Annotated in this window: 72 protein-coding genes and 1 pseudogene (1 of these 73 only partly in view); 29 read left to right on the top strand and 44 right to left on the bottom strand. The window is 59.0% G+C overall.

Annotated features, from left to right (window positions below; genetic code table 11):
* Nucleotides 1–27 precede the first annotated feature (27 nt).
* The 12 genes from LPB73_RS07685 to LPB73_RS07635 all read left to right on the top strand — a co-directional run bounded on the left by LPB73_RS07685 (nt 28) and on the right by LPB73_RS07635 (nt 6,971).
* Nucleotides 28–219, top strand: a complete 192-nt coding sequence (locus tag LPB73_RS07685; RefSeq protein ID WP_231080197.1) for a hypothetical protein — start codon at nt 28–30, stop codon at nt 217–219.
* A gap of 95 nt (nt 220–314) precedes the next feature.
* The gene (locus LPB73_RS07680; RefSeq protein ID WP_231080196.1) at nt 315–761 is read left to right on the top strand and encodes a hypothetical protein; all 447 of its coding nucleotides are present in this window, start codon (nt 315–317) and stop codon (nt 759–761) included.
* A gap of 340 nt (nt 762–1,101) precedes the next feature.
* The gene (locus LPB73_RS07675; protein ID WP_231080195.1) at nt 1,102–1,998 is read left to right on the top strand and encodes a hypothetical protein; all 897 of its coding nucleotides are present in this window, start codon (nt 1,102–1,104) and stop codon (nt 1,996–1,998) included.
* Between the two features lie 124 nt (nt 1,999–2,122).
* On the top strand, nt 2,123–2,896 hold the full coding sequence (locus LPB73_RS07670) for a hypothetical protein (RefSeq protein ID WP_231080194.1): 774 nt from the start codon (nt 2,123–2,125) through the stop codon (nt 2,894–2,896).
* Between the two features lie 80 nt (nt 2,897–2,976).
* Nucleotides 2,977–3,111 carry a hypothetical protein gene (locus tag LPB73_RS29110; protein ID WP_256461276.1) on the top strand — a complete coding sequence of 45 codons (135 nt, stop codon included), beginning with the start codon at nt 2,977–2,979 and terminating at the stop codon, nt 3,109–3,111.
* Nucleotides 3,112–3,213: 102 nt separating this feature from the next.
* Complete coding sequence (locus LPB73_RS07665) at nt 3,214–3,489, top strand: hypothetical protein (RefSeq protein WP_231080193.1); 276 nt, start codon at nt 3,214–3,216, stop codon at nt 3,487–3,489.
* A gap of 520 nt (nt 3,490–4,009) precedes the next feature.
* Nucleotides 4,010–4,387 (top strand): hypothetical protein, encoded by a 378-nt coding sequence (locus LPB73_RS07660; RefSeq protein WP_231080192.1) that lies wholly within the window; start codon nt 4,010–4,012, stop codon nt 4,385–4,387.
* 45 nt (nt 4,388–4,432) lie between these two features.
* Complete coding sequence (locus LPB73_RS07655; RefSeq protein WP_231080191.1) at nt 4,433–4,882, top strand: hypothetical protein; 450 nt, start codon at nt 4,433–4,435, stop codon at nt 4,880–4,882.
* A complete protein-coding gene (locus LPB73_RS07650; protein WP_231080190.1) occupies nt 4,882–5,328 on the top strand; it encodes a hypothetical protein in 447 nt (148 codons plus the stop codon). The genes LPB73_RS07655 and LPB73_RS07650 overlap by 1 nt, the downstream gene beginning before the upstream one ends.
* 16 nt (nt 5,329–5,344) lie before the next feature.
* A complete protein-coding gene (locus LPB73_RS07645; RefSeq protein ID WP_231080189.1) occupies nt 5,345–6,067 on the top strand; it encodes an SOS response-associated peptidase in 723 nt (240 codons plus the stop codon).
* Complete coding sequence (locus LPB73_RS07640) at nt 6,064–6,393, top strand: hypothetical protein (protein ID WP_231080188.1); 330 nt, start codon at nt 6,064–6,066, stop codon at nt 6,391–6,393. The genes LPB73_RS07645 and LPB73_RS07640 overlap by 4 nt, the downstream gene beginning before the upstream one ends.
* A gap of 347 nt (nt 6,394–6,740) precedes the next feature.
* The gene (locus LPB73_RS07635; RefSeq protein ID WP_231080187.1) at nt 6,741–6,971 is read left to right on the top strand and encodes a hypothetical protein; all 231 of its coding nucleotides are present in this window, start codon (nt 6,741–6,743) and stop codon (nt 6,969–6,971) included.
* A gap of 100 nt (nt 6,972–7,071) precedes the next feature.
* Here LPB73_RS07635 and LPB73_RS07630 read toward each other — a convergent pair whose 3' ends face one another.
* The 5 genes from LPB73_RS07630 to LPB73_RS07610 all read right to left on the bottom strand — a co-directional run bounded on the left by LPB73_RS07630 (nt 7,072) and on the right by LPB73_RS07610 (nt 9,525).
* Nucleotides 7,072–7,458 carry a septal ring lytic transglycosylase RlpA family protein gene (locus LPB73_RS07630; RefSeq protein ID WP_231080186.1) on the bottom strand — a complete coding sequence of 129 codons (387 nt, stop codon included), beginning with the start codon at nt 7,456–7,458 and terminating at the stop codon, nt 7,072–7,074.
* Between the two features lie 21 nt (nt 7,459–7,479).
* Nucleotides 7,480–7,929: a hypothetical protein gene (locus LPB73_RS07625; RefSeq protein WP_231080185.1), complete on the bottom strand. Its 450-nt coding sequence runs from the start codon at nt 7,927–7,929 to the stop codon at nt 7,480–7,482.
* Nucleotides 7,911–8,294 carry a hypothetical protein gene (locus LPB73_RS07620; RefSeq protein ID WP_231080184.1) on the bottom strand — a complete coding sequence of 128 codons (384 nt, stop codon included), beginning with the start codon at nt 8,292–8,294 and terminating at the stop codon, nt 7,911–7,913. The genes LPB73_RS07625 and LPB73_RS07620 overlap by 19 nt, the downstream gene beginning before the upstream one ends.
* A 233-nt stretch (nt 8,295–8,527) precedes the next feature.
* Nucleotides 8,528–8,782 (bottom strand): hypothetical protein, encoded by a 255-nt coding sequence (locus tag LPB73_RS07615; RefSeq protein ID WP_231080183.1) that lies wholly within the window; start codon nt 8,780–8,782, stop codon nt 8,528–8,530.
* Nucleotides 8,782–9,525 (bottom strand): hypothetical protein, encoded by a 744-nt coding sequence (locus LPB73_RS07610; RefSeq protein ID WP_231080182.1) that lies wholly within the window; start codon nt 9,523–9,525, stop codon nt 8,782–8,784. The genes LPB73_RS07615 and LPB73_RS07610 overlap by 1 nt, the downstream gene beginning before the upstream one ends.
* A gap of 59 nt (nt 9,526–9,584) precedes the next feature.
* On the opposite strand from LPB73_RS07610, the gene LPB73_RS07605 reads away from it, so the two are divergent.
* Nucleotides 9,585–9,944 carry a hypothetical protein gene (locus LPB73_RS07605; protein WP_231080181.1) on the top strand — a complete coding sequence of 120 codons (360 nt, stop codon included), beginning with the start codon at nt 9,585–9,587 and terminating at the stop codon, nt 9,942–9,944.
* Here LPB73_RS07605 and LPB73_RS07600 read toward each other — a convergent pair whose 3' ends face one another.
* Nucleotides 9,945–10,706, bottom strand: coding sequence for a TIGR02594 family protein (locus tag LPB73_RS07600; protein ID WP_231080180.1), 762 nt, complete (start codon nt 10,704–10,706; stop codon nt 9,945–9,947).
* A gap of 505 nt (nt 10,707–11,211) precedes the next feature.
* Between LPB73_RS07600 and LPB73_RS07595 the strand changes: the two genes are divergently transcribed.
* The gene (locus LPB73_RS07595) at nt 11,212–12,759 is read left to right on the top strand and encodes a hypothetical protein (protein ID WP_231080179.1); all 1,548 of its coding nucleotides are present in this window, start codon (nt 11,212–11,214) and stop codon (nt 12,757–12,759) included.
* On the opposite strand, the gene LPB73_RS07590 is transcribed toward LPB73_RS07595, so the two are convergent.
* The 26 genes from LPB73_RS07590 to LPB73_RS07465 all read right to left on the bottom strand — a co-directional run bounded on the left by LPB73_RS07590 (nt 12,760) and on the right by LPB73_RS07465 (nt 39,168).
* Nucleotides 12,760–14,067: a hypothetical protein gene (locus LPB73_RS07590; protein WP_231080178.1), complete on the bottom strand. Its 1,308-nt coding sequence runs from the start codon at nt 14,065–14,067 to the stop codon at nt 12,760–12,762.
* Nucleotides 14,068–14,258: 191 nt separating this feature from the next.
* Nucleotides 14,259–16,154 (bottom strand): hypothetical protein, encoded by a 1,896-nt coding sequence (locus tag LPB73_RS07585; RefSeq protein WP_231080177.1) that lies wholly within the window; start codon nt 16,152–16,154, stop codon nt 14,259–14,261.
* Nucleotides 16,155–16,727: 573 nt separating this feature from the next.
* Nucleotides 16,728–20,540, bottom strand: coding sequence for a host specificity factor TipJ family phage tail protein (locus LPB73_RS07580; RefSeq protein WP_231080176.1), 3,813 nt, complete (start codon nt 20,538–20,540; stop codon nt 16,728–16,730).
* A complete protein-coding gene (locus LPB73_RS07575; RefSeq protein WP_256461273.1) occupies nt 20,537–20,935 on the bottom strand; it encodes a C40 family peptidase in 399 nt (132 codons plus the stop codon). Before LPB73_RS07575 ends, LPB73_RS07580 begins: the two co-directional genes overlap by 4 nt.
* Nucleotides 20,936–21,178: 243 nt before the next feature.
* The gene (locus LPB73_RS07570; protein WP_231080174.1) at nt 21,179–21,682 is read right to left on the bottom strand and encodes a DUF1833 family protein; all 504 of its coding nucleotides are present in this window, start codon (nt 21,680–21,682) and stop codon (nt 21,179–21,181) included.
* Between the two features lie 136 nt (nt 21,683–21,818).
* Entirely contained in the window at nt 21,819–22,178 is a 360-nt protein-coding gene (locus tag LPB73_RS07565) for a hypothetical protein (RefSeq protein WP_231080173.1), read from the bottom strand.
* Between the two features lie 3 nt (nt 22,179–22,181).
* Entirely contained in the window at nt 22,182–24,191 is a 2,010-nt protein-coding gene (locus LPB73_RS07560) for a hypothetical protein (RefSeq protein ID WP_231080172.1), read from the bottom strand.
* 138 nt (nt 24,192–24,329) lie between these two features.
* Complete coding sequence (locus tag LPB73_RS07555; RefSeq protein WP_231080171.1) at nt 24,330–24,782, bottom strand: gene transfer agent family protein; 453 nt, start codon at nt 24,780–24,782, stop codon at nt 24,330–24,332.
* Nucleotides 24,779–25,204, bottom strand: coding sequence for a phage tail tube protein (locus tag LPB73_RS07550; protein ID WP_231080170.1), 426 nt, complete (start codon nt 25,202–25,204; stop codon nt 24,779–24,781). The genes LPB73_RS07555 and LPB73_RS07550 overlap by 4 nt, the downstream gene beginning before the upstream one ends.
* Nucleotides 25,205–25,214: 10 nt before the next feature.
* Nucleotides 25,215–25,637: a DUF3168 domain-containing protein gene (locus LPB73_RS07545; RefSeq protein WP_231080169.1), complete on the bottom strand. Its 423-nt coding sequence runs from the start codon at nt 25,635–25,637 to the stop codon at nt 25,215–25,217.
* 3 nt (nt 25,638–25,640) lie between these two features.
* Nucleotides 25,641–26,030: an HK97 gp10 family phage protein gene (locus tag LPB73_RS07540; RefSeq protein ID WP_231080168.1), complete on the bottom strand. Its 390-nt coding sequence runs from the start codon at nt 26,028–26,030 to the stop codon at nt 25,641–25,643.
* On the bottom strand, nt 26,027–26,368 hold the full coding sequence (locus LPB73_RS07535) for a phage head closure protein (RefSeq protein WP_231080167.1): 342 nt from the start codon (nt 26,366–26,368) through the stop codon (nt 26,027–26,029). Before LPB73_RS07535 ends, LPB73_RS07540 begins: the two co-directional genes overlap by 4 nt.
* Nucleotides 26,368–26,961 (bottom strand): class I SAM-dependent methyltransferase, encoded by a 594-nt coding sequence (locus LPB73_RS07530; RefSeq protein ID WP_231080166.1) that lies wholly within the window; start codon nt 26,959–26,961, stop codon nt 26,368–26,370. Before LPB73_RS07530 ends, LPB73_RS07535 begins: the two co-directional genes overlap by 1 nt.
* Nucleotides 26,888–27,844: a hypothetical protein gene (locus tag LPB73_RS07525; protein WP_231080165.1), complete on the bottom strand. Its 957-nt coding sequence runs from the start codon at nt 27,842–27,844 to the stop codon at nt 26,888–26,890. Before LPB73_RS07525 ends, LPB73_RS07530 begins: the two co-directional genes overlap by 74 nt.
* Nucleotides 27,829–28,425, bottom strand: coding sequence for a hypothetical protein (locus tag LPB73_RS07520; RefSeq protein WP_231080164.1), 597 nt, complete (start codon nt 28,423–28,425; stop codon nt 27,829–27,831). The genes LPB73_RS07525 and LPB73_RS07520 overlap by 16 nt, the downstream gene beginning before the upstream one ends.
* A complete protein-coding gene (locus tag LPB73_RS07515; RefSeq protein ID WP_231080163.1) occupies nt 28,406–28,750 on the bottom strand; it encodes a head-tail connector protein in 345 nt (114 codons plus the stop codon). Before LPB73_RS07515 ends, LPB73_RS07520 begins: the two co-directional genes overlap by 20 nt.
* Nucleotides 28,750–29,691: a collagen-like protein gene (locus tag LPB73_RS07510; protein ID WP_231080162.1), complete on the bottom strand. Its 942-nt coding sequence runs from the start codon at nt 29,689–29,691 to the stop codon at nt 28,750–28,752. The genes LPB73_RS07515 and LPB73_RS07510 overlap by 1 nt, the downstream gene beginning before the upstream one ends.
* Nucleotides 29,688–31,079 (bottom strand): phage portal protein, encoded by a 1,392-nt coding sequence (locus tag LPB73_RS07505; RefSeq protein WP_231080161.1) that lies wholly within the window; start codon nt 31,077–31,079, stop codon nt 29,688–29,690. Before LPB73_RS07505 ends, LPB73_RS07510 begins: the two co-directional genes overlap by 4 nt.
* Nucleotides 31,080–31,083: 4 nt before the next feature.
* On the bottom strand, nt 31,084–31,359 hold the full coding sequence (locus LPB73_RS07500) for an MIZ1 family protein (RefSeq protein ID WP_231080160.1): 276 nt from the start codon (nt 31,357–31,359) through the stop codon (nt 31,084–31,086).
* Between the two features lie 54 nt (nt 31,360–31,413).
* Complete coding sequence (locus LPB73_RS07495) at nt 31,414–32,793, bottom strand: phage major capsid protein (RefSeq protein WP_231080159.1); 1,380 nt, start codon at nt 32,791–32,793, stop codon at nt 31,414–31,416.
* Between the two features lie 9 nt (nt 32,794–32,802).
* Entirely contained in the window at nt 32,803–33,426 is a 624-nt protein-coding gene (locus LPB73_RS07490; RefSeq protein WP_231080158.1) for an HK97 family phage prohead protease, read from the bottom strand.
* A 12-nt stretch (nt 33,427–33,438) separates the two neighbouring features.
* Nucleotides 33,439–35,133, bottom strand: a complete 1,695-nt coding sequence (locus tag LPB73_RS07485; protein WP_231080157.1) for a terminase large subunit — start codon at nt 35,131–35,133, stop codon at nt 33,439–33,441.
* Nucleotides 35,133–35,702, bottom strand: coding sequence for a hypothetical protein (locus LPB73_RS07480; protein WP_231080156.1), 570 nt, complete (start codon nt 35,700–35,702; stop codon nt 35,133–35,135). Before LPB73_RS07480 ends, LPB73_RS07485 begins: the two co-directional genes overlap by 1 nt.
* Before the next feature lie 720 nt (nt 35,703–36,422).
* Nucleotides 36,423–36,611: a hypothetical protein gene (locus tag LPB73_RS07475; protein ID WP_231080155.1), complete on the bottom strand. Its 189-nt coding sequence runs from the start codon at nt 36,609–36,611 to the stop codon at nt 36,423–36,425.
* Between the two features lie 241 nt (nt 36,612–36,852).
* On the bottom strand, nt 36,853–38,529 hold the full coding sequence (locus LPB73_RS07470; RefSeq protein WP_231080154.1) for a pentapeptide repeat-containing protein: 1,677 nt from the start codon (nt 38,527–38,529) through the stop codon (nt 36,853–36,855).
* Between the two features lie 102 nt (nt 38,530–38,631).
* Nucleotides 38,632–39,168, bottom strand: a complete 537-nt coding sequence (locus LPB73_RS07465) for a transcription termination/antitermination NusG family protein (RefSeq protein WP_256461312.1) — start codon at nt 39,166–39,168, stop codon at nt 38,632–38,634.
* A gap of 146 nt (nt 39,169–39,314) precedes the next feature.
* Here LPB73_RS07465 and LPB73_RS07460 point away from each other — a divergent pair, with 146 nt between their 5' ends.
* The gene (locus LPB73_RS07460) at nt 39,315–39,935 is read left to right on the top strand and encodes a hypothetical protein (RefSeq protein ID WP_231080153.1); all 621 of its coding nucleotides are present in this window, start codon (nt 39,315–39,317) and stop codon (nt 39,933–39,935) included.
* Between the two features lie 8 nt (nt 39,936–39,943).
* On the opposite strand, the gene LPB73_RS07455 is transcribed toward LPB73_RS07460, so the two are convergent.
* From LPB73_RS07455 to LPB73_RS07440, 4 genes are read right to left on the bottom strand one after another with little or no spacing between them, the layout of a single operon-like run.
* Nucleotides 39,944–41,047, bottom strand: coding sequence for a YdaU family protein (locus tag LPB73_RS07455; protein ID WP_231080152.1), 1,104 nt, complete (start codon nt 41,045–41,047; stop codon nt 39,944–39,946).
* The gene (locus LPB73_RS07450; RefSeq protein WP_231080151.1) at nt 41,047–41,502 is read right to left on the bottom strand and encodes a GIY-YIG nuclease family protein; all 456 of its coding nucleotides are present in this window, start codon (nt 41,500–41,502) and stop codon (nt 41,047–41,049) included. Before LPB73_RS07450 ends, LPB73_RS07455 begins: the two co-directional genes overlap by 1 nt.
* Nucleotides 41,502–41,798 (bottom strand): DUF2312 domain-containing protein, encoded by a 297-nt coding sequence (locus LPB73_RS07445; protein WP_231080150.1) that lies wholly within the window; start codon nt 41,796–41,798, stop codon nt 41,502–41,504. The genes LPB73_RS07450 and LPB73_RS07445 overlap by 1 nt, the downstream gene beginning before the upstream one ends.
* Nucleotides 41,795–41,956, bottom strand: coding sequence for a hypothetical protein (locus LPB73_RS07440; RefSeq protein ID WP_231080149.1), 162 nt, complete (start codon nt 41,954–41,956; stop codon nt 41,795–41,797). Before LPB73_RS07440 ends, LPB73_RS07445 begins: the two co-directional genes overlap by 4 nt.
* Nucleotides 41,957–42,003: 47 nt before the next feature.
* On the opposite strand from LPB73_RS07440, the gene LPB73_RS07435 reads away from it, so the two are divergent.
* A complete protein-coding gene (locus LPB73_RS07435) occupies nt 42,004–42,783 on the top strand; it encodes a hypothetical protein (protein WP_231080148.1) in 780 nt (259 codons plus the stop codon).
* 35 nt (nt 42,784–42,818) lie between these two features.
* On the opposite strand, the gene LPB73_RS07430 is transcribed toward LPB73_RS07435, so the two are convergent.
* The 3 genes from LPB73_RS07430 to LPB73_RS07420 are packed head-to-tail and all read right to left on the bottom strand — an operon-like array spanning nt 42,819 to nt 44,106.
* Nucleotides 42,819–43,010: a hypothetical protein gene (locus tag LPB73_RS07430; RefSeq protein ID WP_231080147.1), complete on the bottom strand. Its 192-nt coding sequence runs from the start codon at nt 43,008–43,010 to the stop codon at nt 42,819–42,821.
* Nucleotides 43,007–43,306 carry a DUF6378 domain-containing protein gene (locus LPB73_RS07425; protein ID WP_231080146.1) on the bottom strand — a complete coding sequence of 100 codons (300 nt, stop codon included), beginning with the start codon at nt 43,304–43,306 and terminating at the stop codon, nt 43,007–43,009. Before LPB73_RS07425 ends, LPB73_RS07430 begins: the two co-directional genes overlap by 4 nt.
* Nucleotides 43,303–44,106 (bottom strand): DNA-methyltransferase, encoded by an 804-nt coding sequence (locus LPB73_RS07420; protein WP_231080145.1) that lies wholly within the window; start codon nt 44,104–44,106, stop codon nt 43,303–43,305. Before LPB73_RS07420 ends, LPB73_RS07425 begins: the two co-directional genes overlap by 4 nt.
* 73 nt (nt 44,107–44,179) lie before the next feature.
* Between LPB73_RS07420 and LPB73_RS07415 the strand changes: the two genes are divergently transcribed.
* Entirely contained in the window at nt 44,180–44,419 is a 240-nt protein-coding gene (locus LPB73_RS07415) for a hypothetical protein (RefSeq protein WP_231080144.1), read from the top strand.
* An 11-nt stretch (nt 44,420–44,430) separates the two neighbouring features.
* Here the strand turns inward: LPB73_RS07415 and LPB73_RS07410 are convergent, their stop codons facing one another.
* The 5 genes and pseudogenes from LPB73_RS07410 to LPB73_RS07390 form a co-directional block, all read right to left on the bottom strand.
* Nucleotides 44,431–44,796: a hypothetical protein gene (locus LPB73_RS07410; RefSeq protein WP_231080143.1), complete on the bottom strand. Its 366-nt coding sequence runs from the start codon at nt 44,794–44,796 to the stop codon at nt 44,431–44,433.
* Nucleotides 44,796–45,347: a GcrA family cell cycle regulator gene (locus LPB73_RS07405; RefSeq protein ID WP_231080142.1), complete on the bottom strand. Its 552-nt coding sequence runs from the start codon at nt 45,345–45,347 to the stop codon at nt 44,796–44,798. The genes LPB73_RS07410 and LPB73_RS07405 overlap by 1 nt, the downstream gene beginning before the upstream one ends.
* Nucleotides 45,348–46,415, bottom strand: a pseudogene (gene dnaA, locus LPB73_RS07400) (chromosomal replication initiator protein DnaA); the annotation flags it as partial.
* Nucleotides 46,416–46,573: 158 nt separating this feature from the next.
* Entirely contained in the window at nt 46,574–47,170 is a 597-nt protein-coding gene (locus LPB73_RS07395) for a hypothetical protein (protein ID WP_231080141.1), read from the bottom strand.
* Between the two features lie 6 nt (nt 47,171–47,176).
* On the bottom strand, nt 47,177–47,437 hold the full coding sequence (locus tag LPB73_RS07390) for a hypothetical protein (protein WP_231080140.1): 261 nt from the start codon (nt 47,435–47,437) through the stop codon (nt 47,177–47,179).
* Nucleotides 47,438–47,779: 342 nt separating this feature from the next.
* Between LPB73_RS07390 and LPB73_RS07385 the strand changes: the two genes are divergently transcribed.
* The 12 genes from LPB73_RS07385 to LPB73_RS07330 form a co-directional block, all read left to right on the top strand.
* Nucleotides 47,780–48,436, top strand: a complete 657-nt coding sequence (locus tag LPB73_RS07385; protein WP_231080139.1) for a S24 family peptidase — start codon at nt 47,780–47,782, stop codon at nt 48,434–48,436.
* Nucleotides 48,433–48,672 carry a hypothetical protein gene (locus tag LPB73_RS07380; RefSeq protein ID WP_231080138.1) on the top strand — a complete coding sequence of 80 codons (240 nt, stop codon included), beginning with the start codon at nt 48,433–48,435 and terminating at the stop codon, nt 48,670–48,672. Before LPB73_RS07385 ends, LPB73_RS07380 begins: the two co-directional genes overlap by 4 nt.
* Before the next feature lie 2 nt (nt 48,673–48,674).
* On the top strand, nt 48,675–49,124 hold the full coding sequence (locus tag LPB73_RS07375; RefSeq protein WP_231080137.1) for a hypothetical protein: 450 nt from the start codon (nt 48,675–48,677) through the stop codon (nt 49,122–49,124).
* Between the two features lie 141 nt (nt 49,125–49,265).
* Nucleotides 49,266–49,451, top strand: coding sequence for a hypothetical protein (locus LPB73_RS07370; RefSeq protein ID WP_231080136.1), 186 nt, complete (start codon nt 49,266–49,268; stop codon nt 49,449–49,451).
* Nucleotides 49,451–49,840, top strand: coding sequence for a hypothetical protein (locus LPB73_RS07365; RefSeq protein WP_231080135.1), 390 nt, complete (start codon nt 49,451–49,453; stop codon nt 49,838–49,840). The genes LPB73_RS07370 and LPB73_RS07365 overlap by 1 nt, the downstream gene beginning before the upstream one ends.
* Nucleotides 49,837–50,049, top strand: coding sequence for a hypothetical protein (locus LPB73_RS07360; protein ID WP_231080134.1), 213 nt, complete (start codon nt 49,837–49,839; stop codon nt 50,047–50,049). The genes LPB73_RS07365 and LPB73_RS07360 overlap by 4 nt, the downstream gene beginning before the upstream one ends.
* Nucleotides 50,046–50,183 carry a hypothetical protein gene (locus LPB73_RS07355; RefSeq protein WP_231080133.1) on the top strand — a complete coding sequence of 46 codons (138 nt, stop codon included), beginning with the start codon at nt 50,046–50,048 and terminating at the stop codon, nt 50,181–50,183. The genes LPB73_RS07360 and LPB73_RS07355 overlap by 4 nt, the downstream gene beginning before the upstream one ends.
* Complete coding sequence (locus LPB73_RS07350) at nt 50,180–50,680, top strand: hypothetical protein (protein ID WP_231080132.1); 501 nt, start codon at nt 50,180–50,182, stop codon at nt 50,678–50,680. Before LPB73_RS07355 ends, LPB73_RS07350 begins: the two co-directional genes overlap by 4 nt.
* A gap of 505 nt (nt 50,681–51,185) precedes the next feature.
* Nucleotides 51,186–51,392 carry a hypothetical protein gene (locus LPB73_RS07345; RefSeq protein ID WP_231080131.1) on the top strand — a complete coding sequence of 69 codons (207 nt, stop codon included), beginning with the start codon at nt 51,186–51,188 and terminating at the stop codon, nt 51,390–51,392.
* Nucleotides 51,393–51,439: 47 nt separating this feature from the next.
* Nucleotides 51,440–51,886, top strand: coding sequence for a hypothetical protein (locus LPB73_RS07340; protein WP_231080130.1), 447 nt, complete (start codon nt 51,440–51,442; stop codon nt 51,884–51,886).
* A gap of 2 nt (nt 51,887–51,888) precedes the next feature.
* Nucleotides 51,889–52,833 (top strand): hypothetical protein, encoded by a 945-nt coding sequence (locus tag LPB73_RS07335; protein WP_231080129.1) that lies wholly within the window; start codon nt 51,889–51,891, stop codon nt 52,831–52,833.
* 2 nt (nt 52,834–52,835) lie between these two features.
* Nucleotides 52,836–52,949, top strand: the 5' end (the start) of a protein-coding gene (locus tag LPB73_RS07330) for a hypothetical protein (RefSeq protein ID WP_231080128.1). It continues 123 nt past the right edge of the window; the window shows 114 of its 237 coding nt (coding positions 1–114); its start codon is at nt 52,836–52,838; the stop codon falls past the right edge of the window.

The following is a 52,949-nucleotide window of genomic DNA, read 5'->3' as shown; positions in this document are numbered from 1 at the left end:
CACTCCTAAGCGATACACGAGGACGACATGGAAATCTGGCTGGCCGTCATCATCGCAACGATCCCGGGCACCTTCGGTAAAAAGCCGTTTGTGCGGGAGCTGGACTCGAAATATTCCAGCTATGAGCAGTGTTCACATTTGGGTGGCATGGTCGCTCGACTTGGCGGCGTGGCCGATATTGATCCTGACTATAAGATATACTGTCGGAAGGTGGGCTAGGCCGCCTCAGTCATGGGCAATGAGCGCGATTTCCGTCAAGCATCGACGGTTCAACCTTCCACTTGTATGGTGCCTCAGCTATCAAGGGAGGGATCATGGACAAAGAGTTTACGCTAAAGCGCATTGAAGCCTGCATCAAAGTGATGGATGCGGCGACAGAGCGCCAATTTAAGTTAGCCAGCTTCGCCTTGGCTGGCAACGTCGGCGCCATCCTCGCATGCTCGCTGGCAATAAAAGACTTCAGGGCCGGACAGCCACTTGCTCCGGAGATCGCGACAGCGCTTTCATGGTTTGCAGCCGGAGCGATCGCAGCCGTTGTCAGCCTAGCAATCGTTTTATTATCGTCGGAGTTGATGTCATACGGCCTCCTGAAGCTCGTTCGGACAGGCCCTGATCCGGACGATGCGCAAAAGAACTTCTTCGACGCGCACGATAGACCGGGATTCCAGCTGGCTCAGATAATCATCTATTTTGTCCTTTATGGTTACGCCGCATATGCTTTTTTTCACGGCGTATATGGCGCAATAGCTTTGCTCAAATAGCGCCTTAGCGCTCGTGGAATAGGAGGGCTCACGCCAGCGATCTAATTCCGACGAAGGCTGCGACTGCTATTGCTGCCCAGAACGCACTCCCAACGATCGTCTCGGTCCGTTCAGATCGACCTCGCAGCCCGACGAGTTTGAGCACACTTCGTCCCGACGATCGGATGATGATGTCCAGAACGATGTGGATTAGGATTCCTACGACTTGATCCATTCGACCGACGGCCTCTTTGACTTTACGGCCAGAATAGATGCCGCCGACTTCCGCAAGCTCGGTACCCACACTCCCGAATAAAGATCGACAGCGCGGATACGGCAAACAGGATAACTGGGACAGATCATGACTTTGGCGGTGGGAAAGGTCACAAAATCTGGCCTGGTTCTTTTATCCGATACTCGTCAGTACGAACCTTCGGCCGATCGGTCTAAGCGATCGGTGCGCTCAGGAACAATGAAAACAACGATACTGTGGGAGACTATCGCTGTCTCCTTCACTGGAAATGTCGATGTTGCTCAGCGCGACGTCGCCGCTCTTCAGTCGAATGGAGAAAATCCTGGTGTTTTCGCCGTTATTGAGTTTTTCGAGCAGCGCAGCAATCAAAGCAGAAATGACTACTTAGTCGCGTTTGCGCAGCCTGGTAAGCTTTACAAAATCGCCGATGGCAAGGCCGAGAGCATGCACACTGCGTGGGTAGGCCACATCGACGGTTTCGAGAGATTCCAAGTGGGAAAGCCCGCTTTCCCGGATAATCCGTTCTGGGAAATGAGCATGTTCGGCCCAGACGTCCCTGACAGTCAGCAGGTCAGCGATCGAATAACAAGAATGTCTGCCGTAGTGGAAGATCCTTCTGTCGATTCTGTGGGGGACTTTTTTACACTCGTAGCCGCCGTTGATGGCAAGTTTCGCGTCTGCTTCCAAGCAGGCGGTTATTTCGATGCGGAAGCTCGACTTTTAGACCCTTTGGGTCGACCGCTACTGAGCTCCACGGGAGAAAATCGCGCGTATCGGTTCTTCGCATGGGCACCAAAGGACCGCTCCCTTGCAGCTGCCGCATTTATTTTTCCGGATCCACAGGCCGCGTTCGTGTTCACCCAGCGTGGCGGTGTCGGCTTTGCCGATCAAACTCACGCTTTCTATGGATTAACGACGGACGAGCTCGTTGAGAAGATCGCAGAAACTACTGGAGTAGTTTTCGAAACATTGGAGTTTTGGCATCTTGGAACTCCACGACCTTGACCAATGACTGAAACACATCGGCACGCTTATGGGTGAGATAAGATATACTTTAGCTGGGAAGATGTCCTTCGGAGCGCCGGTAGGAAAATGCATTTATTGCGGCGCAGAAGGCGATGACGCCCCTTTGTCGGACGAGCATATTATTGCGTTTTGCTTGGGTAACGATGCAGTATTGCCTAAGGCGAGTTGTGATGCGTGCGCCAAATTAACGAGCTACCTCGAAGGGTACGCTGGCCGCCAAGTTTTCGGCCCCATGCGAAAGCACTTTCGAATTCAGTCTCGCCGCAAGTCATCTCCTTTGGGTACGGTTGATGTTCGATTTATTCGAGCGACGGGAGAGGAAACGCGAAGCGTTCAACGAAATCTACTTCCGACCATGTTGTCTCTACCACTTTTCCCCGCGGCGGGCTTGCTTGAGGACCGCGCACCGGCACCGATTCACGTTGTCGACAATTGGATTTGGTTCGCCGAAGATCCCGCTCAGCGTATGTCAAAGCTGCTTCAACCCGGCGAGTTTGGATGGCAGCTTCCAGCCGCAGTGAACGGATCGACCTTCGCCAGAATGCTTGCAAAGATAGCCCACTCGATTGCAGTCGGTTGGCTAGGTATATCCGCATACGAACATCTTTTGCCGCCGCTAATATTGGGCAACGATCCGAACATCGGTTACCCGGTCGGCGGGGCGGAAGGGCCGACCGAGCCGGATCCCCCGATCCCCTACGGTCCGAAAACCCACCACCACACCCTCAAGGTCATTCCAATGAGTTCGCCAGGCAAGCGCGATATTCTGGCCGTAAATATTCGTCTATTTAAGCACATCGGAACACCCAGCTATTGGGTCATCGTCGGTTTCCCGACGATGGAGACCGTCGCAAGACTCAAGGACACATCGGATTAAACAACGCGAACTCCTCAATCTACGATTGGTGACTGATTCCCGTGACGCCCTCCCCGCCATGGGGCGGACATCCGAACGCTATGAATGACTGGCATCTCCTCTACGCGAACACCCCAAAAGACCGAACGCTGCTCGGCCGCGACATGGCCGAAGAGTATTTGCCATTTTTGATGATTTGGGATGCGACGCAGTGGATGGAGCAGGCAGCCCTTTAAGTGGTCCCGGCTGGAGCCCAAAAAAGATAGGGGCCGCGAAAACGCGGCCCCTGATATGATTTACCAGCGGCGCCCGCCACGCCAGCCCCGGTCCCACCCGCCATGACCACGTTCATCTTCACGCTCACGCCTGACGCGTCTTCGGCTGCTGTCGAACGCGCCATTGCAGAGTTGGACGCCGCCTTCCCTCAACACGAGTTTCTTGCCGGGGACCCCGACGTCGGCGGCTTCGAGAACACGATCCTCGCGGTGCATGGCAGCACCGGCAGCGGTGATCTACCCGGTGAAATCGTACTGCCAAATTTGGCGCAGGTTTCGGAAGTAACAATGGCCTTCCGACAAATCATTGAAGATCTGAAGGGTTGGAAGCCGTCATAGGAGACGCTCTGCGCCCTGGCCGAAAGAGCGGAGTGACCCACTTAGCGTCAGTTCATTACAGCGCTTTGAGGTCAGGTGGCCCCTTGCCGCCAAGCGCCAGCGCCGCCGGATCTTTCCCATCATCCGGCGATCGGCTTCGCTCGCCAAACCTCCAACCGCCGCTCAGCTTCATCGGCTTGTGCAGTCGTGTGGGCGTCTCGAAGCAGATGAGATATTTTCCATCCCTCGATGTTTCCATGCCTGCTTGTAGAGGATCGCCTTAGATCGGTGGCGACGCTACTGAGCCTAATCTTTCGATTTATGTCGATTGGATTTGAGGCGTTCATTGTTGGCCGCTCCGATGTCGGCTTACAACAACCGCCTAAACGCCCGAAGGTTGCATAACAATTTGGCTCTACTAAAACTAGTGACATCCGCGTCAGCGACGGTTCCTGGGCCGGAAGTTCAACCTCAGCGGACTCGACTTTTGTTCTTCTTATGTTCTAATTGGGGAATGAGCGATAGACCCGCAAGCTGGCGCATGCCGACACCGAAACAGATGGAAAGGCTGGCGGCCAAGCCCAGTCGACCGCCTGAGGCACCTATCCCGGCGCCCGGCCCCGCGGACGATCTGCCGGAGGCGTATTGGGACTCCATCGTCCGGGATCCGCGCGGTCAGATCCGCACCGGCGTTCCTATCCAGCAACGTCGCCTTTCGGAAATTCCCCGGCATGTCCTGCGAGTGACCTGCCGTCGCTGTGATCGGATCGTCGAAATCCAAACCATCGATGCCGTGCGCCTCTACGGAGCCCATGCCATCTGGAAAGATGTCGGGATGAAGTTGCTCGACAACGGCTGCCAGGAACGCACAGGACGCCTTGAGGAGGATGGCTGCTGGCCGTCATTTGAGACCACCTAGCGCTTTTGATTTTTCATTTTTTGACCGTCATGCTTGGACGCCCATATGGCTCCGAAATATCACCCCACGCCCCTATCGGGTGGCGACCGAAAAGCTCTCAACAAGGAGCTGACGAAGGCGCGCGGAGTGACACTGATGCTGGCCCGGCAGTCGGACGACCTGCGTGCGAAGGGCGAAGCTCTAATCCGCGAAGCCGACAAGCTGTCCTGCGAAAGCTGGAACGAGCGCATGTGGGCGGACGGCGAACCGATCGACCCGTCACCGACCGTTGATCAGGCAATCAATGGCGGCTTCCTCTGGCTCGAAATCGAATGCTCAAGATGTCGGATCAAGCGCGACGTTAGCCTTGCCGAACTCCCGCATGTCGACACGACCTGCATCCACGACCTTGCCACCCGTCTGCGCTGCGAACGATGTGCGAAAGCACGAAAACGCCCCCTGGCGACTTTGCTGCAATTGGCACCCAACCGACGGCACGCCACGGAGGCGCCGTGATGCCGGAGCTGACACGGCGGCGCACCGATGATCGTTTTGAGGCCTGGGAGATCTGGTACGGCGACGTGCAGGTCGGCACCATCGCTCAGCAAGACTGGGATCCGAACCCTGAGCGATCTGGCGTCTGGCAATGGTCTTGCGGCTTTTACCCGCTCCATCGCGATCAATGCTTCAGAGGCGTCGCAAGGGACTTCGAAACGGCCCGAGCCGCCTTCGATGCCGCTTGGAACGTGTTCCTGCCCAAGCGCACCGCGGCGGAGTTCGAGGCCTCGCGCCGCGACAAACAGTGGACTGCCAACAAAAACGCGCTATGGGATGCCGGCTATACCGAGCAAATCCGGCGTGGCGAGATCCACTGCCCGTGCGGCGAGACATTCAACCCACGATTCCACGACCAGACGATGGCCCATATCAGCCACATCACCGGACGAGCACCGGGCACGTAACGGACAGGAATGCTGTATGTGCAATCTGTATTCGATGACGAAGAACCAGGACGCCATCCGCCGGCTGTTCAATTTCGACGTTGACAGCACGGGTAACCTCCCCTCGATGCCGGGCATCTTTCCGGACTACCCGGCGCCGATCGTGCGCAACGCTGGCGGCACAACAGAGCTGACACTGGCACGATGGGGCATGCCATCATCTCAGTTCGCTCAGATGCAGGCCACGAAGAAGCGGGCAGCGAAGCTGGAGGAGAAGGGTAAGCCGGTCGATTTCAAGGAGCTCCTGAGGATGGAGCCCGATGGCGGGACGACCAACATTCGCAATCTCGACAGCAAGCACTGGAAGCGATGGCTCGGTGTCGAGTCCCGATGCCTTGTGCCATTCACGTCCTTCAGCGAGTTCAACAAAGCTGAGGGCGGTGATATCTGGTTCGCTTTTGACGACACCAGGCCTCTGGCATTCTTTGCGGGAATCTGGACGAACTGGACATCGGTTCGGAAGGTCAAGGAAGGTGAGACAACCAACGATATCTTCGCCTTTCTCACCACCGAACCGAATGCCGAAGTCGGCGCAATCCACCCGAAAGCAATGCCCGTTATCCTGACGACCCCTGAAGAGCTGCAAGCCTGGATGACGGCCCCCGCCGACGAGGCAATGAAGCTTCAGCGCTCCCTACCGGATGGTGCGCTGAAAATCGTCGGTCGCGGCAAGAAGAAAGACGAAGCGCCTACCCTATGAGCAAGCCGTTCGAGAAGCACGTCAAAGACCGCCCCTATGCCAAACCTGAAGCCGCAGCAGCACGCCTGCTGGAAATCGCAAAGACAATCGGTTCCGACCGGAGGGGCATGATCCCGATCGGCGCGTGGAACGCGACCTTTCTCGATAGGGACAAGGCCAACGTGGCCGAATACACCCTTGGCCGGGATCATCTCATCGCGAGCGGTCTGATTGAGATGGACGGCAGCGGCGGGTATATCATGTGGGGCCCTAATTGCGCGCCGGCTGATCGAACCGAAATGAGCGCAGAGCTTAAGTTCCCAGCCGCATCGCTTGGGTTGAAATGACTGCCGGAACCAATCCGCCGCGGGACGCTTGAATCCGCCGTTCAGTTGCGGAGTTGCGTTGTGTCCTGGTCTACCCGATTCCCCGAGCCTATAGCCCTGCCCGAAGGCGGTAAGCTGGCCACCCTGCAGGATGCCGGGACCTATATCACCAAGTTACCGAAACAGACACAGGCCACGACGGCTTGGCAGAACGCGACGCACGTCCTCATCCAAGCAGCTGACCACGGCGGTCCGATCGAATTCGCCCGGCTAGGTATGATGCAGGCATTGCACCCAAAAGCGGAGCCGGTTTACGATACCAGCCGTAAAGATCCACATTGGGGGCGCCGTAAGCTGGCGCATGTGCGATGAAACCCAGAGATCACGACTATCGCAAAAACCCTCGCCGAGGACAGCGCATCTCCGATGGGTTCGTGAGAGAGACGCACACCCTGCCGCTAGAGGCAGCCAGAGCCAAGGCCCGGGAATTCATCCGCCGATATCCGATCGAGGGTTATTCCACGGAAGTGGAGTACTACCGCGAGCTCGATGACGGCCGGATCGAGTTTACAATGCGCAGGCTGCCTTCAGCAGACTGATTTTCTGCAAATAAAAAAGTCCGACACCATCGCTAGCGCCGGGCAAGTTTACAGAGAAAACAGGACCGGTCATCCCGGCCGCCCTCTCGGGCTTCGTTGGCTACTGGACGGCGACGCGCGCGATTCCGCCCATGCCGATTGCATTGGCTGCTGCTCGAGACAGATCGATGCAGCGCCCTTTGATGAACGGCCCGCGGTCCGTAATCCGCACCCGTACCGATCGACCATTGGCCTTGTTCGTGACTGTGACGTGGCTGCCGAAGCGCCTGGTGCGGTGCGCGGCCGTCAGGGCGTAGGTGTTGAACCGCTCGCCCGACGCCGTCCGGCGCCCGTGGTAGCCGTCCCCCACGCCGTACTGGCTGGCGATGCAGGTTTCCTCCTTGGTCAGGGTGACGTTGATCGATACGACGCCTTCGAGAAAGTTCTGGGCAGACGCAGGCGTGACGAAGAGAGCGCACAGCAAAGCTGCCGCTGGAAGGCGGGTCATAAGGAATCCTTTGGTGATGCTTCAGGGGGTCTTGATGACGAAATTGATGTCGCGCGTGCCGCCCGTGATGGGCCAGAAGCGCTGGAGCGGATTGCAGATGTAGATCGAAGCCGTCCGGTATTTGGCCGGGCCAGGCTCGAGGCCGAGCGGCACCTTCACCGGCTGTACAAAGCGGTCATCGCCGAGCGGGAGACCGGCATTCACGTTGAGGTCATCGAGCTCGTACCGTGTGTTGAAGCGGTCGATGATGAATCGGTCGATCGACACAGCGCAGGACCGGTGCCGGCGGACCAGATAGTCAATCCTGAGTTCGCCGCCAGCCGCGACCACCGGCGAGACGGGTTCGGCCGATATGACCACCGTCGGCAACTCCCGGTCGATGACCCAAACCCCGGCGCCACCACCGATGACCGCCGCGAACAGGATGGCGAAGAAGAAAACTAGCCGATATGTCACCGTGCCTTGAGCCATGCCGACACCTTTTCCCAAATGAGAACCATGCTGACGAAGACCCCGAAGAACGTAACCGCGCCCCACTTACTGATCCGGCCTAGCAGCTGCAGCGCGACCACAAGCCGGATTCCCTCCTGAAGATTGGCAACCTCCTCCGGCCGGGCTTCGGTCAGAAAGGTCAGCGTCTCGGGCTTGGCGTGCGACAAGAAGTTTGTCAGCGCTTCAAACCGCGGATCACCGAGGCGCCGAAGAAACTCCAGCCCATCGGCATTCATGTCGCCTATGATGTCCGACAGGTTGAGCAGGTTTGCTACCCGCTGGTCCGTCAACATTGTCAGAAGCACCCGTTGAGGCTCGGTCAGGTCGACTGACTTTGCGGTCATTTCCTGCCTTCACTTCTTTCTCCGACACGCTCGCGCGATGTCGCGATCACCGATCGACTGGACGGCGACCTTGGCCAACGCGCTATTGGGAGCGGCCCGCAACTCGGTCGCCACCCGCTTTTGAAAGTCCTTCGACCATGTCCGAACCGGCGGACAGACGACTGCTGGGGCCGGCGTTGGCATGGTGCAAGTCAGTTGTGCATAGATGAACACCCAGCCCGTGCAGGTGAACGTCATGCCGAGCCCTCCTCGAGCCGCGCGATCGCGTCGTCGACGGTCTGCGGCGCGTTCTGAGCGGCTTCAAGCTCGCGCTCTGTGGCCTCGCGGGCTTCGGTCTGCTGATCCCGTTCGGCCGTGACTCGACCAAGGTCCTTTAACGCCTGTTCATTGCGCTGCTTCTCAAGCCATGTGTTCAGCGAAGTCCCGAAGGCGTTGAACAACGCCTCCAGGACCTTGAGCAGCGCGGCTCCTGCGAGCCCGCTGAACATCAGCTTGCCGAGACGGTGCTGACAGCTGCGGGAAGCGCCGCGTCACTGGCGCCCTCACCCAGGTTCAGGCGAGCCCAGATCTTCTTGGCCAACCCTTCAGGACCACCGGCCCACGACTGCAGCCAGCCCGGGGCGTTGTCGACGGCATACTGCAGCGCCTTGGCCAGCACCTCGTTGCCGACTTCGACGGTCAAGGTCTTGTCCTTCACCGCGCCCTGTACCGCGTTGAGGCCGTAACCAATGGCGTTGTTCAGCAAGAGCTCGACCCGGGCATTGCCGAAGATGGCCACGATGTTCGCCGGAAGCTTCCGAAGCATCACCATAGCGACCGATGCAAGCAGCCAGGCGATGGCCTGGCCGGCCTGCGAGACGGTCGCGCCCCACGCCCACGTCACTTTGGTAGTTTCGGATACGGACTGAGCGACGGTTTCGGGGGCGGCACCGTCTGCAGCGAATGCCAGCATTGGAGCAGCCACGACAAAGAGGGCAGCCGCCAGGGCCGCCAAAACAAAGCGCTTCATAGTTTCACCTTTGAGGGTTTCAATTTGCTCGGAGGCCGCCGAGCGCGGTACGGACTGCGCGGGAATCAGATGATGCAGATGCGCAGAAAACTTGAGTTGGCGATGATCGCGATGTACGGAGCAGTTCTGCTCGCCGGAATCTCGGTCGAGGCCATCGCGTCGGTCGTCAAATAAACAACGACCTCTGACCACGGCATGCGCATGGAGGCTTGCGATTTCCAACGCGACGGCTAGGCTGCGGCACTCAACTGGAGGCTGTGACTATGACGTACCGAGGCGCCGTGGCTTTGCTCGCTTTACTGCTTCTTACTGGCTGCGGCCGAAATGACGACGAAGTACTGAAACAGATCGCAGCGGCTACCAAGGCGAACGCAGAAACATCGAAGCAGATACTTGATGCCCTCAAATCACTGCAAACGAGCCCCGAACTCCTAGCCTCAGTTAAGGCAATCGAGACAAACACGAGCAAGATAGCTGCTTCGATCGAAAAGATTCAGCCGTCGCCGGCCGCCGCAAAAGCCCCGTTTGCCTTCCCTGCCGTCATAGAGCCCGCTGGCAATGGGCCGGCTGAATGTGCAAAGCTTGGTTACGCTGAGGCGCTTCCCTATTCGAATGATCCTCGGTGGTTTGTCTGCAAATAACTAAGCTTCAGACCCAGCTTTCATCGCCTGCCCGGTTGCGCTCATCTTGCGGCCAGCGGTCGGCAGCGGCACGCCGGCCGGCCAGCGGATCGCCTTGATGGGCCGGGACTTCGGGATCTTGGTGACGTTAACGCTGTCGGACTGATTGCCCCCGCGGCAGTAGTAATAGTTCGCGTCCTCGGACTCATAGAGCGTGACGTGGCCGCCACCGGTGCGGCTGTAGACCATCACAGCGCCGGGCGTTGGCACTTTGAGCCGCTGACCCCAGGTTGCCCACGCGAGCGCTGAGAGCGGCGCGCTGGCCGGCTTGATGCCGTTCACGGCGAAGACGTAGCCGATCCCCAGGCCGCACCACGGGATCGAGTCATGATTGTACCAGCCGACGTTCCCCTTCAACTCCGGATAGCGCCGGACGATCTCGTGGGCCATCTCGATGATGAACGGGTTGTCCTTTGAGGACGGGGCTTCCTTCGTTCCGGTGATGGCGCGCATGGTCGATAGCCAGGGCGCGACCTTCAGGACCGACGGCGGCGGCGCGATCTTGTCGAGCTCTGCGGCAGTCGGCTTGTCGACCACGCCATCCGGCTGCAATCCATGGCTCGCCTCGAAGGCCTTCAGGGCGGTCTGGGTGATGGTTCCGAAGCCACCGTCGGCCTCAAGATCGTATCCCGCATTGCGCAAAGCGAGTTGAACGGCGGTCACGGCCGGCCCCGTTGCGCCCATGCGCAAGGGTCCCGACGCAACGAGGGCGGCGATTGTCATAGTTTTTCTCCGTGGGTGGGAATGTCGGGTAGAAACTGTTTCTGCCACGCAACAGTGGGCGTGTTCCGCACAGGGACCTCAGATTCCCTCTTCTCAAAATTGTGTGGACAGAATTGAATTTGCCTTGCGCGTAGAAATGGCCGGAGGGGGACAACCCGCGACCAGGATTTCAATTACGCGCAAGGGGGCCGTTGACCCTGCAGGCGGCGGTCCCCGCCTTGTTCAAGAGGTGCGTCGTGGGCCGCTATGAAAAACTGATGATTGGCCTGATGCTACTTGCAACCGCCTGCGCCGCCCCCGCTGCCGCATTTATGGCGATGATCATTCACGGGTGATCTGCCCGGTGCTCTTCTCACTACAAGCGAGGGACCGCCCGCCACAAGGGCAGCGATGGTCACGGTGGTTCTCCTGGGTGGTCAGATGCGAAGTGATGCGGTCCTTCACATCCAGAGGCTGCTTCTGTTAAACGTACCGATGCGCGGTGGCGCACCCGGGGAGCTCATTTATGGACGAAGACCGCCGCGGATCCTCCGCAGGCAATGCGACTCTTCTGCTCGCAATGTCGCTAATCATGTTCGGTGCAAAGGCGATAGTCATTGCCAATTACGGCAGCTCCGTCCCTTATTGGGATCAGTGGGACGGCGAAGCCGCTCTGTTGTACGGTCCATACCTCGACGGCAACCTAACGAGCGCCGCCATGTTCGCATCGCACAACGAACATCGGATTCTGTGGACGAGGATTGCGGATCTCGGAATTCTCAACATTGCTGGGCAATGGGATCCAATCCTTCAAATGCTCGTAAATGCGATGATTCACATCGGAGCGTCCGTTCTTCTGGTAGCGCTCCTCCTACGCCCGATAACCCCTTTCAGAGACCGCTTGGTGCTGGTCACCATCTCGGCGATTGCGTTCTCTCTGCCCGTAGGCTGGGAGAATCTGCTGGCTGGCTTCCAATCACAGTTTTACTTTCTGCTGCTGTTCTCAACTATCGCATTCTGGTTACTTACGCGCGATCGAGCTCTGTCCCCATACTGGTTCGCTGGAATCGCTGCGCTGGGCGCTTGCTATTTTTCCGTGGCGTCCGGAACGTTGTTATTCTTCGTTGCGGCCGCTTTAGCGCTCTTTCAGATGATCAAGGGCGATAGGCTGGATGCGAAAGGATGGGCAGCCTTTTTTATCTTGATTGTGCTCGGCATCCTCTGCCTGACTTATGTGAATCGCCCACCGTACCACGACCAACTAAAGGCCAAAAACTTCATGGAATTTGCAGAGCCGCTGGTCACTTTGCTCGGCTTTCCGTTCCTCTCGATCACCAGATTGAACTTTGAACTGAAGGTTCTTCTTCTGCCGATCGCCACGGCGCCTGCGTGTCTTTTGGCATTCAAGTTCCTTACGACGAGGAAGCGACCTACGCAGTACGAATGGTTCGCCGCGCTCGCGCTCGCTGCTATCGTGGCTCAGGCCATCTCCGTCGCATACAGCCGCTCTCAGGGGTTTCTCTCCCCTCGGTACCTCGACATCCTTCTTCCTGCCATCCCTATTGGCTTCGCGACTCTGTGTTTCTTTGAGCGTGGCCGGTATCTACGCCTCCTGTGGGCTGTTATGGCAACGGCCTGTCTCGTGATTTTTGCCGTGCGCTCGACAGCACCCCAGATCGATCAACGCAAAACTCAAACCGATGCTCAAATGACGAATCTAAAGGCGTTTCTCGCAACGTCAAATATCCAGTCTCTTCAAGATAAGCCTTACTTGCATGTACCCTACCCAACGCCAGAACGCCTCGCGCAAATTCTGGCGATGCCAAAAATCCGCGCGATACTTCCAGAAGAACTCCGCCCCTCCGATGCATCAACCGCCGCGCTTCGAACATCGATGTTCCCTCATACGGTCGTCTATTCTTTAGTAAAAGCCTTGAAGGAGCTTACCTTGCGGTTCGGCGCGGTATTTCTTTCGCTCGGAATCGGGCTGCTCTTACTTTGCACCGTTCGACTTGCGGGTTCGTCTCGACCCACCTTCTCCGTTGGCGACACCAGCGAACGACCAGCTTCTTAGTTAGGGCAGCACCACCACAACGCATTCGGCGATCGACATAGGCGGGACGTTCGACGTCCCGACCTGAGTCACGTTGCCATTGATAGATGAGATCGAACCGCGTGGAGTGAAGTTGCCGGACGAGTTCATTCCTCCAAGACCAGCCGGGAGCGCCTGCACGCCGGAAGGTCCAGCGGAGTAAGCCGAAAGCCCGCCCCACACACCGCCGTCCGAGGTGACATTAACGGGGTCGTTGATGCCCGAGAACGTGGGAGTGATATTCGGCAGTTGGTTCTGCGCGATCGCGAACCCTTCGACGCCACCCACCGCGCCAATCCGGCTTCCTGCTCCGAAGTATGACGCAGTCAGCCTGCTTGCGGCGTTAAAGTTCATATCGTCACGGCCAGCTATTGTCCGGCCGCGGCAGTCGGTCACGCCAACCGTCGTGCTGTCACCGCCCGCGCCGTATCCGGTGATAAAGAAGCGCACTGATTGCGCCCCGTTGGCGGTTGCCGTCGCCGACATAGTGACAGACGTTCCACTAATGCTGGCAATTGTCGTGCCGGCCTGAATGCCAATACCTTCTATCGGCATCCCGATTCCCAAACCGCTTGGATTGGCCAATCCTGTGATTGTGGTATTGCCTGCGGTTAGTGTCGCGATCTGCACGCGCGTCATCGCCGCGAAATAGTCCGGATAGGCGGAACGAGAAAGCGCCTGTCCTACTTTGTAGACCGTCTTGGAGGGGATTGTCCCCCACTCCCCGTAGAGCGTCGTACCGATTGGCACCGACGGATTGACCACCGCCGAACCGTCCGCCTTCGTGTAAGCAAACACGGCGACGTTGGTGGAAGTCTTGGCGACGACCAAGAAGCGATCGCCGGCTGCCGTGGTGATGTTAGCGCCAGATGGCAACTCAATCGCGGTGCCATTGGCCAGCGTGAATGCCCCGCCGGCCGTGACCACCTTGACGGTCCCTGGAACGGCATTGGCATTCGCGAGCGCCGAGATCGACGTGGTGCCGGAGATGGTGATTGCGGCAGCGGTGTTTGACCAAAGATCTGTCGTGCCTGCGCTGGCAATGGTTGCCGATCCGCCGCCGATCGGCGGAGCCCATAGATGGTTGGACGAATCCAGAGCTCCGATGACGACCCACGCGGTACCGTCGTATTGCTTGAGCACGTTCGGTGTGACCGACGTATCGAGCCACACCTGCCCTTTGATCGGCACGGCGGTGCAATCCGTCGATGGCGCCGATGCGCCGGAGTTGCTGGAGATCAGCGCAGCGATGGCTGCATTGACACCCTGCGCGAATGTCAGACCGGACACCGTCCCCGTCGTGGGGAGGCAACCCGTTCCTTGCGCAGCCGGGGCCGCATTCATCAGACCAAGCGATAGCGCGCCGGCAAGCGCCAGCGAGATCAGCCGATTGCTCATCGAGTAGTTCCTTCGTTGATATAGAAAGGGAGTTTGCGCTTGGGAAGCCTATGACGCCTATCGATCGCGAGCTCAGCGAGCTCCTAAAGCTCAGCGCTCAAATCAATTGTTCCGGTTCCGAGGTTTTCGAAAGTCTCGACGCCGCTACCGGCAACGAGGCCGGACATGGCGGATGGCGCCACCAACAGTGACACTGTGCTGGCGTTGAAAGGCCCCGTATACCCGCCCCAAGCGACGCCTGCGCCTGATGCATTGTAGACGACAAAACTCGCATAGTTGGTGATCGTCATCGTAGGCACTGCGCGCTTTTTTGCGTAATTGAGTACGATATATGCCGACGACGTACTGATCGCATGTCCGACACCAATCATGCCGCCCGGTCCGAGCCTCTCGAAATAGCGCAGACAACGCGTGAACTCTTGAACGTAGTCAGGCATCACGAACGGTGTAGCAACCGAGCCCGACTCGAGCTTCACCGACCCAAGCGTGCAGCTGCTGGCGCCATTGCCGAACTCGACCGACATGGTGGTGCCGGCCGTCTGCCCGGCGATTGCAACGGGCCCCGCCGTATATGAGCCCGATGGGGTTGCGGTGTTGACGCCGTATCGCGCTTGGCAGGTACCCGACCAACTTAGGGTGTAGGATCCGCCGACGACATTCTTGTCCTCGACAACCTGCATGAGCGTCTTATTGGCCGCGATGGTGATCGTCGTGCTGCTGGCCAGTTGAGTAAATGAATAATCGCCGCCACTTGCACCGGCCTTCCAGCGATCATGCCCGTAGGCTCCGGCGGCGAGCGTCGCGCCGGAAGCGTATCCGCGTTGATTGATCCTAAAGTCGTTTATTAGAACATTGCTGCCCACTGAGACAGTGCACGTTCCGGATCCGGTAATCGTGCAAGTGCCGGAGACGCCGACAGCCCCACCCGCAGCAATCGTGACACTCGTAACACCGCCGCCGCCGCCTCCGGCGCCAGGTGTCGTGATCGCACGCCAGCGAGAGGCCACACCGTCGTATCGGAGGGTGACGGACGTATCGAGCGCCAAGGTCATATCGCCGCCGAGCAAGAAACGGTTTGCGGCGGCCGAGCCGGCGTCCTGATTGGTCAGGATGATGCTTTGCGCGCCAACATTGTGAATGACCTTGAGGTCGCCCTCAGCCTGCCCGCACGACAGTCCCGTGATGTTTCGGGTAGCATTGCTCGATAGGCGAAGCGTCAACTTGGTGCTGCAGGTATTCGACCCGTCGGTCGCGGTGTAATCGTTCTGGTTTGCTGTGACCTGCGTCGATGTGACGAAGCTGGAAAGCTTGAGTGTGCCTTGGCTATCCTCGACCCCCGTGAATACGGGGTTCGCCGAATTCGCCTTGAGAGCGATGTTTCCGACGACCTTCTGGAACGCCGTCAGGATCGAGTCTGACGATGACACCGTGCCGGCACCGGCCGAAAAGGCCGTGAGGACTTTTGCAATCACCGATGCATTTGTCACCGTCGTAGCATTGCCGACGCTGGTGACTTCACCTGTCAGGTTGGCGTTGGTCGTGACATTGCCGGCGGTGAGACCAGGCGCCGTACCGGTTGCGTTGGTCAACACGATCGACGAAGGCGTGCCGCCGGCGCCGTTAAACAAGACTGCCGCGCCGGCTGAGCCGATGTTCACGCCGAGCGCCGCCGCCACACCCGTCCCGAAACCAGTGATATCAGATGCAAGGCGGACCGTGCAGACGTTGCCGGTTGAGCCGCAATTGTATGTGGTATTCGTAAGAGTTTTGGTGGCGCCCCACTTCGTGACGTCGCTGGTGTTGTCGACGTTTCCGAGACCGACGTCAGCCTTGACGATCCACGCCTTGATCCACGTCTTGATCGCCGCGAGCGTCTGCTTCAGGTTTCCGGCGCCCTGATTGGTCGGGAATGTATCGGCATCTGCAGCCGCAGCTGCGGCAGACATTCCAGAGAAGGCCGGCAACTGCGCGAGCGCCACGGTCCCAGCTACGTCGGTAAAATTCGGCTGCGCGCAACTCGGAACGCCCGACGTGGTGACTTCGTTCAGCCACTGCGATGCCGAGCAGGTCTTAGACTGGACGCCGCCGAGGGTTGATGAAGTTGGCACCGGCAACCGCGCCGCCGGCAGAGTACCGGTCGTCAGATCGGCCGCGCTCGAGCTGGTGGCCACGGCGGCGATCAGGGCACCGTTGCGATAAGGCGTCCAGACATGGGTCGAGGTGTTTAGTTGACCGAACGCCACCCACGACGCACCATCATAGGTCTTAAAAGTGATGACAGGCGACGCGCTAGTATCTGCCCAGCATTGGAACGCCTTCGGCAGCCCGCCCGGTCCGTTGGCCGGCGCCGTCGTCCCCGAGTTGCACGACTGGATTGCGAGCAACGCCGCATTCAGCGTCGTCATCACTTCCGTCATGGTTTTCGGGCCGACGATCGGTCCCACGATTGTGCCCTGATCCGCGCGCGCTGGCGTGATCAACAACAGCGCAAGCGGGAGCGCTCGCAGAAAGCGTAGAGCCTTCATTCGGTCAGTCCTTTGATGGTTAGAAGTTCACCAGCCTTGGATGGTGATGTTAGTCTTGGGTGCGTCGGTCTGCACGCCGGCGAGCCGGGGAATGATCGTGCATCCGTTCTTAGTGAGGCTGGTCACTTCGAAGTCGAAATTCGACGCCGACGTGTTGGTGATCTGGATCAGCGGCAGGGCGTCGGCGTTGGGCCCGCCATTGAAAGGCTCCGCAATGGTCTTCCCGTTCGAGGCGAATACGATATCGAGCCCAGCCGCCGGGACAGTCTTCAGGTTGAGCGATGTGCCGACCCCGGCGACCAGCGCCCATGTGTCGACACGATCAGGCACGTCGACGCTGAAAGTGAAATCCAGGCAGATAGCCGTGACCTGAGGATCGTAAGTCTTGAGCACCATCCGCGCCCGAAACCAGCGGCCAACATACAAGCCTGGCTCATATTTGATCCACGGCCCGAAGGAGACGTCCGAACTGAATACGTCCGGCTCCGCAAAGATGTCGTTGCCCGGATTCTCAGAAGGATCGAGGTTGAACACGTCGCCGATGCTGTCGTTCTGCGCAACCGAAATCTCCGGATAAACCTCAACTAGATCCGTCGACCCGGCCGCGAGGAAGTCCGGATTATTGAGAATATCGGGGTTCGACAGTATGTCGTCAGTCGCGACTTGCCCTGTGCCCTTCCATGTGATGGTGACCCGACACGCTGTGGCGCGCCTTGCATCGACGTAACGTGACGGCGCGATCTCATAGGTGCCGTCGCCCTGCCCGCCGAGATTGAGGATGTCCGGCGTGCCGAGAAAGTCAGGGGCAGAGAGAATGTCGCTTGAGCCCCCGGTGCGGATCAGAACGCCGGACTTGGCGACCGTCCCCGTATAGACACCGGCCCATCCATCAGCCTTCTCATCTCTCGTCGCGATGACATTTTTGACGAGCGAGGCGCCTTCGATCTCAACTTGTGCAGCATTGACGCTGTACGACCGCAGCGCGTCAGGTCCGCAGTAAGCCTTAACCAGATAGGTCCCATTGCCGTGGGCCGCGAACGGGGGATGAGCAATCGTCCCGAGCTCAAGACCAGATTCCCAGCTATCGCCTTTTCGGACCGCGTACCGGATTGGCCGGTAGTCGACGACCTCGTCCCATGAGAGGGACGTATTGCTGTCGACATAGGCGACGGCCCGAATGGTCACGATATCAGGCGGCGGGGCCGAAAGACCCAGCAGCGTCAATTTCGAAAGTGTCACCCATTTCGAGAAGCTGTTGTCGTCGAACAGGAAGCGGACCCGAAAGCTCCACACGCCTGGCGCTTCAAGCGGAACATCGAGCGAGAACTGCGGGTACGGCAGAACGTCGAGCGGCTTCCAGTCGGCATCGCCGCTCGCGATTTGCACTTCCGAGGCGCCGATCTTGCCGCGCCGTGCTGCAGTCCATGAAAGCCGAATGATTGCGCGGACTGAATTGTCGAGCCCGTCCGTTGCCTCCAGATATCGAAAGTCCTGCGGCGCTAGGGTGAACGGGTCTGGCGGCACCGAAACATGCGCGTCATAATTCGGGATCGTGCCCTGATCGGCTTGCGAAATCTCCGGCGCATCATCAACCAACGTCAGCGCAGCAATCAGATCCTTCTGATGGGAGATGCCCTGAACGCGGTAGACGGTCGACTCTTGATCCGTTTCTCCAAAGCCAAAAAGAGTGCCGGTCTTCACCAGCGACAAGTCGCCCAACAATGTCAGGCTTGTGTATTCGCCCGCTACGGTCGCCGGATCGACAGAGAACTGCAGAGACCGTGCGTCTTCCGGGACGCGGACCTGAAAACCATATGTTTTGTCGGGCTCGATCGTGACTACTTCGTCGAAGGTGACGACCTGGCCACTTCGGCCCTTTACCCTGCCAGAAGCGAGGCCAATCAGAAGGACGTCGTGGGTGACCCTGACGCGATCCCCACGCGTGCAGACCAGATGCTCCCAGCCAGAGTTCAGCGTGATCTTTTCGGGCCGCAGCCTGGCTTGCGCAATCTGGAAACGACCATGCTTCCAAATCAGCGCCGGATCGGTCACGCCCGGAAACTGGATGCCCTCAAACAGAGTTGCGTTGCTAGCGTCGTAGCCATCGTCATAAACAATGCGCTCGTCCGCGGTGAACGAGTTCTTCTCATTGATAAAGTTGACGCGCCATCCGTGCGGCTGCTGGGCATACGCCCGCTGACCCTGAAAGCCCCATGAGTTGCGCGGCGTGAAGTGTTGAACGATAGAATCGTTCGGCCGGTCCCAGATGACACCCCATTTTCCGTCGATGAATGTAGGGACTGCACGACCAGCAGCGGCGATGTCGCACAGCTTGTCGTAAACAGAGCCAACCGAGGTAATTATCTGATTGAACTTGAACCCGTTGCTGACGCAATAGCTCCACCAAGCCTGCAGGTTTCCGAGATCAATGCGGGCGTCAGGCTCTGGGCGGGCATTGGCTGGACCTTGCAGGACATGGCGGAAAAGATCGGGTGGCCACTGAGATGCCGTGTTGGCGTTCCAGTTCGCGCCATCGAAGGCAGACACAAGCGACTGGCAAACGCCGTTCAGCGTATTGACGACGCCGGAAAGTTGGTTGGTCGCCTTGATCCGCATTGCCGTAACACAGAGAGGCTTTGGGAAAGCGATCGGCGGGGCATGCTTGATGCTACGTAATGCAGTCCATGTGACCGTATCCCTGATCTTGTCGCTATTGGCATCCGCCGTTGCCTTCTGGACCCGCACATCATATTGCCCACGCGGCACAACGAAGCGAAACCCAAGGCGCTGAGCGACCGTTGACCGCGTGAAATTCAGCGTCCCGAGATAAACCCAGTTGTTCGCCCCAGCGACACTATATTGGACCGGCACTAGGACGTTGTAGCCGTCAAGATTTCCGGTCTCGGAGTTGACCTGATAAATGCCCTGCGGTGCAGCTACGTCGCCAGTTACCTCATCTGTCTCCGGCGCCGTCGTGCGCACTTGCCATCCATCGGCGCTCAGAAGGTCGACTGCCAGAGTCTGCTCATCCACTTGCCCCGGATATAGCGTGATCGGCGCATCCCACGGGAAACCGGCGCGGTGCTCAATCTCGACCTCGGTGAACGCCGACAACGGGGTTTCACCGATCTGAATCTCGCTGACGTCGACGGGACCGTAGCCCCAGCAGAACAAAAGCCGCAGATACTGGTCGTCACCAATTATTTCTGTGTAGGGTTTCGCTGCATAATACGGCGACTGCCGGTGTCGTCCGAGAACGACCGGAACTGGCCCGAATGGATTTGACTGGTTCTGCGCGCCTTGAATTGAGTTGAGCGACCCCGGCACAGAGCTTGTGATGGCCGCGTCCGGAGGGCGCGTCGGGAACAGCGCATTAAGCGCCAGTGTTCCGGCGAGGATGATGCCTGCGGACACCAATGCAGTCGCCACCCCCGCGCTGATGCCGATAGCCGTTCCGAAAGCGCTCGCGGCCAAGACGCCGCCGATCGGGCCGGCAACGACAAGTGCCGCGACGGCCAGCACCAATCCCAAGACGTTTCGCAGACTCCCGCCCTGCAAACGCGGCGTAAAAGTCAGCGTTGCGCCGGCCTTGACCCTCACGCGAGACCACAGCCGCTCCTCGACCACATGGCCATCGATGTGCACAACGAAGTCCCGACGGAGCACCATTCCCGGCGTCGCGGAGAGCGCTTCCATAAGTATCTCGGTGATCGAGAGACCTGCGCGAACATGGCACTCGATGCGACCGCCATTGAGCGGATGCGTCTTGCCAATTGCGCGCACCGACGCCTCGGGCGCGATGATCTCCCCGTGCAGCGGTGCTTTGATGAGAGCATTCATTCATGAGTCCGGTACCGATAGAAGCCCACGACCCGATGCTTCAGCGGGCCCTCGCGATAGCGTTCGATTATGCTGGTCTCGCCGGACGACACATGCAGCAGTCGTCCAGGTTCAGTGACGATGCCTACGTGGCGAGGGAAACGGCCTTCACGCATCAGGACGGCGTCGAAGGGCTGCTCTTGACCAGGAGCGATTTCGTCCCAGGGATCGAGCTCGTCGGCGATCAAGGCAGCCAGCGCCTTGCGGTCGTCAGCAGTGACGTATTGGTCGGAATAGGACGGGAGCTCAATGCCACGCAGTTCGCGCATCGCATATGCTAGCAAGCCCCAGCAATCGTATGCAGGCCCCCTGCCCTTGTCCGCGTATGGGAGGCCGACGAAACAATCGAATGTCACCTTCCCGCCTGCATGAAGACCCGCGGTCCCTCAGCACGCATCTCACGAGCCTCGCCGACGCATTCGGCAGATACATTTCTGAGCGGCGGGACATTGTCTCTCAGCAGAGCGTCGCGGATCGCCAAGCAGGCTTGCTGAGACGTCGTCTCCATCTTTTGCGGGGATACGACGCCAAAACACTGCCCGGAGCACGCGAATGTCAGAACATACACAGCCGTGAACATGCCGCTCATGATGCAATCCTCAGTAATACAGACCAGAAAAATATGCGGGTGAGAACGACCCGGCCGGGTAAGGCTCTGTCACCAAAGCATCCATCGTCAGGTCGAATTGGAGTGCCGCGGCGTCATAGTTTAGGTTTGACATGTCGAGCGCCGGCCAATTCATTTCTACGTCGTCAAGCGCCGACGCCAATACGGCTTCGATTTTTACTGAAGGCGGCGAGTTCACAGAGCGCGCCAGCGGGATCATGTCGCGCGTTACATTTTCGATAGTCAGCTTTGACGCGGGCGGCGACTTGTCTTGCTCGTCCGGAATTGTGACGTCGATGCCGGCAAAAATGAATTCTTCACCTCGGCTCATGGTCCGATAGATGAGCGGGGTGTCGCTCTTGCGCTCCGTGGGGTCGGTTGTCAGACGGATCGGTTCATCAAGATCTGGATGCGTAATGGTCAGCAGGAAGATCGGCACCTCGCCGGACTCCTGCCCGAACAGCGCCTCCCGCATGTTGAGCGACAGCACCCTCACGTCAGCACCTTGATCAGCCCTGCGGTCAGCTTGATAGGCTGCGCCAGTGCCGGATGGGTAATGGTCAACAGGATAATCGGAGTCTCGTCCGGTTCCCGCTCAATCACAAGCCTCCGAAAGTTGAGCGCCAACACCCTCACGGCAGCACCTCAAATGAGATACCGGTTCGGAACACGCCGCCGCCGATCTGCTGCCAATTCGGCGGGCTGCCTTTGGGGAAGCGGACCAGGAGGGTCTCGCCGGTGACCGTTGGATCTGGAAATGTGAATGGGAGCGCCCCCCCGATCAGCGTAACCTTGTAGAAATTGCGCAGCACAGCGACCTGCGCGCGCGTCAGGCGCATCTGTCCAGACAACGGGCGCACCGATGCCGACGTCCGTAGCCGAGTGATGGACGGCCCGGAATCGGGCTTATATTCGAGAATGCCATCGCCCTCGCCTTCGGAGAACCCGACATTGAGGCACTGTGGCAGTTCGGCGGGCCAAGCATCAACCACGGGTCACCTCGACGCCAGCCGGCCGCGCTGAGCCAACACCTGGCTGGTCGCGCTGCCCGGGTTTGCGGCATTCTTTGCTGTGATTGAATCAACGAACACGGTCAGGTCGAAACCGCCGGCGCCGTCATCTGACTTCTGTGTTTGACCGGCGCGGCTGGAATCTTCCACAAGATTAACGGTCACACCATTCGACCGGCCGCTACCGACGGGAGCGCTCGGAATTACCTGAGATCCGCGCGGCAGATTGACAATTTCGGGGTTTGGGGTGTTTTCGTTGACCCAAGTTGCGCCGCCGCGCCAATTGCTCGTTCCGCCTGCATTGTGACCCGTTCCGAAAATCGAGGAGAAGAACGAGGCGGCAGGCGACAAGCCTCCAGATGATGGGGCGTTGAAGATCGACGCGAAACTGGAGTTGATCGCGCTGCTGGCGAGCGTGCGAGCAAGATTTGCCAGAACATCATTCAGGCTCCTACCCTGGACGATTGCGTCACTGAACGCCGTGGACAACGCAGACCCGAACTGCTGGCTGGCGCTGTTGATCCGCGCCAAGGAATCGCGCGCCATATCGTAGGCAGCGGTCGCCGCTCCTACCGCAACTGGCGTCTCGAGGAACTTCTTGTTGTGCTCTGCGGTCAACTGAATGCCTGATGCGGTCAATGCCTGTTGGGCACTCATCGTGGTGCGGAGCTTCTCATAAGCATTTATCTGCGCCTGCGTGACTTCGCCACCGTCCCGCATGATCGCGTTTAAAAGCTGGAATTCCGCACGCAACTGCTGCTGCACTGCGTTGTTTTGAAATGTCGCCGCAGTATCGGCATTGATGATTGCCGTTCGCTTGGTGAGCTGGTCGATGGTGGTCTCGAACTGATCGCGGCCATTGTCGGTTGCAATCTTCGGACCAGGATTGACGCTAACATTTCGGTTTATAAGTACACGGATCGGGTCGACGTCCTTCTGACGCTTAGCGATCTCATCATTCAGGTCTTGGATAGCGTCGTCGACCGCGTCCTTGGTGATCTGATGATCGGCGTTCTGGATGTTCGAACCCTGAAACAGCTGGATCGGGTTCAGCGGCTGCCCGGCATCCAGGGTCTTCTTGATGTCCTCATATTGCTTCAACAGCCCGTTGAGCTGGTTGAGGCTTGCCGTGTCGATGTTCGGCGTGATCGCGAAGTCTTTGATTGCCGAGATGAAGCTGTAGACCGACTTGACGGCGTTGATCACGGCGACGGCGCCGTTCACCGCATCATTCAGGAGCGGCAGAACATCGCCGACAGCGGCCTTCAAGCTCGAGCCCCAGATCGTGGCCGCCTTGTGCCACTCCTCGGTGAAGACCTTCGCCTTTTGGATGGTGGCATCATCGATGACGGCGCCGGCAGCGTTGGCTTGGGCGGCCAACTTCAGATAATTGTCACCGGCCTCGTGCAGGCTCTGCGAGAACTCCCGCGAGAAACCGAGGAAGCTTCCGATCTGCAATGCGTCCTGAATCGTCGGCGCGCGCTTGATGATATCGACGGCATTGACGATGAGCGAGTTGGTGTCTTTCAGTTGTCCGTTGCTGTCCTTGATCGCAACGCCGTTTGCCTGGAAAACCCGGGTCAGATCATTTGCCTGGAACTTGGCGTCCTGAAGCCGGGTCGCGAAGGAATCCACTGAGCGGCTGAATTCGTCATCACCGAGTCCCAGCGAGTTCGCACCGAACTTGAGCTGTTGGAAGCGCTCGGTGCTGAGCCCGACGCGATCGGCAATCGAGGCGGTATCCGCGAGCGACTTATTCAGGCCGGCAACGAGCGTGATGACCGCGCCGACTGCGACGCCGGCGATACCGAAGCCGGCGACCATGGAAGTCAGGGATTTCGTATAACTCTCGGTGTTCAGCTGCGGGTCGAAGGATTCAAACTTGGCCTCGATTTCGGCGACCTTCTTGTCGGCGGTGTCGCCGATAGCCTGCATCGCCTTGTCGTATTTCGTCGTCTTGGCATCGACGTCAATTGTTAGCGCTGGATTGGCCATCGCGTTCTAGCATCCTATTGAAGGCAGCATCACTGGGCGCTTCTGGCTTCTGCTCGGCGCCATGAACGGCGTTCCAGCCTTGAACGCATGCGGCGAGCTCCCACGGCGTAAGTTCGTCGATCTCGCGAGGCGTAAAGCCTATTCCGGCGCCGGTTCCGTACTGCGCGGAACGGACGAAGTGGAATCTTCCGCTTCGCTCTTGGCCCCCTCCGCCGCCGGTTTTCCCAACTCGTCGCCATGCACGCCGTAGACGCAGGCGTATAGGATGCGCGCCGCCAATGGCGCCAGGGAGCCGAGCGGCTGATCCTCGACGAACTCTTTCATAAGCTTCAAGGTTTCAGGCACTGTCGTCCCGCCGCCGATAAGGCCAAGCCTGATCGCGTTGACGACGTCGGCCTCGCGCCACGAACCGCCACGGAGACGCGTGAAAATCTCCAGAGGTCCGCTTGGGATATGGATGATCTCGCCATCCATTCCCGTGGCGGAAACGCCGCACTTGTCCTGCAGCTCGAAAAGCTGCTTGTGCTTGGCGACGTTGAAGTCGTACTCGGCATTCCCGAACGGAAGCCGGATCGTGCCGTGACCGCTCACGGCGTGGTCCGCGAGACCTGACCGTCAGACTGCAGAGTGGCCGTGAAGGTGACGCGCTGCCCGCGCTGGCCGGTGATCTCAAGATCGGAAATCTTGAATGGGCCGAGCCAGACCAACGTACCAAGGGTGATCTGCACGTTCTTGGTCTCACCGGACTCGAAATAGTCGTCCCAGTCCGTGAAGTCGTCTTTATCGACGACGCCGGAGAAGTCGCAGCTGGCCGAGTTCGACGTGACGTCGCGCTCAAGCCAAGACGGCGCATCTTCGTCCGCGCAGTCAGGAACGTTGGTTTCGGACAGCGCTGCGGTCCGCTTGAAGCCGCGCGATGTTGCGCCGCAAGGCTGTGCGAAAACCTCGGGCGATGCGCCATCGCCAAGCTTGATGAGAAATTCAGAAAACCGAACCGTATCTGCGCGCGCCATGGCGAGCCTCCTAGTTTGTAAGGATGTGAAAGGTAAAAATGCCATGGCTGGTCAGGCCGTCTGGGTCGGGGATATAGTTCACGTCTTCGAGCAGGCAGCTGTTGACCGACAGCCCCGAGCCAGAGAGGTCCACATCATCGAGGGCGGTGATGATCTTCTTACCCAAGGTCTTCAACTCGACCTTTCCCACAGCGCGCGACCATGCGTCGATCGTCACGTAGACCTCGGCGCCTTGGACACATTCGATCTTCTCATTGATGACCTGAACGTTTCCAAGCGAGATATACGGCCACGCCGCGCCGGTATCCGTCAGCCGCTTTTGCTCCGGTGGCACCGCGTCATAAACGCGAGCGCCAGCAGACGATCCGGAAGCCTTCAGAACGGCGACAATTGCGGCCTGCAGAGGAAGTGACGGGTCATCGATGCCTGCCATTGATCAGCTCAACACGCCGTCGGTGATTTTCTGAACGGCCCGCCGCTTCACGCCTGACTTCTTCGCCCGGTATGTGTTGAAGAAGAACGGCACGGCCGGGGCGGTGACGGTGCCGAACTCCTCGGCGCGGGTATAATCGTAGAACTTGCCCGAGCCTTCGCGCACTTCCTTGGTCGTCAAATCGCCACCCGCCTGGACGCGCCACCTGTTGCCCCCAAGAGGAACAGCCGCAACTGACTTGGCTGTGTTGCCGCTCTTTACCTTCGCGCGCCCACGGATGGCGCCAGCCAGATCTTGTGCAGCAAACTCTGTGGCGCTCGCCGCGTTCGCCCTTAGCTTTTCACTACGCCGCTGGAGATCGGCCTTGAAGGCGGTGACACTGGCCTTGCTCATGCAGCAACTCCGATCTGACACAGCATCTCGAGCCATGCACCGCCATCGTCGGGGTCGATGATCGATTTTATTGCGTACTCCTTGCCCTCACGCACATCGCGCGCGCGCCAGTCGGTCTGAACCATGGCGGTTTTGGAGCTCTGCCGCACCGTGATGTTGACGGTGTTCTGGCTCTGCAGCCGTGCCGCGAGAACCGTCTCGCCGCCGAGCTTTGGCTTCACTTCTGCCCAGACAGTGAATTTCTCGACCCAGCCGGATTGTGTATTGCCGTAGCCGTCATCCACTGCGCCGAGGCTATCAAACGTGATCCGGTGACGCATTGATCCGGTGTTCGCCATCACACCCTCTCGAACGCCAGCCAAGTTCCAGCAATATGCACGATATTGGCGCCGCGGGCGGCCAGATCATCTAAAGCCTTGCTGACGTCGACCACTTCGAGTCCATTGTCGTCATGGTAGACGATCATGCCGCCCGGCCTGACTATCGCCTTCGCCAGTTCCCGATCATTGAGCACCGCCGCGCGGCTATGATCCGCATCGACGAAAACCACGTCGCACGCAGGCAAGTCATCCGCGTCGAGATCGAAAGTGCCGCGGTCACGCAGCAGCAACTCGAAGCGTTCATCTGCGCTCGCAAGCTCACCGGGCGCCGGCGGGATTTCCTTAGCCTGAACCTTGCATGTGAAGTTGTAGCCAGGCGGGACGTCGACGCCGACATAGCGTTCCATACCGGGGACGTTCCTCAAGACGGCCGCGGCGGTGCGGCCATTGTTGCATCCGAACTCCACGACGGTGTGGGCGTCAACGCTGCGGATGAGATGGATCAAGATATCAAGTTCGCCGGGATGAACGTACCGGCTAGGCAGCCCGCTCAGATCGGCCTTCGGCGCATCGATGGTGACGGTCGATCGCTTCGCGGGCGAATAGGTCAAGGCGGGATTTGGCTTGCTCAATGTCAATGCTCTTTTTGCATGCGTGGTGGTGACTGAAGCAGGAGCACGGATCGATCGGATCAATCCCCAACACCGGCGCCGACTTGGCACCTTCGAAGAAGAACGCGCTCCGCTCGTACCCGCCGAACGTCATGGCGACTGGCGTCCCGACAGACTGGGCGAGGACACCGGCGAAGCCAGGCGAGCAGAACACCATCGCAGACATGGACGTTAGCGCGGCCAACGTCTCGAACTCGAGCTCGCCGGCATGGCACATAGCGTCTGCCTCGATGCGCTCGCCAACGATCCATTCCTTCCCCGGGACCAGATCTGCGACAGAGACAACAAAGAACCGATCCCGGATTAATCGAAATAGTTCCGCATATGCGGCGTGGTCCGGATTGCGGGCCGCGCACCCGCCCCAATCGGAGGGCCGATCGACCAATGGCCGATATAGCAAGATCGGGCGGTCCGTATTCCATTGTTCGAGCCAGACGGCAGCCTTTGCCTTCCAGCTCATCGGGATTGGAAGGCGGAAGTCCGCAGTCGAGATATCGGTGCTGGTCGCCGCGCACATTGCGGCCATGACAGAACCGTGGCGGCGGACCAGATCTGGCGGATAGTTGACGGCCAGCGCCTGAACACCTGCGGGTGAGCGCGAGCGCGAGAACAGACTGAACTCCCGCATCGCATTCTTTGCTTGGGTGCGCAGCCGCGTCCGCTTGTTGACGACCTTCAGGCCCTCGCCGATCAGGTCGTGATAAACCGAGACCCAAGAGCTTTCGAGCCAGATTTCGTGTGAGGCCATCAGCTGGCGGATGATCGCGCGCTGGCGAAGATTGTCGCCAAGGCCCATCATCCCGCGGACTAGAAGCGGCTGCATGCTTCCTCGAAACTCATTTTCGGATAGGCGTTAAGCGCCGACTCCGGATTGCAATTGACAATCTTGACGCCGAGCGGCGTAGACCATTTGGCGGCCAACCAGCGCCGCACATTGTGCTGGCGCGGATTGTTCAATCCTGCAGGATGCCGCCCGTGCCAATGCTCGCCGGCTGCAAGCGTCATGTCATAGCCGACCAGCAGTATCCGCTTGGCGCCCCAATTGATCGCTAGGTTCAGCGCCTGAAAGCCGCTGTTGCCACCATCCCCGATTTGGTCGCCAGTCAGCAGGATGGAATGCTCGCCACGCTCGATCCTCACCCGCATCAAATCGAACTGCCGCGCCGCGGCGACCTCGTATGTGAGCCTCAGCCCCTTGAAGGATTGGACGCCCATATTCTTGCGCCACCACGCGCCGTCGCATGCATAGAGCGCATCAGCCCAAGGACACAGCCGCCAGCTTTCGTTGACGGCCAGAAACTTCGCTCTTCCCCACGCCCGACAAAGCGGCACATCTTTTGCGCTCGGCCCCGACGCGACGACAATGGCCGTCTCGCCAGACCAATCAGGCGCACACAGGGTCATGGTACCGATGCAGCAGCGCCTTCACTGCAACTGAAAGATAGCCCTCGGCGAGCGCGTCTTCGTCGCCTCGATGCTCCCAGAGCCAGGCGAGGATCATCAGCGTGGCGGCCTTCACCTGCGCCGGTGCTGTATCTTCGTCCCAGGTCGGCGCTTCCCGCACCACATAGCTGGCAATGTAATCTTCGACAGTGGATGTCGCCGCCGCGATCATGCGCTCAACTTCAGCGAATCGGATGTCTACCGAATAGTCCGGTGGGCTTCCCTCATCGCTTTCCAGGTCAAGCCGCAACTGGTCGTTGGCTTCCTCGATCGTGATCAGGTCCATCACGCAGCCTTACCGTCTTTGCCATTCTGGCCGCGCTTCACCGCCAGCCGCCACGCGTCGGACGTCTCTGGCTTATCGGACGTGTCGCGCTGCGCGATCCAGAATGAGCCGGACCACGTCACGCCAGAGCCCTTGGCATAGTCCTGCGGACGCCACACTCCGCGATCCGTCACGACGGGGAGCGGGAAATCCTTCACGACATCGCCGCGCGAGAACCGAAGCGTAAAGCCGCGCTCATCCTCAACGAGATCGAAATCATCGAAACCGAGACCGTCGGCACCGTCGCGGCCGTCGGCGCCGTTCGCGCCTGGCAGGCCGGCGCTCCCATCAGCGCCATTCTTGCCCAGCACCGGTCCTAGATTCTTGTGCTCGCCGTTGGTCAGCGTCACGACAAGATCACCAGAGCGATCAATGACGGCGCCGGCGAGCCCAACTCCGTCGCGCCCATCGGCACCCTTTGCGCCCGATGCCCCGTCCTTTCCATCAATGCCGTCGCGGCCCGCGGCACCATCCGCGCCGTCCCGGCCGTCATTTCCGGCAGCGCCATCAACACCGTCACGGCCGTCCTTACCGGCCTGCGGTGGATGAGTCTCGATATAGCGCGCAACAGCAACAGCGATTTGCTCATCTGAAACGGGCGGCGCATCCTTGCCGGCCGGACCGGGATCGCCTGGGGGGCCGGCCTCACCTTTCTCGCCGGCAACACCACGCTCACCGACGAGGCCAGGCGCACCTTCCTTACCGCGGGCGCCGGGCTCGCCTTGCGGACCAGCAACCCCATCCGCGCCGCGCGCACCAGGTTCACCCTTCTCGCCGCGTTCTGGCTGACGGGCCTCCAGTTCAGCGATACGCTTCAAAAGCGACGCCTGCTCTGAGGCCACGAATTCACGGATGACCGGAGCAAGCTCGACGATCATGGCCTTGATCTGCTCAGTCTTCATGCTGCATCCCGATAAAGACCGAGTTCTTTGCGCAGGAGAGTTGCCGCAATCAGCCCGCGCGCTTCGTCGTCGCTGGCGTCATCTTCAGGCTTCGCCGGCGGCGGCAAAGCTAGAGCGCCAGAATCCGTCTTGAATGGATCGTCCTGGGCGTCCCGCTTTGCGAGCGCCGCAAGGCTGAAATCCTGTTGCTGCCTGTAGACGACGTTGCCGCCGGGCGTGGGACCAAGATTGATCCTCGCGCGGGCCTCATCGGGTGTGAAAGTGTTCTTGCCCTTATCGATCACTTCCATCTGCGTGACGCTATCCATACGCAGCAGGTTGTCGGTGTCGAATTCAACGCCGAGATTTTCCCCGTAGCCAATGCCGAGCCCAGCATCGAGGCATTCCTCGGCATCCTCGATCAAGCGCTGAAGCGCCTGCGAGTAATATTCGAGGTTCAGAGCCTGCACATTCGATACCGTCGGCATCTGTCCAATTCCGACCTTGTAAGGCGGAACGTGATAGGTGGAGCATACGACCGTGTCGGCCCATTTCAGCTGTTCGATCAGCTGAGAATCCTCGGCGGTGGTGGCGATCGACAAGAACTTGAGGTCATCGCCTAGCACGGCGACCTTGCCGACATTGTCGCCGGTGTAGTTCTTCTCCCAGTTATCCTTCAGCCGCTTCGCCGTATCTTCTGAAATCACCCCGGGCGCCGTCAGAATGCCGCTTGGCATGGATCGGTTGCCGAAGAACCGGGCCGAACTGTTCTGGATGTTGAGAGCTTTCGTTGCTGCAACCCCGTTCGCAAAGATCGGCGAGAGGCCAACCAGCGGATGGAACAGGCAGTTGTAGCGATCGTGGATGATCTCGCTGGCAGGAACGATAACGCTCTCGGTGAGACCGGAGAGATTATCCTGGTTCAACTGGTAGAATACGGACCCCTCATCGGACACCAGTGGCGTCACAAGACCAGGGTCGAGAATGTACAGCGCCTTGACGTTGCCGGTGCCTTGGCCGCCGCGGTTATCCCGACCCTTCAGCGCATAGGTATTGCCGCTGCTGAGTTTGGACAGGATCCAGCTCTCCCAGAACTGGTTGCGCGTCTGGAAATGGTTCGGCTTCCGCAGCACAGGGCTATAGGCTGCGTTGTCGACTTCTTTCCAAATTCCGTTCGAGTCCTTGGCAACCAGCTTCACCCGCAGCTTGGCAATGTCCGACGCGATAAGCGTCTTGCATGCGAAGTTCGCCGGATTGGAAAGGACATTGTCCCGGTTGACCTTGATGTTCCGCTGCCATGCGCCAACGAACGGCTCAAGGATTGTATACCACCCACGAGACTCGGCGACCGGCGACAAAGTAGTCGGCCCCGCCTTAGTGCGTGAAATATCAAACCCGAGCAGGCGCAATGGATTATTCCCCAGCCTGCGTGGCTACGATCTTCTCGAGCAACTGGTCTGACGACCACCCATGGTACGGTTTCTTGCCCAGGACCCGCTCGTATTCCGCGCGCATCGAGCGGAGATCAGCGTCTTCGCCATCCATCTCCCGCTTTACGACGCCGGCCTTTGCCTTTCCGAGAGCGACCAGGACGCGGCTGTCCTTGTCGGAGCGGACAATAAAGCCATCACCAGCCTTAAGACGGCGGGTGGCGTAGGTGAATGGCTTGGTCGCAATCAGAGTTCGCATCATCAATCCTCGCGCGAGAGGAAGCGGGCGGCGAACCGCCCGCTTCAGTTTCGATTAGCCGGAGATCGCGCCGTAGTCCGCATCGCCGATGTAGGCGACTGCCGAGGCGCGGCGCTTGGCGAAGTTCAGCGGGCGCACGACCTTGATGGCCACCGAGTCCGTCTGGAACATCGACACGACGCTGGTGTTGGCCGTCGGCGTATCGCTTGCACCATCCGGAGCGCTGTCCATCTGGATCGCGGCCTCGGTCGAGAGCGAGACCTCCACACCGCGGTCGCCAATCTTGTAGATATCGGACGGCCTCAGCAGGATAAGGTCGCCGGCACCCACATTGCCGCCCGCAACGAGCGGATCGCCAAGAAGCGCACCGCCGCTCGCCGTCAGACCGGGGAAAGCCCAGTTGCCGAGAGCGTTCTGCATCAGGCCGAGCGACTTCGCCAACGACTCGGTGCTGACGAACTGCAGGCCCTTGGCATTCTTCGCGGAGATGAAGGTCGCATAGAGCGCCTTGACGTCCGCGATGACGCCGTCGATGTCGTTACCGGCGCTGGTGATCGCCGAAACGCCATTGAGGATGCCCGCCGGCGACACACCGGATACAGCCGCGCCCGCACCGAGGAAGGTCTGATCGACTCGCTGCGCCGAAGCTTCCACGAGAGCATCGCGCACCAGCTTTTCAGCCGACGGCGAGGAATCCCGCAGCAACTCCTTGGACACCACGGCGAGCGCCGCGACCTTCAGGGGCGTCAGGTTGACGTCCATGAAGTCGGCCTTGCTGAGCGGGATCGACTTCGACTGACCGACCCAGTAGCCGGTAGCAGCGCCGTCCTGGCCGGCGATGTTGACGTTGGCCGGCACTTCACGGAGCGGCAGCTTGTCGAACACCGTCTGGGCATACAGGAACTCGATGAAGTCGGCGGTGTAGCGGTCGATGTGGACCAGCTCCGCGCCCCACTCACCGGACTCCGTGCCGCCGCCAGCCACCGCTGCTTTGATGCTCTCGACGAGCTGCGGCGACGCCTGGCCCCAGCGCTTGTGAGCGACGCCCACGGCCGACACATCGTCGATGCGCGCCAAGGTCTTGGCGATCACCATACGGGTGTAGTTCTGGCCGGGGAAGGCTTCATCCTTGTCGCCACGCTTGATGACGGCCGGAGCAGCCAGAGCGCGGGACTGCGTACCCTGCTCACCGGTGGCACCGGCGATCGGGCGCGCGGTTTCGGCTGCCTTGCTCAGGCCGTCGAGCGTGCGAAGGCGGCCGAGGTGCTGATCGACGGCTTCCACGTCCTTGGCGAAGCCGTCGTATTCTTCCTGCTGGGAAGCATCGAGGGTCGTGCCGTCCTTGGCCGACTTGTCGATAACGCCCTCCATCAAGGCGACGAGGGACGCGCGCTTGGCCTCATAGGCCGCAATTTGTTCTGCGTACTTGCTCATTGGTAGCTCCTACCGTTTGATCGAGCGGATGACGAATGGTGGGGCCCGATCGCGGGCGGGGGCAGCCAACCGAACCACGCGAGCGTCCTTGCCTGTCGCGGCTACGCTCTTGGGGTCGATTGGAATTTCGGAATCGACCACACCGGCAGCGTCACGCAGCCTGCGATCGATTGATTTGACGGCGGAAATGATGGCCTCGGCGTTTGCCGGGATCGACACGGTCGAGAGCTCGAAAATCTCGATCTCCTGAAACTCGATGCCGCCATCATCCTTGAAGGCGTATTTCAGCGGGCGGAAGCCGATTGAGACAGCGCGCACGAGACCATGCTCGATCTCGCCCCACGCGGTATCGACACGGTCCTTAAGCGGTCCGGCATCGCTAATGACTGGCATTTCAGCCTGAAACTTGATGCCCTTCGGCGTCGGCTTCTCAAAGGTAACGTTGCCAATCGGCGCATCGTGATTGTGCTGATGCAGCAGCACCAGCGGATTGGCGAACTTGGCGCCCATCGGGTTGATGATGTCCTGCACGCGATCCATCGCCGGCGTCGTGGCCCAGCCGGAGAACGTGCGACGCTTCCCATCGAGTGCTTTCACCTCGATGACAGAATAGGCGCGGGTAAGCGCGGTCATGGGCATTGTTCCTTAGACGAACAGCATCTGGAATTCGGGGTTGCGCTTAGCCTCTGGGTTCCGAGACATCAGCATCACGGCGTTGAACGCGGCGATCAGAGGATCGATCTTTGCCTTGCCAGCAATCTGCTTGGTAACCAGTACGGCGTTGCCGCGCTTCTCCACTTTGGCGTTGCCGACGACCCAGTTCATCAGAGCGGAGCCATCGTGCTCGATGGTGCCGTCGGCGAGCTTGCGCTCGAGGCCGAGGACAGCACCATTCAACTTGTATCCCTGGGCAATGCCCTGCAGCTGCTTCTCTTCGATGCCGCGGGACACCATCTCCTCGATCATCGCCGTGACGCCGAACGGGTCGAGCCCGATCGCGGCCTCTTCCGGGAGCAACCCAGCCTTTTGGACGCGCTCAATGATATCTGCGAGCTCTTCGACGTCCTGCGTCGGGTATTCGCAGATCGTAAGCGACTTCTCTTTCTCGAAGTCACGAAGGCGCGGCGCGATCTCTTGGCGGAGCTTCAGCACATCCGGCTGCACCCAGGCATGAGCCCATAACAGCCACTTCCGCGTGCCGCGATCCCGGCCCAACACAACAAGGCCGAGCAAATCGTCTAGACCGCCGCCGTCGCCGCCGACCACAACCACGTCGCTTCGCGCGAGCAGCGTGTCGAGGTCACGCAGATCCTTGTTCGCGCAACGCTCCCAGTGATTGGCGCCGGCCCAACGATTGTTCGCCAGGCGCAGACCGATCTCAACGTTCAGATGCTTGGCGAGATAGACCTGATACTCACCGCCGGTTGCGGCCTTAACCTTCTTGAGCTCGTCGACCAACCACTCGGCGTCGACCGAACGGCCAATGTTTGGATTGGTCACATAGAAGAAGGCCGGGTCGAGATAGGTCTCGCTCTCGATCATCTTTTCCGGGAACTCGTAGAGAACCGGTAAGCTCTTGCGATCTTCGATTGTGCCGTCACGCACCGCGCGGAAGTATTCCAGCTTCGCCTTGAACACGCCGGCCGGCTCGGCGTCGGCCTGCGTCGACAGGTAGATGACAAAGCCCTCGGGCCGCGATACCTGACCACCGGTGGCCTCGCGAAGCATCGCGTCAGCGTGTGGCTTCTTGCCGAACAACCAAAGCTCGTCGACCAGCACAAAGGCGGCCTTCTTGCCAGACACCGTCTCGTTGTCGGCGGCAACCACCTTCAAGACCGCATTCGTGGTCCTATGGGTGATCGATCGGATATGATCCTGGACGTGCAGAAGACCGCCCTGCGCCCAATCAAGTTCCGGATCCTCGCGGATCATATCGCGCGCCGGCTGGAACGCGTTGTTCGCGACCTCGATCGTAGGAGCCAAGATCAGCAGCTCGGCCGAGTGACGCCAGTTCCGGATCAGCGCCGTGACCATGATGCCGGCCGCGATTGTCGATTTGCTGTTCTTCTTGCTGATCAGCAGGAAGAACTCACGGATCAATCGGCGCGCCGTGTCCGGGTTGTACGCCCCGAAGATCGCGGCGACGAAATCAAATACCCACGGCTCACATGCTTCACCGAAGGTCGGTTTTCCCGGCGCATCAACGATCCGCAGGGACTTGAAGACATCCAGCGCCGCGGCTGCCTCATCGGCGAACAGCGGGCTTGGAATAAGCGACCTTCGCTGGACAATGCGATCTCGCCAGTCGGGGCAAGACGTCGTCCACTCGGGGTTGACCATCAGTGCGTTGAAACTGTTTTAGGCGCAGAAGGCGGGGCGTATTTACTGCCCGGCTGGGCAACCTGTTCGGCAGAACGCTGGCGCTGTGCCTTCTTCCCGTTGTCGGCGCCGGCGCCGGACTCGTTCAACGTCTTGGCCGCCAGCGCGAGAGACTTCAGCACCTCGGCCCGCTGTTTGAGGGACACCGCCTGTTTGAGCGCCTGGCGCTGCTGGTCGGCATCCTCGCCATCGATCGACGTATCGATCATCATCTCCAGCTCACCGAGCTTTGAGGTTGTGGCGTCTAGCTCATCCAGCAATCGAAGGGTGAGGTTCCGGCCTCGGCCGACTATCGCCTCAGGGCTGGTCGTCTCCGGTGTGACCGGTGTCTGAACTATGGTTATCGTCTGGGGCTCGGTACGCACTTCCGGCTGCGTACCGGATTTGACCCAGCCCTCTTTCTTCGCACGCTTGCGGATCGCGCCTTCCGAGATCGAGTACCAAGCCGCGAGTTCGCGGTTAGACATTGATCCAGAAAGATAATCTCGCTTGATCTCATCCCAATCGACGCTTGGCTTCTTGTCGGTCATTGACCAGTACGCAGAGCAGTACGCACCCTGATTTCTCCACCCAGGAAAAAATCTCTGAATGAGATGGGCGCCGGTCCAGAAGGCGAACGTCTGAATAGGTCAGACCTCCCCCCCTATGGATACTGCTTCCGCTCCTCCGATTGGATCAAGCTGTCATGCACAGCCTTGGTCACAGTCTCGATGTTATTGATGTCCCAGAACAGAACTGGGTCACCTCGATGTGGGATCTTGTGATTGGCCACCGGGCTATGGGGCGCAGGGTACCGGCCGATGGCCAGGTCACCCGAGCGCTGGCACCGGTAAGCATCACGAAGGAATACCTCGTGGCGCAGTTGCTGCCATCTCTTCGTCTTGTACCATTGCCTCCATGGAGACATCCTGTTGCGTGACAGGTCGGCTGCGACAACGTCGTTTGGAAGATAGCCCAGCCTCGGAGGCTTCGTGCTCAAGCTGGGCTTCAGCATCTTCAAGCCCATGTCTATGTCTCATCTCTCGCTTGCGAGCACGCCGATCAAGGGGCCTAGGCACAGTCACCATCAGGTGCACAGTACGCGACGTCGCTTGGCATACCGTTGTCTGCATGCAGCATGGACAGGTCGCAGGCACCTTCCTGTGGGAACAGGAGACGCCTACGAGCCTTGATCCTCGCCTTGCCGCCATCCGTACATCCGGGAGTGAGCAGACATGGGCGATAATCGGCGAGGTGAACGACTTCGGCCATCAGCTTGCCTTTGGTCCGTAGAGCTTGGCACCGATGCGCTTGAGCTCTTCCTGATCAACCCACGACAGGCGGATGTCGTTGAGGTTGACCACGAGGATATCAGCATTCCGGAAGCCGCTGGCCTTAAGCGCTTCACAGTCGATCGGACGGCCCGGTGTCGGGCTGTTTGTTCTCAGGTGCATGATCACGAATAAGTGCCGCTGCCGGTCGGCGCGAAACGATGGGCAGCGGGGATGCTGGAAGACGCTTCGCGCAGGACGCTAAATGCGCCCGGTCTACCTGCTGCGCAGGTGCGAGACACAACCGCCGGAATCAAACCGGATCAATTGGCTCGACTTACGAGGATTGACGCATGACTGATTTGCGTTCGCAGAGCAACTATTTTGACAGCTTATTCACAGAGGTGATGACGACTTTACACTCAAACTGCTAACGCAACCGAACTTCATCGCAGACGATCCTAATCGGATCATAACCCTCATCCTCTCGTATCTGCCATAGACCGCTTTCCTGCTTTTCCACCGTGAGCCCCTTATACATGCTTACAAAGTCAAACTGAGGGTAGAGCCGCGCAGAGAGAAAGTGGCCGAGGGTCTGCACGGTCACGTCAGCGGGGTCGTCCTCGCGATCACCAACCTCGATAAAAAGCCCCTTCAGCCTGGCTTGCGAAAAATCCGCATCCCGAAACGCCCTGATTTCTACAATATTGCGCTCCCGGCTATCGAAAGACGCCCCTGTGAATTTGGCACCATCTAACTCCGCTCTCCGGAGTCCAAGGCCGACAAACGTAGCACACGTGAAATCCGCATTCTTGAAGTTGCCCGAAAGCTCAGTATTGAAGAATAACGATCTACGAAAACTGGCGGCTTCCAAATCGGCCCCCGTGAGCAAGTTTGGTCCGATACTTAGGCCTGACAGATCCGCTCCGTTGAAATCTGCGCCTGTACTGAAGACTTCCGGCAAATAGATTCGCTGCGCCATGAGAAATTTGAGCAATTGACCACGCTCGGCACTAGTCGTCTGTGGAGATAAACGAGCAACAGGCTCAACATTTCGGCCAAACAGTGCCTGTACAAGGCTTGAAAGCCAGGAGATATCTCCTTTCGGCCTAGGCGGTTCCACCTGAGGCAGGTTGACGCTCAAAATTGGATACGGCCGCACCGATTGAGAAAGACCAGCGATCCGAGTTCGGATTGCATCATCCAGCCGAAACAGTATTTCACTGCGAGTGTTGTCACTTCCGTAAATAGTCAAAAACTCAACACGTTCGCGATAATCACCAGTATGAAGTCCATCGGCCTTCCGTAGTAGTTCAACAAAATTCCTAAACTTCAGTAGATCCTCACGATAAGGACGGAATGCTGCCGTTGCCAATTTGTCATCTGGATAACTCAGCTTGTCATTGATGTATCTTAAACGGTGAATAAACCTATCGAGCCCCGGCCCCCAATTTAAGTAAGGATTTCCTTCATACTTAGGACCGTGAAATTTAGTTGCGAACCAAACTAAGTCGGACTGGATTTCGGCTAAGGGATTTTTCGACGCATCTCCATTGTTAGGCCTTGTTGCAATGTTTAAAGCGACCTGTCCTAGTTCGTATGCGGGCGAAACGAGAGCCTTGGCGATCTTCGACTTCACGACGTTGACGTCGTTCTTCAATGGCACGACTTGTGCCGATATCTCTGACGAAATCATAGAATATTCTGCTTGAAAGTTCTGCGTGCGGCGCTGTGCGTCCATTACAACCGTCTGCACATCCATACGGTCGTTCTGCGACGACAAAAGATTGTTTGCTTGCATTGCGAGTCCCGCCGTTACTACCACGGCGAATAGGCCTCCTCCGGCCAGCGCAGCACTCGTTGAACGCCCAAGGAAGGCCGATACTAGCCCACCGACCGCAGCCCAGCGTAGTTTGGGATCGCCTCGGTATTGGTATAGATTGCGAGTGGCAGCGAGAAACCTGTGTTCCTGCCAGAGCAAGGACTCTTGCCGCTCCGTGCGCTCATTCTCAATCGCCTTGTGGAGGTCTCGCTGCGCGCTCCTGGAGGCTTCCAATTGCTCCTCTAGAACGGCGATTCTCTTCGTCAACCCATGTTGGTTTTCCATCGCCATTCCTAACGGGCCTCAGCGCAAACGAGCTGCAAAGTCGCTAAGCTCTAGTCCCACTATTTCAACCCGAGGATGCGCTGGCTAGTCAAGCGATCTCGCTCAGGCTGCAACCACCTCGTGGCCAGACACCAGGTAAGAGAGGTGATCGGTGACGACTTTGACCATCCCGCCGCCCTTCTTCTGCGCCATCTGACCGTAGATTTCCTGCCCGAATTTGGTGGTGAATCGCACTGCTTTGCCCTTTTCGAATTCAACATTGGGCTTGCGGTCAGCCTTGGGAAGCAGCGATTGCTGGAAGACCTCGAAATTCATTTCGTCCGCGGTGCGCAGATCTTGGACCTCAGCCTCGGTTAGCACGCCGAACCTCTCCTCGGTGTCCGAGACAACCACCATCTGGAAGCCCCAGACATGCGGCACGGCCTTGATCCCGTCCCGGTCAGGAGCGCCAACAAACTTGACGAACACGTATCCAGGGATGAACGCCTTCGGAGTGGCCTCATTGGAGTAAACAGCACGGCCATTTTCGTCCCGACGCCCGGTGCGGCGTCGATAGTAGTCAGCCGGGCACATCGCCTCAAACTTCCGAAGCGTCATGGCAGCCACGACGGTGAACTCCCTGCCCGGCTCGCAGCGCACGATATGCCAACCTGAATAAACCCTTGAATGAGCCACGGTCGTATCCCTTCTCAATTGCGGTGCGAACAGCCCGATACGCTGGGCTTGGAGTGACTTATCCAGCCTGCTAGGTTTGACTCTCTGGGGACGCTGGGGAGCAAACGACCATGAAGTATCGCGACGGAATGCTGGCGTTTGCCTTTTTGACGGTTTCTGGCGTAATCGCCGTGGCGATGATCGTCGATCCAAAGGGGTTTTCGATCAGAGAATGGCAAACGCTGCTCGCGGCGTTTGTCGCTTTGGGTGCAGCGACGCTCGCTTACCGCGCCGCAATGGCTAAGGTAGAATTTGATCGCGAGATCAGTGATCGAGAGAAGCGGCGAAATAGCAGAGGAATAACTCTTAGAACCCAACACACTGCGTTCGTTACGCTTCATGATGCTAAGCATTCCATTGCCGCTTTGGATCCTCCAGCAGCCGGGGACCCTGACAAAACCATCGACACCAAGGAGATCACAGTTCAGTCGTTCAAAGACTTTGATGAGGCATGGGCCGCACTTGATAGATTTCCCCGCCGCATAGTCACCCTCCTTGGCGAGGTCCGCACCGACTTTATGAATGTCGAATATGCGTTGAAGTTGAATGCCGAAGATAATATCACGATAAAATCGTCGTGCTCTACGTCCGATCCACTCGCCGTGCTGCAGCGAAATTTGAAGCGCTTGGAAGGCCACTGTGAAACCCTGTACGTTTCCTTGAGGGAGTACGGGCGGGTTCTCGATGACTAACTTTAGCGTCACGCTGCGTTCTCCTCGTTCTCGTCGCCAGCCGGAGCAAGCTTCTCTCCGGTTGCTTCGTCGTAGCCTGGGGGAATGCGAACCATGAACCACGCCCCGAACCGCTCAACGTCGTCGATCGTCACCGTGTAGAGCTTGACCTTCAGGCGATGGTCAGCCGCGAAGCTGAGGTTGGCCGCCATTTCTGGCGTCTCGTTGTCTGCAAAGTACCAGCTCGCGTCCACACGTCTGGCCGTGTTCGGACAGATGCCCTCAGCAGCTAGAAACTCCGGCGGGCACCGACATGACGCGGTGCCGGGCGCATTGCCAGCCCATCGCGGCCAGTGCGATTCATTGGCCTTCCAACGCTGAACGGCACCGCGCCAATCCTTTTCCTGGGGCTCAACGGGCCCGTCGCTTTGCACTAACACCGGCGCAGCACCGGTGAAATCCTGCTCGCCTAGCCAGCGCCACGCGACCTTCACAAACTTTGTCGCGTAGTTGTTTTGCTTACGGATTTTGGCACAGTAGGCCTTGGCGCCGAAGGTGATCACGGCGGGGTCGACGCCGCTGGCTACGAGCTTTGCGAATTCCGCTTCCGCACGATCCTGCTGCTCGGCCTCGTCCCTTCGAGGATACGCCTCCCAAAACCCAAGGAAAAGATCGCGAGTTTTTGAATCTGGTTTTGAAGGTGACGGTGGTTGTGACTGTGCATTCTGGAGCAATGCTTCGTCTATGCTTGGAGCATCATCCTGGCATTGCCCCAGCGATGCCAAACGCTCCGTTTCTCTCTGCTTGGCCCATCGCCTTTCAGCTGCTTCGCGCGCCTTGTCGCTATTCGCGGTGCCGACGGTGTCGGCTTTCTCACGCTCCTTCTCAATACGGCTGTGCGTCCATACGCCGTCCTTCACCTTGAAGAACTTCACCAGCATAGGCCGCCGCTTCTTCCAGACGACCACTGGCAGCTTTGTGATGGTCGCAAGGGTCTCATCATCGTCTGGCGGCGCACCATTTACCCAATAATCCAGCATCAGCAGCAAATACGCGCCATGCGCCTCGGTCGTGAGGCGCGCGGTGTCGCGCACGTAATCGCCGACATAGAAGGGGAACCATGGACGTGCCATTAATCGGCTTTCTTGATGCTCACGACGTTGGAATTTGCGGCGTAGTATTCGCGCCAAGCACGCATCACCTTGGCCTCCCGCTCGTAGAACGGGATATCGACGAAGTTGATGAATTCCGGGACGTTCTGGAAGTAATGCCGCCACCCGAGGCACATCACCTCCAGGGCGGTTATCGGATCGACATCAAACCATTCGCCTTCAAGGCGATGTTTGGCGAAGTGCCGATGCCACTGCGACTCCAGAGTTCTTGCAATATCGCGATTGGGGGTCGTGAAGGCCGCGAGGACACTCAGGCGCGTATGCTGGCCGGTTTGAACTGAAGCGAGCCGCGCGGCGACATTTGCCGTGATGCCGATTTTGACCGGAGACAACGGCTCATGCTCTCGTCCGTGCCCGCAGATCAGGTAAAGGTAGACACCGCTATCTTTTGGAAGCAAATCAGGATTCACGGCCATCACAGCATCCCCAAGCTTTGCAGATAGGTCTCCAGGATCGTCTCCTGCTCGGCACGCTCGTTGGCGTCCTGCTTGCGTATGTGGATGATGGTGCGCAGCGCCTTCACGTCGTAGCCGTTGCCTTTGGCTTCGCCATAGACGTCCTTGATGTCGTCGGAGATCGTCTTCTTCTCTTCTTCAAGGCGCTCGATCCGCTCCACGATCGCCTTGAGCTGGTCCTGGGCGAAGCTGTGGGTGGCCTGGTCGCCGAGAACCGACGCTGCCGATGTCTGATGGTTGCTGCCGTCGAATGTCATGCTGCTGCGTCCTTGAGGATCTTGTTGATCTGGCTTTCCGCAAACTCGACTCCGGCATTCCAGCCGCGCGGGAACGGCCAGTCAGCGCGATTGCGCTCTTCTGGGATGCGGGCCTTGGCCAGAGCCTCCATGAGTTTCTGAAGCTGCTCTGGTGTCACGCCGCGGGCCTCTCGACAAAGACGTCAGGGCTTGGCAGGTTGCCGCTATGAAAAACAACAACCTCCCCGGCCTCACTCCCGTTTGGCTGATCTCGTTGGGCTTGGCGCTCGGCGTCTTCTTGGTAATGGCTGTACCACTGGCGATCACAAGTGAAGCCATCAAGCCGTCGGACTGGATTGGATTTGGTGGCAGCGTCGTCGGTGGAGCGTTCACATTGTTCGCGGGCATAACCGCTTGGTTCGCAGTGCAAGGCCAGATATCTGCTCAGGATCGAATTGCAACGACGCAGATCGCCCTTCAAAAAATCAACACCTTGAATCAACACATTGAAATGCTTGAAACGGAGCGAGGACTCTTTTGGAAGGCCCGCCTGATTTCGGATTGGTGCAAGACCTCTCAAACGCTGTTCGATGACGCAAGACCTCGCATCTCGATCAGTCATGTAAATCATGCGCTGTCCGAATTTGAAGAGCGAATTGAACAGATTGATGACTTGGTCGCATTGATAACTCAGGCCGAGAACAAGCAGTGGCGATTTCCCGTCGCGATTCAGACGCGAACAGAAATGAAGATCGCGTTGGTGCGTCTGAAGCTGGCATGCAGCGCGGCGCACTTCGAAGTTAAGGTCATTTCCATACACAACGGCGATCTGACCGGTGTCACTCCGCTGCCTGAAAGCGATCAAGATAAGTGCTGCGAAATTAATCTCGACAAAGAGGTCGACGTAGTTCTCGCTAAGCAAATGAAGTTCGACGAACTCGTCTTGCCGGAAATTACAAGGCTTATCGCAATTGTTCGGAGGTCTGAGAGCGAAGTGGGACTTTAAATTCACGATTTTCCTCCATTTGGAGCGAACTGAAATCATGCCAGTTCGCCACGTTTGAACGGAGCGACCGGCGGCTTAGGCTGTTCCCATTTGATGACAGCGAAGCCAGGCACCTCGGCGGGCTCCACATAAGTCCAGCCGATGTCGTACCAAGCCTGCAATTCGCTCACATGGATCTGCTGTACCGGATAACGAGTCGGGGCCACCTTCTCTGCTGCTTCGGTCATGACGCCTCCGCAATACGGCTGGCAGCCTCGCCAGCAACGCTGGACCACCCGGCGGCGTCGATGTGGTTGTCGATGCGCATCGGGCCCGTGTACGCCCTCGCCTGCTTCATGCAGACCATCATCTGGGCCACGTCGTGCGCGTTGATCGGGGCTTTCGGAGCCTTGCCCGCGATCGCCAACAGCCCGTTCCACATCAGGGCGATGCGATCCAGGCCGAGCAGCACGTCGCCATAGGCCTCCTTGCGGTCGCCGCCGACGAGATCCGCAGCAGCGGTTGCTACCTGTGCCGCTTTCATTCTGCTGCCTCGATTCCTGCAAAGAGTGAGATGGGCTTTGGTTCGCGCGGCCTGGACGTTACGAACATATCCGGACGCGATACCGCGTCGGCGATGCGCTCGCAGGCAATCTCGTAAAACCGAGGGTCCTTCTCGATGCCGATGAAGCGACGGCCGAGGCGCACCGCGGCGACGCCAGTCGAGCCGGAGCCCATGAACGGATCGAGGATCACGTCACCGGGCTGCGTAAATAGGTCAACGAGCTCGAGCATCAGAGAAATCGGCTTCTCAGTCGGGTGTTCGCCGTGCCGATCGCTTGCATTCGTCAAGTGTGTAAAGACGTTCCGCCGACCGCCGCCGTTCCACGACGAGAATCCAGAGCCACACCACGCTGTCACGAAGCACTCAGCACCCATCGCAGGCCCCTGCCCGTTGAACTGCGGCGCGCTGTCGGGCTTTACCCAGATGCAAGCCCGCTTGTACTTAGCTCGCCCAGCCTCAATCGCATCGCGCCACGGGGCGACGCCCTCTGGCGTGCAGAACATGATGAACCAGCCGTCGCACTTCTCGATCAGAGGCTGGGTGATGATCTCGCGGACACCGTCAATCGACGCAAAATTCACGGGGGGCGGGTTGGCGTGCCCATCCAGCCGGATTCTTCGCTGTGCGCCGAAAGCTTTTTTTTCCCGCTTTGCAGCATGCATGTGCGCTTCATACGGCGGGTCGCTCATCACGCAAGCGACCCGACCGAGCGCAGGCATCACGTTGATGCTATCGCCGTGGATCAGCCGCACATCGCCATTGAGGAAGGTCTCAGACATTGGCGCCCCCCTTGATTGGGCCGCAACCCGTGCGCACATCTGTAATGGGGAAGCCTTCAGCGGAGACGTTATCGTGAAAAAACAGACACTTACTATCAACAACCTCGAAGACTTGATCGTTAAAGACGTCCGCCGACGGCAGTACTGCGAGAATTTCAGTTCGATCCAGCTCTATCGATCCGATGCGCAGCCGGGCACAAATTGGATTCCTGGAACGATTGCCAACTTCGGAGGATCGTCTGAAATGCATTGTGAAGCCGCGCTGCGCGAAATTATTCCGCGACTTCAAAAGCAATACGACGTGAGCGACTGAGCAGGCTGATCTCACGCACACCTCCCGTAGAACAGGCCGGAGGCGTAGACCGGATAGTTGTGCTTGTGCTTCAGCGGGTCGGACTCGCACGGCTTGATGCGACCGGTACGGCTGATGACGCCATCCTTGATGGCACGCATCCATACGGCGCCCCACGCGTTCGGGTGCGATGGCCGGACCTTGCAGAAGCGCAGGATGTCGTCGACGTGAACCTCACACTGCATCCGGGCAACGTGGCAGATCGCACCATAAGCGAGTTCACCGAAGTCTGGGCTGACCAGCGTCTCGGCAAACGCCGCCTCGATCATGCCTGCATCACGCGCATTCAGCGCCTGGCGCGCGATCACGTCGTCAAAGCTGAGCTGCTGCGCTTCCATCAGGCGGCCTTCCGCTGCGTCATAGCGTGCCGCTGTTCAGGCTTACGATAGGATATGCCCTTGCAGTGCCCGCACAGACTTTCGCCCGGTAGGGTCTCGGAACCGCAGTACAGGAAGTTCGGCCCCATATCTTTGAGGTCGATGTAGCGGCACTGGTTCGGTTCGGCCGATTTCAGATCACGGAGATCGGTAAACGGAATGCCTTCAGGGACGTAGGCCGGCTCAGGTGGCGGCACCAATGTCACTACCGGCGGCGCGACATATTCAACGCCCTGACGTTGGGCGGAGCGTTTCGCGTTCCTGACGCGATAACGCTCTTTCTCACGTCTCACGCGCTCTTCTACGCTCAGCCGCGGCTTGCCAGTTTGGCGTGTGGCGAGGCCAAGACGATGCACCCGCGAAATTACTGAGTTGCGACCACCATCAATCGTGTGCTCGAAGCCGCCCATGTCCGCGGCGATCTTGGTCGCAGTATCGCCAGCAGCCCATGCCGCACACAGAACTTTGTCACGCTCGGGCGTCCATCCGACGCCGATATTGTTCGCGCCCATCTACCCCTCCTGAAGCTGTGTTTTGAACTGCTGGACTTCGCCGTTGAGACCAGCGTCCTTGCCGACCAGCGCCTCGATCTTGCGCACGGCATGCAGAACCGTGGTGTGATCGCGGCCACCGAAGCGGCGGCCGATTTCCGGCAGCGAGCGCAGCGTCAGGGTCTTGGCCAGATACATCGCAACCTGACGGGGGCGCACGACATTGGCGGTGCGGCGCGACGACAGGAGGTCGGACCGGCTGACATTGTACTGACGCGCGACGACACGCTGGATGTCCTCGATCTTGATCCGCTTCGGCTCCTGCGGGCGGATCAGGTCGCGCACTTCGCGTTCGGCCATTTCCAGCGTCACCGGCGTGGCGTTCAGCTTCGAATGCGCCAGCAGGCGGTTGATTGCGCCTTCGAGATCGCGGCCATTGTGGGTGATGGTGCGGGCCAGATAGTCCAGCACCGGTTCCGGTACGTCGAACGAGGCATGATGTGCACGGGCCGCAGCAACGCGCGATTTCAGGATGCCCAGGCGCAGCTCTTCGCCGAGCGAGCTCATTTCGACGACGAGGCCGCCGGCCAGGCGCGAACGCACGCGTTCGTCAAGGCTTTCCAGATCCGACGGCGGTCGATCGGCGGCGATCACCACCTGGCGGCCGGCATCGATCAGCGCGTTCAGTGTGTGACAGAATTCGGCCTGCGTGGTCTTGCCCTGCAGGAACTGCATGTCGTCGATCACCAGCACGTCGATGCCGCGTAGCGCTTCCTTGAAGGCGAGCGCCGTCTGCGTCTTCAGCGCAGCGACGAAGCCGTACATGAACTTCTCGGCGGTGAGATACAGCACCTTGCGGTCGGGGCCGGAATTGCCAGCCCAGGTCACGGCCTGCAACAGATGGGTTTTGCCGAGGCCGACGCCGGCATGGATGTAAAGCGGGTTGAACATCACCGGATCGCCGCGGCGACCTTCGGCGACCTGACGCGCGGCTGCATGGGCTAAAGCATTGGCTCGGCCCTGGACGAACGTCACGAAGGTGTGGCGCGGATCTAACGGCGAACCACCAAGCGTGTCGTGCTCCATTGCCTGCTTGCCCGTGGGGGCCACCTTCACCACCTCAAGTACCGTCATCTTTGGCGCTGGGAGGGCCGGCAGGCTCAGTGTGGCTGCGGTTGCAGCAATCTTAGCGTGGAACGCCTTATGTGCCCCGGCGGCCTTCGCCTGCGTCGGAGTTACAGCCCCCGTCATCGACCCCTCCCCGCGTAGGCTCGCTTGGCTGGGGATCTTTCAGCCATGGCGCGACCTGATACGCGCACCACTCCCCCGTCAGCAGCAGGGCCCATCCGATCCACGTCCGGGCGCGAAATGCCCAAGGTGGTCTCTGCCCGCGCAACAGCGGCTGAGATACGTTTGTCGGCATTGAGTGCACCCTTGATGCGGCGGCGGGCGCCGACTTCGACGTCCCCTGATGTTTCAAGCTTGAGAATCTCTTGCGCGTCTTCGTGCTGTCGACGGCGCACCGAGGCGAGCGTCATGACCTTATTGATCCAACGCCACCACGCCGGCTGCGCGTCGCCCATCACTGCAATGAGGAAGTCGAGACCGTCTTCTGACCGCAGCAATGTCCGCAGTTCGCCGACGGCGTAGACCCGAGTAACAGCGAGCCTGTGCTTCGCTGTGCGCTCTTGAAGTCCCAACGTACTCGCAACGAAAGACCATGTTTTCACGGGGTATTTCGCCCGGATGAGATCCGAAATGGTGCACGATGTGGCATTATCGATGCACGTTTCGGCACCCCCCGAATTCGACATGTCAGCAGTAGTGACCGATGCTGCACGCATGATGACTTACGCCTCAACAGTTGATGTGGATTTCGAAACGGTCTCGCTCACGGCGACGCTGCGCAACGTGATTGCGTTCATGACGATGCCGGCGCGAAGCCAGGAAATCTCGAGCGCAGTGATCGCAGCTTCGAGATCAGCATCAACATCGCCGATGCAAATTTGTGTGGCGACTGCCGCAGGGGAAACAGCAGCCGCCACGCTCTCGTCCGCCGGGAGGGCAACGGAAGAGAGATCGGAATTTGAAAGGAAGGGTGCGCCGGTCATGCTGCGCGCTCCGGCGAAGGAGCGACTGCCGTTCGTGCCGGCAGAAAATCGTCACCAGTTAAGACGATCCCCTTCCCTGCTGCGTAGTCGATGAGGCGCCAATGATAGTCTTGAGGAATAAGTCCATTCGTTCCGCCCTTGGCTCGGGGGCGGCGCCAATTGGAAACGCGCGTCCGGTGGACCCCGACGATTTCGGCGACGACGCTAGGGCCGCCAAGTTTCGCGATGATGGTCTGTGCTGGCTCCATAGATTTGGAGTGTAGCGATTATCGCTACAAACGCAAGCCGAATGTAGCGATAAAAGCGACAGACAGGATGTAGCGCTACCCGCTACATAGAGGCATGGCAGCGGTCAAACAGAAAAAATCGGCTATGGCGCAATGGGTTGAGGCTGCGTTATTGCACCGCGACATTAGTCAGTCTGAGCTGGCGAGACTGCTGGGACAACGGCTCCGGATTGGTTTCGATCGTTCCAAAGTGAACAAGATCGTCACCGACCATCGAGAAGTGTCAGCCGAAGAGATGCTGGCTATTGAAGAGATCACAGGATATCCCGCCCCGGCGGGGCTCAGAACTGTTGCGCCAACAGACAAGACATCTGCAAAAGTCGTGCAGGTTGCTCTGTTGGACACCGTTGCTGCCGGGAAGCTGAAAGCCCCCTCTTCGCAGATACCGGTCGAGGACGTCCCCCTATTAGCATTTGCCGACTTAGGCCGAGGCGACTTCTTTGCCCTTACTGTTGAGGGAGACTCCATGGACCGTATCTCTCCGGATGGTTCGGTCATTGTGGTGAACCAGGCTGACCGAACGTTGGTCTCGGGGAAATCCTATGTGTTTTCTGACCGAGGCAAGGCTGCATTTAAGGTATGGCGCCCGGAACCGCCTCGATTTGTCCCGTTCTCCACAAATCCTATCCACGAACCCCATTACGTGAAATCCAAGGCCGAGGCTGAGAAACTTGTCATTGGCCGGGTCAAGCGAACGGTGCTGGATCTATGAGCGAGCCAAAACCCCCATTCACCCAAATCGATAGTCTTTTCTTCCATATGATCTTGGACCTGGTCGCGAGCACTCAGGGGCTTGGGATGGTCGTTTCAAAGCTCAGATTCAAGCTGCCGTACAATGATCCGGACGCTAAAATGCTCGATGAATCTCTGGAGCGGTTCGGCAAAAAACAACAAGAAGTCTTAGACGCGGCGAAGAAGATAATCGCCATTATTGAACCCAAGAGCTAAAAATGGCCGATATTTTACCATTTAAGAAGCTTGTTGAAGAAATCGAGCAACAACAAAGTTCGCCACCATTGAAATCCGGTGGCGGCGATGGCACCTTTACAGACATGGATGACGGCAGGTTAAAGGCGATAGACACTCGACTCAACAGCATCGAGAGCGAGCAAAGAACTCACTTTCGGTGGACTGTCACTATCGCCTTGGCTCTAGGTGGCCTTGTCGCAACAAGCAGTGCCTTTTTGATGACTCGTGTGGACCGAGTAGAGGACCGCCTCACGCGCCTTGAGGGCAGTGTGAACGATCTGCCTGGCAGGCTCTCGACTAGCTTAAACCAAATCAACCAGACACTTTTTCAGGCAATTTCAGCCGCTAAGCAATCGCCTCCTCAGGTGATATTGATGCCAGCGCCTTCAGAAGCAAAGCCACCTGAGTCCCCGAAAGTGGCGCCTCAATAAACAGATTTTCCTTTCAGGATAATGTCCCGCCCTATTTGGCGGGTTTTTTCTCGCCAAAACGGGTGTAGCTTTTTTCGCTACATCCTCTTTACAATGTAGCGATGAACGCTACAATCTCTCCCATCAGATCGGGAGAGCGACATGGCGAAACTATCCCAGCGATACGCCGACCTCGAAGAAGCAAACCGCGAATTCGAAGGCCCTAACCAAGAGCCGCCAACCGATACCATGTCGGTCGCCCTCCCCGTTCTCGCTGAAGTCGTTGCCGTCCTCCTGATGTTCGCCTGCGCCGTCCTGTGGTGCGGCATCGGCGCCGGGAGGATCTGATGCAGCGCTACAGCGTCTCAGAACTCGCGCGCGGCAAAGACCGCGGCCATCCCACGGAGACCGTCTGCATCCTCGCGGATGTCCGGACCAACAATTCCGAACGCAAATCAATTCAGGTTTGGTCCTATGGCCGCAACAAAATCGCAAACCTGCCCCGCTCCCTGATCCGCAACCATACGCATGAGGCACAGCACTGGGCCGCGATCTCCATGCCTCGCTGGCTAGTGAACAAGGAATTGCTTTGGGACGAGCCCCATCCCGCTGAAGGCGAGGACGCTGCAGCCAACAGCGAGCGCAGGACTGCGGAGTATGTGGTAGGCCGCGAGAACAAATATGTCCTACGGCCCGGGCAAAGGCGCAGCATCGCTGCCTATGGTGGCCGCGCATGAGCGTCATCATTCCGCTCCGCAAGTTCACGGCCAAGGATGGCCTCTCCGGCCCCCAGCGCGCCACGGCTTGGACGAATTACTACAAGGCCGAGATCGAGCAAGGTGTCGACGATGCGATCGCGCGTGGTCGTGCTGACGCTCACCTCGACCGCCGCTTCGCCGGCCAGGTGGCGTCGATCCGCTGCATCCTCGACGAGGTGCAGTCATGATCCCGCAGTGGGCCATTGCGGCCATCGCGTTCGGCGCCTTCATCTGCGTCGGCATCGGCTATTACATCCGCAGCCTTGAGGAGCCTAAGCCAGCGCACGACGACACTGAGCACGGCGTGGGGCGCACGCTATGACTGAGCTGCGCCAGCGCGACCCGCGCCAGGAAGACGCCAAGCACCTTGCATTTGTCCGCACGCAGCCATGCTGCCTACCCTTCTGCAATCGTGAGGCCGAGCCCGCGCACCTGCGCATGGAGAACTTGGCGATCGGCAAAGAGATGACCGGTACGCGCGAGAAGCCGCACGACAAATACACCGTGCCGCTCTGCCCGTATCACCACCGCCTTGGCGTCGATTGCCAGCACAACAGCAACGAGCGCGAGTGGTGGGAGATGCGCGGCATCAACCCATGGGCAATCGCTGCTTCGCTATGGATCGCGTCCGGCGGCGCTGAGCGCGCGACGATGCCAAAGCCCGTGTGCAAACCTGCACCCGTAAAGGTGCGGAAGCCTCACGAGTTGCGCGCGAAGATCGTCTCGTCTCACCGCACGATACCCGGTCGGCGTTTCAATGGCTCGGCGATACCGAGCCGCATTGCCCGCCGTCTCGATCACGCGGAGCGGCAACAATGATCTTACTGCATCCGAGGGCGAAGCTTGATCTTCAGTGGGCCGGTATACTGTGGAATTCCGAGCTTCATCGAGACCTCCGCGGCATGCCGAGGGTGTCTGAACTCGAAAAAGTACCTACCAGCTATAAAACCCTCACCCGAGATGGGCTTGTCGAACAGGTAGGCGTAACTGGCGATGTCTTCGCCCTCGGCTCTGGCAACAGAAAACATGATTTTTCCTCGAAATTCGGCTGTGTCGAACAGAGCGTAACTCAACCGGATCCAAGTCGTTCCATCTCCCGCCCCGAGGCGCCGGCTCAGTTTTTCATCACAACCTTTCGTCGGTCTCCCTCCCTATTAGGAGATACAGCGCATTCCGCCTGTCTCTCTCGAGGGACTGCCGATGATCAACGTCAAGAATGCGCTGTGGGTAGCGATAATCCAGGTGATTACAGCCTTCATCCTGAAATGGATCGATGGGATGTGACGGGTACCGCGCTCTCGGGTGCGGATCGTGGAGGTGTGTCGTGAGCAAGTGGGACACGCTTCATCGCATCGACGGTTTGTATGTCGGCATGCTCGACGCGGACGAACTTGAACTATTCGACAGTGCCTGCAAGCGCAACGAGGCATCCCGTTGCTACGACCATGCCGGCGGCATCATGGGCTTAGCCAAGGTCCGCCTGGTTCGCCCCCGCCCCGTTGCAGAACTCTCACCTCCTGGAGATAAGTGATGAGCCGGTCAGGATACGTCGACGACTATGGCGATGAAGGCTGGGAAATGGCCCTGTATCGCGGCCAGGTGTCGAGCGCGATGCGCGGGAAACGCGGCCAGGCGCTGCTCAAGGACATCCTGATCGGCATGAACGGGATGACGCTCAAGCAACTCATTGCGGAGGAACTGGCAGTCGAGGACGGCGCCGTGTGCGCGATCGGTGCAGCCGGAAAGCTTCGCGGCGTCGATATGTCTGGCCTTGATCCTGAGGATGCGGAGTCCGTCGCTGGCAAATTCAATGTCGCTGACTGTCTGGCTCGCGAAATCGTCTACATGAACGACGATACCGGTTGGTCCGGCGAATATGAAACTGTTGACCGTATCGATCATTGGGGCCGCCGAGAGGTGTACAGGCGGATGCGCAAGGAAACGCCGGAAGAGCGCTTCCGCCGCATGCGCAAGTGGGTGCGCTCGCAGATCAAAGACCCTCTCTTCGACGTCGTGTGGTGCTGATCATGAGCACGCAATCCGACTGCAAGTTCTGCCGGACCACTCCGAATGCTGGCGAGCCATCTTCTTGTCAGACGCTCGAACAGGCTTACGAGCAGACGCCCGAACGTCCGTGTGGATGCCCTTGGTTCGATCAAGAAGACCGGAAGCGCAATCCAAAGAGCGCTGTACCCGAGTCTGTGCGTGATGCTCAATGTACGCTGACCTCCGGCTCAGGCGCGAACATGGTTGACCGCATGACGCCAGAGCAAGTGGCCGATTGGCGGGACGAAGGCAATTGCAATGCGGGTGCCGCCGCTCAATGTGCTCAACAAACGCGGATGCCCGACGAAGAAGCTATGCGCCGGCTCTCAGCCAACGAACTTGCCTGCTATCACTGGCCAGAGGATACGGCTGAACACCGAGCCTTGCGAGCGGCGTTCATGGATGGTGCTGCGATTACCCCCGCTCAATGTGCGCCGCAGCCAAGCGGGGAGCGCTGCGAGTGTGAGGGGTGCGATGGCTCTGGCGTGGACAACTATCACCAGACTTGGCCCGGCACTGCCCGCTGTCGATATTGCAACGGGACCGGAACCGAGCCCGCCGTCTCATGCGCAGCGAGAGAGGCGCTGGAGAAGATTGCGTCGATATCTGGAGGATTTCCCGCGCCGGAAGGTGAAAGGCCAATTGCAGGATTGGTGAGCTTCAAGCGGATCACCGAGATTGCCCGCGCAGCTATTGCCACCCTCCCCGCAGCAGGTGGCGAAGCTTCGAAGCGCGAGGCGGAGATCGTCGAGCGGTGCGCGGCGGAAGCCCGCAAGGTCGCGGTCGAGATGGTCAACTCGCTGGCTACTCCGCCGAACATTCGCGGGCTTGGCCCTGATGACAGCCATTTGCGCTATGGCCACAAGGTAGCCTTCATCATCGAAACCGCCATCCGCGCCTCTCTCTCTCTCCGAAAGGACGGATGATCATGGCGAAGCTGACAGACCGGCAAATCAAGGTTCTGCAGGCATGCGCCGAAGATGGCGGGGCAGCCAAAGATGACTTCATCCCGAAATACTGGCGGAACTTCAACCAACTGAAT

Origin of the sequence: Tardiphaga sp. 37S4, assembly GCF_021044645.1 — a bacterium.
GTDB classification, from domain to species: Bacteria; Pseudomonadota; Alphaproteobacteria; order Rhizobiales; family Xanthobacteraceae; genus Tardiphaga; species Tardiphaga robiniae.
This window is presented reverse-complemented; position numbering and strand designations above follow the sequence as displayed.

Excerpts from the sequence above, each read along its gene's own strand:
- LPB73_RS07685 (WP_231080197.1), top strand. The coding sequence starts at position 28 with ATGGAAATCTGGCTGGCCGTCATCATCGCAACGATCCCGGGCACCTTC.
- LPB73_RS07680 (WP_231080196.1), top strand. The coding sequence starts at position 315 with ATGGACAAAGAGTTTACGCTAAAGCGCATTGAAGCCTGCATCAAAGTG.
- LPB73_RS07675 (WP_231080195.1), top strand. The coding sequence starts at position 1,102 with ATGACTTTGGCGGTGGGAAAGGTCACAAAATCTGGCCTGGTTCTTTTA.
- LPB73_RS29110 (WP_256461276.1), top strand. The coding sequence starts at position 2,977 with ATGAATGACTGGCATCTCCTCTACGCGAACACCCCAAAAGACCGAACG.
- LPB73_RS07665 (WP_231080193.1), top strand. The coding sequence starts at position 3,214 with ATGACCACGTTCATCTTCACGCTCACGCCTGACGCGTCTTCGGCTGCT.
- LPB73_RS07660 (WP_231080192.1), top strand. The coding sequence starts at position 4,010 with ATGCCGACACCGAAACAGATGGAAAGGCTGGCGGCCAAGCCCAGTCGA.
- LPB73_RS07655 (WP_231080191.1), top strand. The coding sequence starts at position 4,433 with ATGGCTCCGAAATATCACCCCACGCCCCTATCGGGTGGCGACCGAAAA.
- LPB73_RS07650 (WP_231080190.1), top strand. The coding sequence starts at position 4,882 with ATGCCGGAGCTGACACGGCGGCGCACCGATGATCGTTTTGAGGCCTGG.
- LPB73_RS07645 (WP_231080189.1), top strand. The coding sequence starts at position 5,345 with ATGTGCAATCTGTATTCGATGACGAAGAACCAGGACGCCATCCGCCGG.
- LPB73_RS07640 (WP_231080188.1), top strand. The coding sequence starts at position 6,064 with ATGAGCAAGCCGTTCGAGAAGCACGTCAAAGACCGCCCCTATGCCAAA.
- LPB73_RS07635 (WP_231080187.1), top strand. The coding sequence starts at position 6,741 with ATGAAACCCAGAGATCACGACTATCGCAAAAACCCTCGCCGAGGACAG.
- LPB73_RS07630 (WP_231080186.1), bottom strand. The coding sequence starts at position 7,458 with ATGACCCGCCTTCCAGCGGCAGCTTTGCTGTGCGCTCTCTTCGTCACG.
- LPB73_RS07625 (WP_231080185.1), bottom strand. The coding sequence starts at position 7,929 with ATGGCTCAAGGCACGGTGACATATCGGCTAGTTTTCTTCTTCGCCATC.
- LPB73_RS07620 (WP_231080184.1), bottom strand. The coding sequence starts at position 8,294 with ATGACCGCAAAGTCAGTCGACCTGACCGAGCCTCAACGGGTGCTTCTG.
- LPB73_RS07615 (WP_231080183.1), bottom strand. The coding sequence starts at position 8,782 with ATGTTCAGCGGGCTCGCAGGAGCCGCGCTGCTCAAGGTCCTGGAGGCG.
- LPB73_RS07600 (WP_231080180.1), bottom strand. The coding sequence starts at position 10,706 with ATGACAATCGCCGCCCTCGTTGCGTCGGGACCCTTGCGCATGGGCGCA.
- LPB73_RS07595 (WP_231080179.1), top strand. The coding sequence starts at position 11,212 with ATGGACGAAGACCGCCGCGGATCCTCCGCAGGCAATGCGACTCTTCTG.
- LPB73_RS07580 (WP_231080176.1), bottom strand. The coding sequence starts at position 20,540 with ATGAATGCTCTCATCAAAGCACCGCTGCACGGGGAGATCATCGCGCCC.
- LPB73_RS07560 (WP_231080172.1), bottom strand. The coding sequence starts at position 24,191 with ATGGCCAATCCAGCGCTAACAATTGACGTCGATGCCAAGACGACGAAA.
- LPB73_RS07550 (WP_231080170.1), bottom strand. The coding sequence starts at position 25,204 with ATGGCGCGCGCAGATACGGTTCGGTTTTCTGAATTTCTCATCAAGCTT.
- LPB73_RS07545 (WP_231080169.1), bottom strand. The coding sequence starts at position 25,637 with ATGGCAGGCATCGATGACCCGTCACTTCCTCTGCAGGCCGCAATTGTC.
- LPB73_RS07540 (WP_231080168.1), bottom strand. The coding sequence starts at position 26,030 with ATGAGCAAGGCCAGTGTCACCGCCTTCAAGGCCGATCTCCAGCGGCGT.
- LPB73_RS07535 (WP_231080167.1), bottom strand. The coding sequence starts at position 26,368 with ATGGCGAACACCGGATCAATGCGTCACCGGATCACGTTTGATAGCCTC.
- LPB73_RS07525 (WP_231080165.1), bottom strand. The coding sequence starts at position 27,844 with ATGCAGCCGCTTCTAGTCCGCGGGATGATGGGCCTTGGCGACAATCTT.
- LPB73_RS07520 (WP_231080164.1), bottom strand. The coding sequence starts at position 28,425 with ATGACCCTGTGTGCGCCTGATTGGTCTGGCGAGACGGCCATTGTCGTC.
- LPB73_RS07515 (WP_231080163.1), bottom strand. The coding sequence starts at position 28,750 with ATGGACCTGATCACGATCGAGGAAGCCAACGACCAGTTGCGGCTTGAC.
- LPB73_RS07510 (WP_231080162.1), bottom strand. The coding sequence starts at position 29,691 with ATGAAGACTGAGCAGATCAAGGCCATGATCGTCGAGCTTGCTCCGGTC.
- LPB73_RS07500 (WP_231080160.1), bottom strand. The coding sequence starts at position 31,359 with ATGCGAACTCTGATTGCGACCAAGCCATTCACCTACGCCACCCGCCGT.
- LPB73_RS07495 (WP_231080159.1), bottom strand. The coding sequence starts at position 32,793 with ATGAGCAAGTACGCAGAACAAATTGCGGCCTATGAGGCCAAGCGCGCG.
- LPB73_RS07490 (WP_231080158.1), bottom strand. The coding sequence starts at position 33,426 with ATGACCGCGCTTACCCGCGCCTATTCTGTCATCGAGGTGAAAGCACTC.
- LPB73_RS07485 (WP_231080157.1), bottom strand. The coding sequence starts at position 35,133 with ATGGTCAACCCCGAGTGGACGACGTCTTGCCCCGACTGGCGAGATCGC.
- LPB73_RS07480 (WP_231080156.1), bottom strand. The coding sequence starts at position 35,702 with ATGACCGACAAGAAGCCAAGCGTCGATTGGGATGAGATCAAGCGAGAT.
- LPB73_RS07470 (WP_231080154.1), bottom strand. The coding sequence starts at position 38,529 with ATGGAAAACCAACATGGGTTGACGAAGAGAATCGCCGTTCTAGAGGAG.
- LPB73_RS07460 (WP_231080153.1), top strand. The coding sequence starts at position 39,315 with ATGAAGTATCGCGACGGAATGCTGGCGTTTGCCTTTTTGACGGTTTCT.
- LPB73_RS07455 (WP_231080152.1), bottom strand. The coding sequence starts at position 41,047 with ATGGCACGTCCATGGTTCCCCTTCTATGTCGGCGATTACGTGCGCGAC.
- LPB73_RS07450 (WP_231080151.1), bottom strand. The coding sequence starts at position 41,502 with ATGGCCGTGAATCCTGATTTGCTTCCAAAAGATAGCGGTGTCTACCTT.
- LPB73_RS07445 (WP_231080150.1), bottom strand. The coding sequence starts at position 41,798 with ATGACATTCGACGGCAGCAACCATCAGACATCGGCAGCGTCGGTTCTC.
- LPB73_RS07435 (WP_231080148.1), top strand. The coding sequence starts at position 42,004 with ATGAAAAACAACAACCTCCCCGGCCTCACTCCCGTTTGGCTGATCTCG.
- LPB73_RS07430 (WP_231080147.1), bottom strand. The coding sequence starts at position 43,010 with ATGACCGAAGCAGCAGAGAAGGTGGCCCCGACTCGTTATCCGGTACAG.
- LPB73_RS07425 (WP_231080146.1), bottom strand. The coding sequence starts at position 43,306 with ATGAAAGCGGCACAGGTAGCAACCGCTGCTGCGGATCTCGTCGGCGGC.
- LPB73_RS07420 (WP_231080145.1), bottom strand. The coding sequence starts at position 44,106 with ATGTCTGAGACCTTCCTCAATGGCGATGTGCGGCTGATCCACGGCGAT.
- LPB73_RS07410 (WP_231080143.1), bottom strand. The coding sequence starts at position 44,796 with ATGGAAGCGCAGCAGCTCAGCTTTGACGACGTGATCGCGCGCCAGGCG.
- LPB73_RS07405 (WP_231080142.1), bottom strand. The coding sequence starts at position 45,347 with ATGGGCGCGAACAATATCGGCGTCGGATGGACGCCCGAGCGTGACAAA.
- LPB73_RS07395 (WP_231080141.1), bottom strand. The coding sequence starts at position 47,170 with ATGCGTGCAGCATCGGTCACTACTGCTGACATGTCGAATTCGGGGGGT.
- LPB73_RS07390 (WP_231080140.1), bottom strand. The coding sequence starts at position 47,437 with ATGACCGGCGCACCCTTCCTTTCAAATTCCGATCTCTCTTCCGTTGCC.
- LPB73_RS07385 (WP_231080139.1), top strand. The coding sequence starts at position 47,780 with ATGGCAGCGGTCAAACAGAAAAAATCGGCTATGGCGCAATGGGTTGAG.
- LPB73_RS07380 (WP_231080138.1), top strand. The coding sequence starts at position 48,433 with ATGAGCGAGCCAAAACCCCCATTCACCCAAATCGATAGTCTTTTCTTC.
- LPB73_RS07375 (WP_231080137.1), top strand. The coding sequence starts at position 48,675 with ATGGCCGATATTTTACCATTTAAGAAGCTTGTTGAAGAAATCGAGCAA.
- LPB73_RS07370 (WP_231080136.1), top strand. The coding sequence starts at position 49,266 with ATGGCGAAACTATCCCAGCGATACGCCGACCTCGAAGAAGCAAACCGC.
- LPB73_RS07365 (WP_231080135.1), top strand. The coding sequence starts at position 49,451 with ATGCAGCGCTACAGCGTCTCAGAACTCGCGCGCGGCAAAGACCGCGGC.
- LPB73_RS07360 (WP_231080134.1), top strand. The coding sequence starts at position 49,837 with ATGAGCGTCATCATTCCGCTCCGCAAGTTCACGGCCAAGGATGGCCTC.
- LPB73_RS07355 (WP_231080133.1), top strand. The coding sequence starts at position 50,046 with ATGATCCCGCAGTGGGCCATTGCGGCCATCGCGTTCGGCGCCTTCATC.
- LPB73_RS07350 (WP_231080132.1), top strand. The coding sequence starts at position 50,180 with ATGACTGAGCTGCGCCAGCGCGACCCGCGCCAGGAAGACGCCAAGCAC.
- LPB73_RS07340 (WP_231080130.1), top strand. The coding sequence starts at position 51,440 with ATGGCCCTGTATCGCGGCCAGGTGTCGAGCGCGATGCGCGGGAAACGC.
- LPB73_RS07335 (WP_231080129.1), top strand. The coding sequence starts at position 51,889 with ATGAGCACGCAATCCGACTGCAAGTTCTGCCGGACCACTCCGAATGCT.